A 57671-nucleotide genomic window follows, 5' to 3' on the forward strand; every position below is an offset into this window, starting at 1 on the left:
ATGTGGAGTTGTCAATGGGTCATCCTCACTTATCATTTGAAGAATTCTTCTTGTAAACCTATATTTGGTAAACGGTGACAGGTAAAAAAATAATTGACTCTCTAAATTGATTTATGGTATATTAATAAATTTGATAAAAAAATCCATATGTGTTAAGCTTAAGATGGTTATCATATGGGGGTGGATTATTTGTTTCAAATTGGCGATAACATTGTTTATCCAATGCACGGAGCAGGTATAATTAAAGCCATAGAAAGTATGGATTTCGCAGGTAAGCAACAACAATATTATGTGATGAAGATGTCAATCAATAACATGAAAGTAATGATTCCTACAGATAAAATGTTAAGTTCAAATATACGTGCAGTTACAGATGAAATTGCATTAGCACACATTATACACATTTTCCAGTATGGTGAATCAGATAGATTGCTTCCATGGAAACAAAGGTATAGAGTGAACATGGATAAATTAAAAACGGGTGAAATGCAAGAAGGTGTTGAAGTTATCCGTGATTTAATGCGTATGAATAAAGAAAAAACACTTAATACAAGTGAAAAGAAAATGTTGGAAAATGCATATGAATTTTTGAATAGTGAACTGGAATTAATCAAAGGGATTACTGAAAATCAAATGAAAAGTTTTTCAAATTGTGAACCACAATCCAAATAGATCTAAGCAGACCAGAGCGCTGAAGGAGAGAAAGTATGGATTTTGTTATGTATCAAATGATCGAAACTGAACGTAAAAGCACAAGGATGTATAAAGAAAAAGTTTTTTCGTTTATCCCTCATATAGGAATGTCATTTGCTAGTAAATTTGGTAGCCGAATAGTAAAAGAAGTGGAGTATGACGAGGAAGAAGACCTTTTTCACATTGAACTTTTAGAAATAAAACAAAACTATGATGTTAGTCTTGATCGAATTGTATCAGTGTTAGAAAAAGATGGGTGGTCTGTTATCTCACAGATGGAAAGAAGAATAAACAAATGGAAGACAATAAACAACTAGGCGTAAGGAAAACAAAAGAATTCTAACTATTAATAAAATTTTGATATTCTTCCGTGATTAAAATTTGTTAAATGGAGGAATAGAATTAGCATATCCGGCGAACTAAGGAGAAACCAATGGAATATAATACCACACCACATTGTTCGGAGTACTCCTTAATAGCCTTCATCACTACAAAAAAGGATTACATTAATCAAAGATCGGTGATTATTGATGAGAGAAATCAAATTTAGAGTCTTCGCTAAAGACGAAAGATTCCCAAACGGTAAGATACACTATCCCGATACACTAACTAAAATCGACAAAGTTATGGGTCGGATTAACACCACTAATATATCCTTGATGCAGTATACAGGCCTATTGGATCATAATGGGAATGAAATTTATGAAGGTGACATTATAAAGACAGATTTCCAAAAAAATGCAGTTGTGAGTTTTGAAAATGGTTGTTTTATGATTGGCGGTAAAAGAGGAATATCGATTGATCATTATTTGAATTCAGGCTTGCAGGTCATTGGAAACATCCATGAGAATCCAGAATTATTGAGGTAGATCCCATAAACAACGACTGAGGAAACGTAACTATAGATTGGTATGGATGGAACTGAAAATGTTTATTATTGGTGGTATTCTCCAATTCGAACAAACGAGTAAAGTTGATCATCATTTCTTTCGGGAATGATAAAAAGCGTTGGGTTGATCGAATGATCCCAAAACTCAGAGAGAGGGGATATGTACAGGTAGCAATTCATATATTATCCTTTTCGCCGTAATATATGGCAAGATCACTGATCCAGCTTCGTATTGCAAATACTCCGATGACGATAATAATACCAATTACCATAAAAATATCTTACCTATTCTTTTCATCTTGCATCTCATTAAGTATTATATAAATTCTTAATTTTATTATATATTTTACTTTCGAATAAATCCATTAAAAATAAAAAAGCCTATAGGGGCTATATTTATAACTAACCATTTTTAAAAAATAAAGGTAGCCTTCGGGCTGCTCTTATTTATTTTTCTTAGAATCAATATTCTAGGAAATGTGTCGACAAAAACCATTGAATATATTCTGTAGAATACCTACTTAAGTCAATTAGAATTTTGCGTAGAAAAAAACAAACCATTCTATTAAAGAGAACTTCGACAAAAATTATTCTTTAAAGTGATTTCTACAGTATAGAAATCGTTATGATGGCTCCGTGACCAGGGTTGGGCGAGATTATTTCCATTTGTTCTGTTTGTCCACTATTTCTAAAAGACATATGATTTCACTCACAATCATTAGCATGAATACATAGGAGACATCAAGAGATTAACTATAGAAACCGAAAAAGAGAAAAAAGCAAGCTAATTATACATATTCAGAATAATAATATTATTAAATAGTATAGAAATATTTCTTTCCTTCTTAGAATTGTTCCTCTATACTGAAAAAGGATGATTTGTGTCTTTTTTGTGAAGATCATCTGTATTTATTATGTAGGAGGAATGACCTATTCGATTTTTATTTGCCAAACGCTATCTCTGGCACCGCAGATTGTTTTTTCATTTCCTCATTCTCGCTATGCTTGTCACCTACAGCCCATTTTGGGAGTGGAACGAGGCACAAGCAGCAGCCAAAAAACCCCCGAAACAAACCGTGGAGGTAACGGATTTACGAACGGCCAATTCCAAAACCTTTCTGAAACCCGATGGAAAGACGTATGTCACCGAAACGTATCTCGACCCGGTTCATTTTAAACAAAAAGGCGAATGGACTCCGATCGATAACACAATTCGAAACAAGTCCATGGATGCCAAACATGTGTATACCAACGGTTCCAACCAATTCAAAGTCGGATTTGCCAAAACAGCGAAGTCGAACGAAAGCGCAGTCAAATTTCAACTGGGGACAAGTTCCATTGAATTTTTGCCGGTAGAAGCGCAAGATGCGACTGCAGTAGTGAAAGACAATACCATCACCTATCCGAATGTGTATCCGGGAGTCGATCTGGTGTACACGGTTACCGGAACGGGAATCAAAGAAGAATGGCATATCAAAAAAAAGCTGAGCCGCTCCACTTTTTCCACGGAACTCCATCTTTTGCACCTTCAGCCAAAAGAGAATAAAGATGGATCCATCAGCTTAGTAGACGACAAAGGAAACGTCGTTTCGGAGATTCCAAAACCAACAATTGCCGATGCCAAAGGAGCGACTACAGCTTCTCTTCAGTATAAACTACGTACCGAGAAGGGACAAACCTTTTTAGATACAGTTATTGATGATAAATGGCTGCAAGACGAGAAACGGGCTTTTCCCATCGTAGTGGATCCTACGCTAGTGGTCCAAGGATCTGCAACTACTTTTGATACGTTTGTAGCAAATGGAAGCGCTTATCAGAACAGTGATCTGCACAGTGATATTTCTATCTATGCAGGAACGGATCCAACTTACGGCATCACCCGTTCTCTACTGCAATTTCAGCTTTCTCCTTTGCTCAGTGGAGCGAAAATCCAATCAGCAAAGTTTAATTTAAATCAGTATCTCACCAATACGAATACCGCTGCGGTAGATGTCTATCCGGTTACCTCCAAATGGGCATCGAACACCGCTACTTGGGCGAACCAGCCAACGATTGGCACCAAAGTAAGCAGCACTAGTGTCCGACTGACCGGATCCTATGATTTTGACATTACTTCGCTGGCAAAAGACTGGTACAGTGGAGCGAAATCCAACTATGGCGTAATGCTCAAACAAGCGACAGAAACGAGTGATCGCAAAGGATTTCGTTCGAGTGACTATGCAACCGACTCCACCCAAAAACCAAAACTAACCATCACCTATACGATTGAACCACTCGGAGTCGAAGACTTTTGGACAACGGTAGACAGCAACGTCAATACGTACAACGGAAACTATTACATGTCTGATACGGATGTTTCGATTGACGGACGAGGGCAAACATTGGAACTTACCCGTTCCTATAATAGTCGTTCGGGGACATCTGGTATTTTCGGTTCCAATTGGACCACCAATATCGAACAGAAGATCACCGATAGTGGAGATGGACCCTTGCTGTACCAAGATGCAGACGGGACGTATCACACTTTTACTCCGCCCGTAAGTGGAAATGGGGTGTACGACCATCCAGCAGGAGTGTATCTGGATTTGTATAAAAATGGGGATGGCACCTACACCATTATCGATAAAGATCAAACGATTTATAAATTTAAATCTACAGGTCAGCTCTGGCAAATCGTGGATTCCAATGCGAATGTATGGAGCTTGGGCTACACCAATAACTTGCCAACGAGTATTACCGATGCTTCCGGTCGAGTCGTTACCCTAGCTTATGACACCAGCAATCGGGTACAAACGGTAACGGACCCAGCCAGCCGAACAGTGGTGTATGGGTATGACACCAATGGCAATTTGCAAACGGTGACACACAAAGATGCCGGTGGAAGCACACTTTCTATCGATCAGTATGGGTACGATACCGCTCACCAGCTAACTAGTATCACCGATCCGAACAATAATACCGAAACTATCGGCTATACCAGTAACAAAGTGACGTCCATGAGTCATCCGATTACGGTCAGTGGAGCCGTACAAACTGCTGCGACCACTATTGCTTATGATACAGCCAATAATGTCACTACTGTCACGGATCCGAAACAACATGTTACCACCTATACCCACAACGACAACGGTAATGTGGTCAAGACTGTCCAAGATCCCAGTGGACTGAACTACCAAACGGTTTATACGTACGATGACAAAAACAACTTATCCGATACCAAAGATGCCAATACGAATGCAGTGAGCGGAACAGCAACCACGCATTATACCTATGACACCAAAGGGAACATCTTAACGGAAACCAATCCATTAAATGAGACAAGCACCACCACCTATGACACAAATAACAACCCAATTACCGAGACGGATCCCAATGGCAACACCAGCACCAACCAATTTGACGATAACAATAATGAGACAGCAACTACCGACGCAGCTACCAAAACTTCCGCAACCAAATACGACAGCTATGGCAATGTAACCGAAGAAACAGCCGAGATGAGCCCTGGCAATAACCTCACCATCAATGGGAGCTTTGAGATCGACCGAGACAACGATGGCTGGCCGGATAACTGGAGCAAAACGCCAACCGGAGCGACTTCGATCAGTGTCGATTCTACTGGGTTAACAACGGATGGCATGACATTAGGCAAGAAAAGCATCAAAGTAACCAACCCAACCAGTACTACTGCGGTCGATAGTGATCGGATCGCTTATAATGCCACCAAAACCTATGTTGCGAGTGGTTATGTGAAAACATCCAGTGCAGCAGGAAAAGCGATGATTTATGTCTTTGGTTTTAATACCACCAATGGCACATACGTCGCCATTCCAAGTAGCTATATCACCGGAACACAAGACACCACTCGACTCCATGTGGTGGTCAACCCGGGAGATTTCCCAGCTGGAACGAACCAATTGGAAATTCGAGGATACACCACATCCGGTACAGGAAGCTATTGGTTTGATGGATTACAGTTAGAAGAAGGATTTTACGGAGCTTACAACACACTAGAAAACAGCAGCTTTGAGCGGGATACCGATCCAGCAGACAGCGTCCCTGATCGATGGACCCTAGCTGGGACCATTGCAAATGGAGACGGAATCGATACCGCAGTGAAGTATGATGGAAATAACACCGTCAAACTAGTGGGCGATTCCGCTACCTATAAGTCTGTTTACCAAGATGTTGGGTTGAGCGGGGCAGCAGGAGCAACTTTCACCGTTGCTGGGATTTCCAAGGTGACCAATCCTACCGCAGGGAAAGTGTACGGCTACATCATTAACACCTATGATGTCAGCAATACGTTGCAAGAGAAGTTTACCTATAACTTTAACAGCTCCAAATCACATGACTGGCAAAACCTTGCCGCTACGGTGAAGACCACCAAAGCCTTTGATCATATTCGCGTTTATTACGAATACAGCTTACAAACTGGAACCGCATGGTTTGACGCTGCCAAAGTAAGCCTTGGTTCCATTACAACCAAACATGCGTATGATGCCAATGGTAACTATGAATTGACTACCACTGATCCAAATGGGAATACCATCACACACACGTATGACGCAGCAGGAAATACCAAGACCGAAAAAACAGGCAATGACACCACTACCTTTGATTACAATGGTCTGGATCAATTAACCCAAGTAACGGATGCCAAAACCAATGTCACCAAATACCAATACGACAACAATGGCAATAAAACGAAAGTTACGGATGCGAAATTGCACGATACCACTTATGAATACAACGAGATAGACAAAGTGAAGAAAGCAACCGATGCATTAAATCGTGCTACCTTGTTTGATTATGATTTGGATGGAAATCTCACCTTGGAAACCAAAGCGGATTCGCACACTGTGGGGTATCACTACAATGCCGTCGATCGCCAAGATGCCATCCAATACGATGGAGCCGATCGCTATACGTTCCAATACGATCCGAACGGCAACATGACTCAGGAAACAGATAAATCCAATAACCAAGTTACGACCTTCACTTATGATGCTGATAACAAACTCAAAACCAAAGACGAAGGCAATAGCAACACTGTCACGTACACGTATGACAAAAATGGCAATGTGAAACAGCGCAAGTATGTAGCGGGAAGCACCACCCTAACCGATGATAATACGTTTAATGCCCTTGACCAATTAACAAAAATTCAGGAAAATAGCAATACACGGGCAATGTTCACCTATGATGAAGCTGACCGTGTAGCAAGTCGCAAAAACGGAGATGGCACCGTTTCGCTGTATAAATACGATGGAGCAGGAAATCTCGTTCAGCAAGTAAACTACAATACTGCTGGAACGATTCTCGATACCTTTAGCTATGTATATGACAACAAAGGACGCATTACCTCGGTCACATCGAATGCCGGAACCAACACCTATGTGTATGATGAATTAAACCAACTAAAGAAAGAAACCCATGCAGACGGCACAGTCTACGACTACACCTATGATGAAGTTGGCAACCGCCTGACAATGACCGTCACTCCATCCGGAGGCAGTGCTGCAACAACAACGTATCATTACGACAATGCCAACCAAATTAGCGATGTCAATGGTACCAACTATACGTACGATGCAAATGGAAATCTGACCAGTGATGGAAACAAAGCCTATGTGTATGACAACGGAGATCGACTTACAGCAGTGAAAGACAGTGGTGGAAATACGATTGCATCCTTTACCTATGATTCCAAGGGAATGCGGAAAACAATGACCACTGCATCCGGTACGATTACCTTCCACTATGATGAGAATAACAATGTAGCTTATGAGACCGACAGCAGTAACGCTGTAGTAGCAAATTATACGTATTGTGGATGTTCCAAACACAGCGTTCCAATTAGCATGACAAGAGGTGGACAAACATATTATTATCAACTCAATGGACATGGAGACGTAGTAGCATTAACTGACTCTACTGGCGCTGTGGTTAACACCTACGATTACGATGCCTATGGGAATCTAGTAAAGCAGACAGGTACGGTAGTCAATCCTTATCTGTATGCAGGGTACCGATATGATAAGGAAACAGGGCTCTATTATTTACAGGCACGATACTATGATGCTAAAACAGGGAGATTTTTAACGAAAGATCCAAGCTCTGGAGATGATAATAGTCCTTTAACTCAGAATGGTTATATTTACACAGAAAATAACCCTGTGAATTATATAGATCCTAATGGGTATTTAAGTATAACAGCGTGTATTGGTGCCATTGTAAATGCACTTATCGCAGATGATTTCCCCATTGTTAGACTGCTTAAATTGAAGAGAACATTCAAAGATTTGGGTGGAATTGCTAAATTTCTTAAAGCTTTTTCCAGAAGCTATAAGCATTATAGAAAATATGGTTCTAGAACTGCTGCAATCAAAAGAACATTTCGCTCAATTGGCCCGAATTTGAGAGCAGAGATTAAAAATGCTGTATTAGATTTACTTTTCATAAACGGTGTAATAGGAGCTTGCTTCTAGTATGTCTATAAAAAGCTGCCGATATTTTAGCTAAAATATCGGCAGCTTTTACTAAAACAAACTATTTTTCCTCATCCCAATTTTTCCTAGTTAAGAAAAGTAGAATAAGCATTATGAAAAAATAAAGACATATAAAAACCCTTAGAAAATCTTTTAATGCGGGGAAAATATAAGTAAATATTGCTAATAATAACATTGCTATAAGACCTATTCTCGATATAAAACTATATTTCCTTCTAAGTTTTTCTCTCCACATAAACACTCATCTCCTAAATTTTCTAAATATTGTAAATTTTACCTCTAATGATCAAAAAGCGATCATTTTTCCCTGTTTTACTATACTTAATAAAGTCAGATATGCCTACGCGGAAATTTCTAAAACAAGAGTGTATTTTCTCCCAGGTGTCAACATCAAGATCAGTGGAATGAAATGGAAAGTTACTATAGGTAGTTTTCTGTTATCTTATCTAGACATTCAGCCATCAGAGAAAACGATAATGTTAAAACACTCGAATCTGTCTCATAAACATTTTATCACATTAGATAATTGTAACTTAAACCAATAAATTTGCTATTACGAATTTATAAAAGTTCTCAATTTAAATTTCAAATTTATTACGAATATAACTTACAAACCGGAACCGCATGGTTTGATGCTGCCAAAGTGACTATGGGCTCGATTACAACCAAACATGCGTATGACGCTAAGGGAAACTATGAATTGACTACTACTGATCCAAATGGGAATACGATCAACCATACGTATGATACCGTAGGTAATGTTAAAACCGAAAAAACAGGCAGTGACACCACCGCCTTTGATTACAACGGTCTGGATCAATTAACCCAAGTAACGGATGCCGAAACCAATGTCACCAAATACCAGTACGATAACAATGGCAACAAAACCAAAGTAACGGACGCGAAAAATCATGATACGATCTATGATTACAACGAAATCAACAAAGTCAAAAAATCAACCGATGCATTAAATCGTGCAACCTTGTTTGATTATGATTTAAATGGAAATCTAACTTTGGAAACCAAAGCGGATTCGCATACCGTTGGCTATCACTACAATGCCGTCGATCGCAAAGATGCGATCCAATACGATGGAACCGACCGCTATACGTTCCAATACGACCCAAACGGCAACATGACTCAGGAAACAGATAAATCCAATAACCAAGTTACGACCTTCACTTATGATGCTGATAACAAACTCAAAACCAAAGACGAAGGCAACAGTAACACGGTTACGTACACGTATGACAAAAATGGCAATGTGAAGCAACGCAAGTATGTAGCGGGAAGCACCGCCCTAACCGATGACAATACCTTTAACGCACTTGACCAATTAGCAAAAATTCAGGAAAATAGCAATACACGGGCAATGTTCACCTATGATGAAGCCGACCGTGTAGCAAGTCGCAAAAACGGAGATGGCACCGTTTCGCTGTATAAATACGATGGAGCAGGAAATCTCGTTCAGCAAGTAAACTACAATACTGCTGGAACGATTCTCGATACCTTTAGCTATGTATATGACAACAAAGGGCGCATTACCTCGGTCACATCGAATGCCGGAACCAACACCTATGTGTATGATGAATTGGACCAACTAAAGAAAGAAACCCATGCAGACGGTACTGTATATGATTACACCTATGATGAAGTTGGCAACCGCCTAAGCCTAACCGTCACCCCAAGCGGAGGCAGTTCCTCTACAACAACGTACCACTATGACAATGCCAACCAAATTAGCGATGTCAATGGAACGAACTACACCTATGATGCCAATGGGAATCTGACCAGTGATGGAAACAAAACCTATGTGTATGACAACGGAGATCGACTCACAGCAGTAAAAGACAGTGGTGGAAGTACCATCGCATCCTTTACCTATGATTCCAAGGGAATGCGGAAAACAATGACCACTGCATCTGGTACCATTACATTTCACTACGATGAAAACAACAATGTAGCTTATGAAACAGATAGTAGTAACAATGTAGTAGTGAGCTATACGTGGAATGGGATTCAACCAGTAAGTATGACTCGTGGTGGACAAACGTATTACTATCAGCTAAATGGGCATGGAGATGTTGTAGCACTTACAGATTCTACTGGTGCTGTGGTCAACACGTATGATTATGATGCATTTGGGAATCTGGTGAAGCAAACGGGTACAGTAGTGAATCCTTATTTGTATGCAGGGTATCGATATGATAAAGAAACAGGACTCTATTATTTGCAAGACTCTTGATCCAGATTTAGGGAAAGAAAATGATCCTAGAACTCAGAATGGATATAACTATGCAAATAATAGTCCTATTATGAACATTGATCCAGATGGGAATAGTGTGGTAGAAATTTATTTTGTTCCTGGATTAGGTGAGGTAGCCCTTCTAGCTACTGGAGCTGTCATAGTAGGAGTTGGAGTATATTATGGATATCGTTACTTAAGTAGTGAATATCATGAAGCAAAAAAACATGGAAAAGCAACTAAACATCATGGGAAAACTGGAAGTAAACTGCCTGTAAAACACAAACCTCATTCGAGTTTAGACCATATAAAAAACGGTAAGGTTCATCAAAGACGTTATTATGATCACAATGGTAACGCTGATGAAGATATAGATTACACTGACCATGGTAATCCTAAACACCATCCTAAGGTGCCTCATCGACATAAATGGGATTGGAGGGATGGCGGAGCAAGGAGGTCTTCATGGTACTAGAACTGCTAATCGTTAATTAACATTCTAACATTTCTAGGTGTATTAACTGTAAGTCTTTAGGTTGATATACCTAGAATCCAAAAATGGTAGGAGATAATAAATTGTATATCGAATTAGGAAATTCTAAAAAAATGGCATTTATAACAGATTTACGACCAATATTTTCTTCTTTAAAAAAACAACAGATCGACTATAAATGGTTAATTACAGATTTAGAATGCAACTATCATTTTGACGTTTTTTTGGAATACTGTGAGGATTATCGAATCAATGAAAGCGCAGATTGTCTCGAAAATAAATTTATTATGCAAGGAGAAAAATTGAATGAACTAATACACCATTATGATATTCAATTTATTTGGGGGGTACTCTCTGGATTTCATAAAGATACTCCTCTACAATTAGATAATTTAAAAGTAGTTCCTTATGCAAATGACAATCCAAATCTTTGGGTAGATCATCCTAAGTTACAGCATCCTGATTCTCTAGTAGAAATTGTATGTTGGGATTCTTCACAAACATTGATTCTAATAAAAAATGATATCAAACTAAAAGATCAAATACTAAAAGATTTTCCAGATGCCACAAGTTATGACACTTAATCTATGTGCGACAATGGGGCGGTTCTCCTGTCTGAGCGACAAAGCAAGGTCTATGATTTATCAGGTGGAAACTCTATGGGGCAAGGAGACAATTTTCCTGCCGCACTTTTTTATAAGTATTTTTGAGAGTATAGGAAATCTCGTCCCACAAGTGAATTACGATAAATGGAAACATTTTGGATACCTATGGCTACACCTACGATAAAGTAGGCAACTGACTTAACAGGGATAATCAACCCCTCAGGAGGAACTGCTGCCACTACCACGTAGCCACTATGACAATGCCAATGGACACCTGACCAGTGATGGAAACAAAACGTATGTGTATGACAATGGAGATCGACTTACAGCAGTAAAAGATAGTAGTGGAAGTACGATTGCCGTTTACCTATGATTCCAAAGGAATGCGGAAGACGATGACCACTGCTTCTGGTACCATTACATTCCACTACGATGAGAATAACAATGTAGCTTATGAGACAGATAGCAGTAATGCTGTAGTAGCGAGCTATACTTACAACGGAGAAGAACTTGTAAGTATGACACGTGGAGGACAGACGTATTATTATCAGCTTAACGGTCATGGGGATGTAGTTGCACTAACAGACTCCATTGGTGCAGTAGTAAATACCTATGCTTATGATGCATTTGGGGGTGTGGTAAAGCAGACTAAAAAAATGGGCTTAAGCCCATTTTTTACATTAGAAGGAGTATTTTAAGATGATACCAGAACTGAAAATCGTTTTTGAAATGGAAAATTCTATAGCTAATGAAGTGAAAAAGGCGTTTTCGTTATTTGGTAATTGGCTAAATGAAAATGTTCCATTTCAAAAGAGGATAATTATTCATGTTTTAAATGATAAGCGATTATCGACAAAGATGGGATTAGCTACCGGCACCTTTGTAATGCCCTACGATAAGGATAGTGCTCCTTATATTAAGATTGCAGCAGGGGATTTTATAGAAGAAGTAAACAAAAATGGAACAGCAATTGTATTAGAAGAGTATTTAAATACTGTTGCTCATGAAATTATACATTTTCAACAATGGCTGAAAAAGAAACCATTTAAAGAACGGGAAGCAAGAGAAAAAGGAGGAGGTTTAGTAGAAGAGTTTATTAAAAACGAGATAAAGTCCATAACTAAAAAAATCATATCTATTAAAGATGAAAACGAATTAGATTTAAATGATATAAAAGATTATTTTTATGTATCAGTATTAGATGTTTGTCTGGAAATCATCAACTTAGTGGGAAGATACAAAACAATTGATGTTAGAGAATGGTTAGTGACTTTAACAAAAAACAACAATGAGTTTATTAGATGCGAAGCGATTAAGATGTTAGGTAGTTTTAAAGGTAAATTAGTAGTCGAAGCTTTAGAAGATAGATTGAATCAAGATAATGAATCATTTATTAGGGCCTATGCAATAGAATCATTACAATATATAGGTGATCCTAGTTGTTTAAATTCCATTATTAAAGCTTTGAACGATTTTGATCCTGATGTAAGAGGCTGTGCAGCAATAGCTTTAGGTTCAATGAAAGACATAAAATATGTGACTATTATTAAAGAAAAACGAAAGAAAGAGAGATCTCCTCGAGCAAAACTACGATATTATGTTGCTTTATTTCTACTTGATGAGAACCAGTATAAGAAGAAAATTTATTCCTTTTTACAAAATCGATCACCTATTGTACGTCATGCTACTGCGGGTTATTTACTCCAATTACCAATAGACAAGAATGAAAAGAGATTCCAATTAGAAAATGCGCTGTTAATTGAAAAGGTTGATTGGGTACGTTCGTATTTTAAAGAAACCTTACAAATAATTAAGGAGGAAAATGAGACACACATACTGTAAACCGAAACAGCAAAAACGAAAAAGGCACTGTTCCTCTGCATATATACGATGGAACTGGAAACATAGTACAACAGGTTAACTATGATAAAAATGGAAATACTCTTGATACTTTTTAGCTATGTCTATGACAACAAAAGTCGCATCACCTCGGTCACATCGAATGCCGGAACCACTACCAATGCGTATGATGAACTCGATCAATTGTAGAAAGAAACCCATGCAAATGGGAATCTAACCAGTGATGGAAATAAAACATATGTGTGTGACAGCGGAGATGGATTCCACAGCAGTAAAAGATAGTGGTGGAAGTACCATTTCATCCTGTACCTATGATTCCAAAGGGATCAATCCAATTGGTAATAATTTGTAAATAGATATAAGAAATGCTTTATTAGATTTCTTTGGAATAAGTGGTATAATAGCAAATTGTACCTAGAATGTCTTTGAAAAGTTGTCGATATTTCAGCTAAAATATCGGCAGCTTTTTACTAAAACAAACTATTTTTTCCCATCCGAAGTTCTAGTTAAGACAAATAGAACGACTATTATAAAACCAATGGGTAAATAAAAGTAATCTTGAAAATCATTGAGTGCCGGAAAAATATCAGTAAGTATCGAAACTAACAATATTGCTGTCATTCCTATTACCCATATAAAATTATATTTCCTCCTAAGTTTTTCTCTCCACATAAACACTCATCTCCCCAATTTTCGAATATCATCGATCTTAGTATATTTGACTGAGAGATACTAAGCCTCTCCATGGCTGGGCCAAAGGATTCAAGAACACAGCCGTCTCTCCTAAGCTCTCAATACACATTTTTCATGTGCGACCTGCTTTTTTTGTTAAAAAAGGAGATATAACTAGATGATTAAAAAAAATATTCAAGAAATAACCGTTAACCTGTTATTGATTTTAATAGTTGTTATATTGGGTGTATTATTAATAACAATAACTATAGTCTTGTGAGTATTTCATTAATAGTAATCTTAATTTTAAGAATAGCGATGAGACATGGAGGATGTAAATGAAACAAATTCAGATAATTATAAAAATGATTCTATGGGTAGTTATACCTCCTATTATGGTTACTGTTTATTGGAATCGACTCACAAATAAACAGCGTTTAACAGCAGTTATTTGGACATTGATCACTGATAGCATTTTAATCCGTAATGGAACTGTTAGCTTAAGGTTATTTAATTAATTACTCACAGAGAGTCAAGGATTACGAATCTGGTTTATAATGAAAAAAGCTGATTTTCAAATTATGCGACATGAGGATAATTCTCCTGTCGAACTTTTGTCTATAAGATTATTGAACCTTGAGTATTCATTTCTTGTTTTTTAACATCGATCAATACTTTAGTCGCGCAAAAATGGAGATAGAACAGCTTTTTCGATAGTATTTTGAGAGTATAGGAAATCTCATCCAACAAGAGTGAATCCTTAACACTATGCAGGGTATCAATAAGATAAAGAGATGAAATTCTACTATTTGAAAGTAAATACTATAAACCAAGACACAAGAGTTTTTTTGACAACGGATTCATTTGATAGAATCGGGGATGAGCTACTAATTGGGAATAAATACACTTATGCAAATAACCTCCCTGTTAATAATGCTGATCTCTGATGGACATAGTGCATACAAACATTGGACCTCAGCAAAATTGGAGTAATTTCAAAGCTCTTTCAGGTTGGGACGGTTTGCTTATTAGGCTACAAGTATGCTCTAACTATCATCGTTGGCTTGGTCGTGAATCCATTTGAAATGGTTACGAAATTGGGGAAATGGATTGCTTTTGTTAGTGCCTTTGAGATAGGGAACAAATCGCTGCTATACCTAATTATAATTTAGGAGGTATCTGTGTTGACAAAAGCAAAAAAGACAAATCTAAATTATTTTGGGTATGGAATATTAGTAGTTGTCATTATCATGTTTCTGTACAACTCTATCACCGGAAAACATAATCGGAATTTTTATGAAACGTTAGTTATAATGTTAATATTTACATTAGTGTGGATCCTAGTAGATGAAATTATATCAATTGTAATAAAAAACGAGAAAAACAATAAAATGATAAGAATATCAATTGATATTGTAATGGTTCCTATTTGGATTTATTTGATGAAAGATCGCATGGGTTGGGAATTAACCATTAGTATCTCTCTACCTATCATACAAGAAGCATACTCCAAATTTAGGGAAATAAAAAAATAGATCCTATTGATGGTACTTTCTGCTTTTCATGTTTGCTACAAAGGGGCAGTTTTCCTGCTGCATTTGTTATACTCTAAAAACAATATCTTTGGACTTCTATGAATGATTGCAAAGTAAGAAGTGAATATTTAATGGACAAAAAAAATGATAAGAATATATACATTTATTTATTATTAATTTTAATGGTATCTCTATTCGGTTATTTTATGATGGATGAAGACAAAATAAATAATATTTTTTTAATTTCTGTAATAGTTGTTTTGATTTTAAGACTATTTACCAATATTGTACTCGATTTACTAATAAAAGATGAAAAGTCCAGAAATACGTATTCTTATTAATAAGAATCATATTGGTATTGGTCTGGATTTTATTCATTTGGAATTATGTTTCTTGGCAGAAGATGGCACTTATTACTGTGTTTTGGGTAATAGACATCATAGAAAGTATCGATAATATAATGCTAAAAATGAGAAAAAAGTGAATCTATCAGTTTATATTTATATTTAATTATGACAAGGGACGGTTCTTCAATCAAAACGCCGAAGTTTGTCGCTGGAAGTATCCCCCTAATCGATAATAATACATTAAGCAAAACAATTTCAATTGCAGCTGCAGAAACTCATGAATGAAATGAGCGGTGAGAATGAGCTCCAAGTAGGTTATGCACCGCACACACTATTTAACAAGATTTGGCTACCAAATAGCATATCATCGATGATAATTCAATAGCTGTTGGAATTCGCCATTTAGCTTATTTGTGATCTTTTCTTCGTTACAAGTACTAGAAGGAGTTTCCTAAATAACGGCAATTGGAAAATGTTTTTTTAGCTTCCATAAAAGGGGTTCCGACAGAAAAATGCGGATTTACCACTAATAACCCGACTTTTAAAACGCTAAAAATCCTAGAATCAGCATCCGTGTCATAGAGCGCAATTTGACCAAATGGAAATAAACGATTTTCAAAAAGGATAAGTAGCGTCACAAAAGGGTGTTACAAGGTAAAAAGCAAGTATCACGAATCCGAAAAATAAAGGGTCATTATGCAACAAAATTAATTGAAATTATTCCTAAAATTTAGACTTTTTGATAAAATGGATTTACCAATAATAGATATAAAATTGTGAATAAAATGAGATTCCGATATATACGGATTTCTATCATAGATCAAAATTTTGGTAGACAAGAGCAGCAACTAAAAGATGCAAATTAAGTCTAGAACCAGAACTCTGATATATGGATTATGATTCGGAAAGCAAAGAACGATATCATTGATGGAGGAGATTTTTATGAGAAAATTCATCACAACCTTTTGTCTGTTTATCCTGTTGTCTGGGTGTTTTCCGATCAATCCGATTGCAGATCCACTCGATAAGGTAGATTCTAGAACCAGAGTCTATCGACCTGGTTACAAGAAAGAAAAAATGGTGGGTGATCCCGCACCGATGATTGAGAAAGCAAATCCGCAAGCATCTGTTTTTCGGGATGAGAAGATGATATATTCCTGTAATCTAATCACCCTCAAAGATTTACGTGATACAAAGGCACTGCTTCAGACTAATGGAATTTTTCGGACCTATATTACTGATGGGGAAGGAAATGACCGAGAGTTAACCGCTGATTTGGAGGGAGAGTCCGTCAATAAATGCCGATATCTATTAGTGAATCAAGCGAGTATCGATGCGAGCGACTATAATAACTTTGTCTTTATATATGTTTATCAAAAGAGATACTCAAATTTTGCTACTATCCAAGAGCAAATCAAGCAGAACTGTGATTCCGAGCCGGATATTGGGGATGTGAAGGTGTTCCGGAAAAAAGGTTCAACCATTGATAATGACGTGTACGTATTACAAAAAGGTGACGTGTTTGTCAAAGTAAAATTTGAATTAGAAGGGAACACGACGATGATCCAAAATCTATTAAAAAAACTGGCTGACAACCTGACAAAGCAAGTTGTTCATCCTAATGGACTTTCGAAAATCGGGTTAAAGAGTCCAACATTCACCAAAAGTTTTGTGATTCCATGTGAGATCGTTACGGCACAGGATCTAAAGAAGATTTCTGGAAATGATGGAGTGGTTTATACAATAGAGGATCTCGGAACGGCTGTAGAGATAGAGAGTTATACAAACTTATATAACTATGTGTCCCATTCATGTTTTCGGAATGTGGGTAAGCAATATGTTCATATTGAGGCCAAAACTTTCGAAAATGAGCAGGGTGCCAAAGAAGATTTTGCGAAAAAAAGGTATTTTTATCAGATCGAGAGCGAGAAGCAATATACCCCACAAAAAGGAATTGGTGATGAGGCTTTTTTGGGTAAAGATTACACTGACCAGGAGTTGTACTTTCGTAAAGGAAGGGTGAATATCGATATTGGGTATGAGGATGATTACAAGAAGAACATGGATATAAACGAGATGCTCAAGAAGTTAAAGCTTATAGTCCCCGAGATGACGAAACGGCTGGAGTCTGTAATTTCACACCCTTCGAGATAGTCCGAGTTTAACCTGTAAAAGCTCCTTACTCTTCTCCAAAATCCAAAGATCTTAACTCTAAGAGAACGAACCGGTTCAGACCTGACTGTATTACAAAAGACTTCAAATGAGATGTTATTTATAAAAATAAAGGCAGAAATACCGCCTCTGCCTTTATTTTGAATAGATTTTTATAGTATCCTCATCCCAACCTTCGTTTTTTTGATGGCATTTCATTAACTGATTTATCCATAATCGTCTACATAAACTAACATCATAGAAGTTTTGCAGTTTTGATAGGTAATATAATTTTAACGACGACATGTTGTCGTCTCACACCGTCTCGAATGCGGATTTATCCGTTTTTAATCTCTTTAAATGCAATACGTGAATAATGTGTTGTTATCCCCTTATCTTTCATCTCTTTATATGTTGGAAATCTCCCTAGCACACTGGTTAATTCTTTTGCTGTTTGAATAGCTTTGCTTCGTGCCTGGATGTTTGGTTGAAAAAGATGATCTTGTTTTTTCTCCTCTTGATAAAATCCAATTTGACGTTTAAACGGTAGTATGACCTGAGTTTCTTGTGTCTCTTGCTGGTTATCTTCTATTACTGGAGTGACAACTATCTCTTGTAGTGGTTCTGGTTCTCGTTGGAAGTACTCCGGTAATCCTTCCCCGATTATTTTCTTTCGCTGCTCTTCTTCTTTTCGAGCTGCTTTTATCAGTTGTAAATCCGGCTTTCTTGCTTCCCATTTCATCCACTCCATTTTCTGTATAACCTTTTCCTCCTGAATGTCTTTTTTAGCGGCTAACATGCGCTCTCTAACGCTTTTTACATGTGGTTCATGGCTTTTTGTCCAAAGCCATACTAGTGTATTTTCCATGAGCCACATCGCGCCAGATATAGCCAAACCGACAATAGAACCGATTAGGGCATTTGTTTGTGCTAACCCATACATATTTACTGCAGTTACAAATCCTAAACTGATGAAATATCCCAGTTCCAGGAATATTGGGACATTTCTTTGTAAAGCTCTTTGTTTTCCTCGAATGAATAACAAGGATGCGAAGAGTATTTCAACTAATCCTGCTGTTAAATATGGATTAAGACCTAATGTTCCCGACAATTTTGTTGTGTTTTGAAAGGATAAGGCGATAATAATTAACGCAATGATCACTACGATCCCAAGGACAACGATGTCAAGCGGTGTTCTTTTTTTCATGATGTGTACCTCCTGAATATGCGATTGTTTTGATAATATCTAGTATACTAAAAATAACGAATGTATACAAATGAATACGAAATTGTTTTGAAATTATTTTTTGTGTAGTATACTTATGTATAATTTCGTATTCAATTATTGGCGGTGAAATATAATGGAACCAAAACTTCCAGTTACCATAAGGACAAAAACAGTAATAAAATCGATGGACAGAATCGAGTCTTTGATAGATGAGCTATTAGAAGGAGAAAAAAAAGAAGGTGCAATGCAAGCGATCCATTTAATTCGGAAAGAATTAAATTTGCCCATTGAGAAAAGAAAATAGATAGCAGCTGAGTTTTAAAGGAGCGTAGAACAATGAGCGAAAAATATGCATGTTATGTTCGTGTTTCTACTGATCGAGATGAACAAGTATCCTCTGTTGAAAATCAAATTGACATATGTCGTAATTGGCTAGAAAGACAAGGATACAATTGGGATGAGAACAGCGTGTATAAGGACGAAGGTATCAGTGGAACCATTTTCAAAGATCGACCAGCGATTCAATTGCTATTGGAGAAAGCAAAGAAAAAAGAGATCAATATGGTGTTGTTCAAGTCGATCAGCCGACTTGCTAGGGATCTGAAGGATGCTTTGGAAATACGAGAAATATTCTTATCCCGAAATGTGCGGATTGTCTCGATTGAAGAAGGCTATGATTCAGATATTGCTGGGAAAAACGATATGAGTTTTGAAATGGCATCCATGTTTGCGGATCATTACAGCCGAATGTTATCAGGAAGTATATCATCTGCGCTTGCTGCTAAAGTACGGCGTGGTCAACATATCGGAAAGATACCATTTGGCTATACTCGTGAAGATGGTATTTTGAAGATTAAACAAGATGAAGCTGAAATTGTAAGTATGATCTTTGACTGGTATGTGAATGAAGGATTAGGGTTTAAAGCAATCACTCACAAGTTAAATCAGTTGAGCCTAAAACCAAAAGAAATACAGAAATGGCAAGTAACTAGTGTTCAAACGATCATTCGGAATCGTATATATTGTGGTGATTTTGTGCTTAACAGATATACTACAATGAAAGTGGAAGGAAAAAAGAAACAAATACAAAATCCGGAAAGTCGATGGATCATTTTTCACGAACATCATGAACCTATTGTTAGTCGCGAGTGGTGGGAGAAAGCGAATTCCGATCTTATTAAGACGAAAAAGAAAATATCGCCGTGGAATGATCTTCGTGGGATTCTCAAATGTAGTGAATGCGGGTCAAGTATAGTTCCTTTGTTATCGTGGAGATTGCTTGCAAATGGAGAAAAAAAAGACTACCGTTACATGAAATGTAGCAAATATCGTCGTGCGGGCGAAGCTGGTTGTGTGAATCATAGTCCTTTGCTATATGAGGATATAAAGGCATTTTTGATTAAACAGTTATTAGAAAAAAGCTACATGCTCCAATTCTCGTTTGAGGATAGCTTCCAAGGTCAAAAACATGATCGTCTCACTGTGATAAAAAAGGAAATCGAAGATCTCAAAAATAAAGGGACGAAATTAATCGATCTGCATTTGGAGCAGATTATCACCAAAGAAGAATTTAAACAAAAACGTGATGAATTAGATTGGAAAATTAGAAATCTGGAAAATGAACAAATTGATTTGTCTAATCAGGATTATACAACGAAGAAAATTGAGAGCATAAAACAGGCGTTTGAATGGTTGAGCAACGATAGTCAAAACTTACATCATGCGTTTAAAACATTGCTTGAAAAAGTGGTGGTACATCCTCAGGGGAAGATAGATATATACTATACATTTAATACGGAATAACTCTTTTTTTGAATGCAAAGTTAAAAACACCTAAAAGGTCCATAATAATGGGCTTTTTCTATGGGTAATTTTATTCTTGACAAGCGAAGCTACTCTGTATTACTATATAACAGTAATCAGTAATACAAAATACCTGTGATACAGAGTACTGAAAAAAATATATGTCAAAACAAAAGAGGGAAACACATGGAAAACATCACGGAAATGCTGAAAGGGGTGCTTGAGGGTTGCGTACTTGAGATTATCAGCCGTGGAGAAACTTATGGCTATGAAATCACGCAACACTTACGAAAACTTGGCTTCACCGATGTGGTTGAAGGCACAGTTTATACGATTACGATGCGACTTGAAAAACACAATCTGGTGGATATCGAGAAAAAGCCATCCACGATAGGCCCACCACGCAAATTTTATCGGCTTAATAAAGCTGGACAAATGAAATTGGAGAATTTCTGGGTCAAATGGAACTTTGTCTCAAGCAAACTAAACGAATTAAAAACAAACTAAAGGAGAATGAACAACATGAGTATTTTCGAAAAAATCTTTGGAGTTTTTAGTGAAAAGAAAGAATGGCGTGAAATGGAAAACCGCGCAAAAACCTTACCTGAAGACTACCATAACGCCTACAAAGCAATGCAAAAATATCTCTGGAACACTGGCGGCGTGATGGATTGGCAAGAAACGAAATTCGTTTTTAATCACATCATCGACCTTCTTGAAGAAGCTGCAGCCAATGGCAAGCAAATTAAAGAAGTTATTGGCAACGATGTAGCAGCCTTTTGTGATGATCTCGCCATTGATGCAAAATCGTGGGTTGATACACAACGTAAAAAACTAAACGATTCAATTAAATAATAGAACTAGGCTGAACAGCTTAGTATCTTAAAGGAGAGACTACAATGAACTTTTTAGAAAAAATAACTGGCAGCGATATGACTAAGGAAATGAAAAGTTTTGAAGCACGAGCAAAAGTCTTGCCAGCTGAATATCAAACTGCTTGGAAAGAAATTAATAGTAATCTCTGGATTCACGGAGATTTCTCCGGCCGTAATCTGATGCCGATTCTTGACAGTGCTCTTGAACTGCTTGAAGTTACATCAGCAGACGGCCAGATCGTTGAAGAAGTACTAGGAGATGATATCAAAGGCTTCTGCGCAGCGCTTGTTGGTGACGAAGGTGCAAAATCGTATCGAGATAAATGGCGTGATCAACTGAACAAGAACGTAGCAAGAAAATTAGGAGGCTTGAAATGAGCATCAAAGAAATGATCGAAGGAAAAAAAGAATGGAGAGCCCATGTTGCACGTGTCAAAGCACTTCCGCAAGATTACCAAATCGTCTATAAAGAAATCCAAAAATATCTCTTCAAAGTCGCTTCTTTTGAGCTGAACGAAGGTATCGGACTGCTCTCGGAAATACTCAGTTTCTTTGAAGAAGGAGCAACTGCTGGAAAAGGTGTGCTTGAAGTCACAGGAACGGACGTAGCCGCTTTCTGCGATGATCTGGTGAACGATGAGAAATCCTGAAGATATGAATCTGAGTATTACGAAGTGCCTGGAAAAAGTAAATACGATGAATAATTCGGACTGAATAGACTGGCTACAGATGTGAATGTGCCACTATCACTATTCAGTTATATTTTCAACCTAGTAGTAAGTAATACTGATTATCAGTCAGACTGAATAGAGAATAGGTTAATCTAGCGCCTTATTGCGCTTATAAGGAGGAAAAAGTATGAGCAATGCAGCGATTTCAGTAAAAGGGTTAAAAAAATCCTTTAAGGACAAGGAAGTTTTAAAGGGAGTGGATTTTGAGGTGCAGCGTGGCGAAATTTTTGCACTGCTGGGCTCAAATGGGGCAGGCAAGACGACTACGGTCAACATCCTCTCGACACTGATGAAGTTTGATGGAGGCGAAGCAGGTATTTGCGGCTTTGACGTCCAGCGTCAACCGGATCATATTCGCCAGAGTATCAGCCTGACTGGGCAGTTCGCAGCAATTGACGGCATGCTCACTGGACGGGAAAACCTCATTATGATCGCCAAATTACGGGGAGTTCCCAACCCTGCACAAGTAGCCGACAATCTGCTTGCAAGATTCAGTTTGACAGATGCGGCCAACCGGCGGGCCGACAATTATTCTGGCGGGATGAAGCGCCGGCTTGACATTGCCATGAGCCTGATCGGGACTCCGGAAGTCATTTTTCTCGACGAACCGACTACAGGGCTTGATCCCGAAGCTCGGATTGAAGTCTGGAATACCGTCAAAGAGCTTGCCGGAGGCGGCACAACCATCTTGCTGACGACCCAGTACCTGGAAGAAGCCGAACAACTGGCGGGCCGTATCGCCATCCTGCATGACGGAAAAATCATAGCAATCGGTACCCTTACTGAACTAAAAGAGATGTTCCCACCAGCGAAAGTGGAATACATCGAGAAACAGCCGACATTGGAAGAGATTTTTCTAGCAATCATTAGCAAAAAGGAGGAAAAGTAAATGAAAAGCAAAACAGGGGTTTTACTAGGGCGTTTAATGCGCAACATCATGCGCAGCCCAGATACGATTATCACGGTGGCAATTACGCCGATTATGATGATGCTGTTGTTTGTCTACGTATTTGGCGGCGCCATAAAGACAGGCACAGACAACTACGTCAATTATTTATTGCCAGGAATTTTACTGATGGCTATCGCATCTGGTGTCGCTTACACGTCTCTCCGGCTGTTTAACGATGTAAAGAGTGGTCTAATGGCGCGTTTCATTACCATGCCCATCAAACGCTCATCGATTTTGTGGGCTCACGTGTTAACCTCACTTGTTTCCAATGGACTTACTGTCGTGGTGGTTATCCTTATCGCTCTCTTGATGGGTTTCCGCTCCAACGCCGATATCCTGGATTGGTTCGCAGTAGCTGGGATAATTGGGCTGTTTACACTGGCACTGACATGGCTGTCGATTATTCCCGGATTGACAGCGAAGTCTATGGAAGGAGCTACAGCCTACTCCTACCCGCTGATATTCCTGCCATTTATCAGCTCGGCCTTTGTTCCCACCGAAACCATGCCAAAAATTGTCCGTCTGTTCGCTGAGAACCAGCCAGTCACTTCAATCGTGAATACGATTCGTTCGCTTTTGTATGGAGGATCTGTTGGCAATGGTATCTGGATCGCGCTTGCCTGGTGCGTTGGCATCATGGTCATTGCTTACTTCTTCGCCAGTAAACAATTTAAACGCCATTTAGGATAAGGATCTTTATGGGATTAACCATACCAATAGTCAGCCGATGCGATGAATGCATTTGTTATCACTCAGAAGGTTGTTTACATGCAGGGCAACCATTGACGAAATTATGGAAACCCTCAAAAAATATATACGATAGTCAAAATCTACATCATTCGTTTAAAACATTGTTTGAAAAAGTGGTGGTACATCCGCAGGGGAAGATAGATATATACTATACATTTAATGTGGAATAGAAGATGGAGTAGCACCAGCATAACTGTCACAATTAGAAGTCCTGTTTTTAGGGGCTTTTTTTCATACATCTGGGTACAGCGATTACGATTTGGATCGCGAAATTCCGAGCCCTGTCGGCGTGTGGTTATACAGTCTCATTCTTCACGATGCGTATCACACCGGACAAATTATACAAATTTGCAAACTTCAAGGATCTTGGCCGGCTAAGCGATCATTCGAATAATCCTGAAATAAATTCACATAGATAAACATAATCATGGGACAATAATCCCGTAGTGGAAAAGTGAAGACGTTGAGGGGATGCCTTGCATCTGGCCCCATATTGGCTTATTTAGATTATTTTTCTATTGGTATGCATAGCAAATGTGATGCAAAAATTAGCAGTCAAAGGTCGATCGCAGGCAGTAGTGGAGTTAGTTCGGTTAGGCGAGTTGAAAATATAGTCCAAAATCCCTACCCCCAAAAGTTTTGGTAAGGTAGGGTTATTTTTGATTTAACTAACGTACTTAAGTACTCAAATCATGAGACTAATTTTTGTCCTAAGCAGTTCGTTCCATCTGTATTAAAATTATTACTTTTCGCGTTCTCCCTTTTCTTGCCACACTAGACAAGAAGAGGGGACTCGACTCTGTACTACTGCTCCCTCAGCAGCTGATTCAGGTAGTCCCACACTGCAGCCTTTAGTATCAGTTTTCTGAATAGTTTTAATGTTCAGGTAATGACCATTTCCGAATAAAGCGAAATCACTGTGAATCTTTTAGCTGGAGGAGATACCCGATATGACGAATCAGAAAGGGGAATGTGGAAGTAGATATGTAACAAAAATATTAGTTTTAGTAATGGAAGTCACATGAAGATGATACCTATTTCTATGCTTCTTGATGTAGATTGGACTTATTTTGATTGCGATTATCTAGAAGAGCAGTTTGTTTTTGTAAGATACTACCTCGAATCCCAACAAACAGAAAATACAACCACACTCCTCCAGTGAAAATTAGCTCTGCACAGCTCGCTGAGGTTTCCAAGTTAATAAAACAATTGATATAGAAGCATTTAAAAAAATCCTCTTTGAGCACAGCAAAAGAGTTTCCATAAGAGGCTCTATCTTTTGTATTACAAACATTATAAATAGAGTATAAAAATCCAATTTGTGAGATGGATCAAAGGTAACACAACCAACAAATTCAATTCATTTATCCTCTACTAATCTCTTGATAAAAAATGAGACAATACCCCAAGCTGCTAGACTTGCAAGGACTAATCTAGCAAACAAAATGGCACGATCTCAAGTATTAAGCCGGATTTCTTCTAATGATTTATTTGCGGAAGTTGATTCTCTTGGAAGATTACTCTTTGCCGGACTTTGGACAATAGCAGACAGAGAAGGAAGAATGGAGGATCGTTTCAAGAGAATTAAAGCTTAGATTTTACCATCTCATTTTGTTTTTATTTAAAATACATTTTTGGATTTCATAAAAACATACGCCTTTTTTCATTGAATCTCTTTATTGTGCATGAATTTTTGATTTTCAGCACACAAAATCACATAGAATAAACACATGCCGGTCCTCAAAAATATATATTTCATATATTTTTAAAGGAGGCTGCTACTTTCTTTAATTCTATCAATGCTTCGGCTTTATCTTTTGGGAGAATTTTATTTTGAACTACTAGCAGATATCTTATTTTATTTTGATCAAACCAAATAAAACTTTGATTTGTATCTTGAAAAATATGCATGGCTCCAAAAGAAGATGATACTGTTACACTTTTTTCAGCCCAGTTATTGATGTTTATTTTATCTGATGTTGTAATATCAAGCGAGGCAACAGGTTCATTTGAGACTACATAATCCACCTTTGTGTGTTGATCAGGAAAAATGTAGTATCTGGTGTTCTTATTCTTGAAATAATCGTCTGGAGTGATGACCGGATACTTTGACATTTTCAGCATTGCCTCTTTGCTGATCGGATGAATGGTTTGCTGTTTAATTTCGATCCTCGGCTTATCTTTTGCTAGTAATTTACTTACTCCTAAACCTGCTGCTCCACCTAATATGACTACTAAAATAATAAGTAGTCCATTCTTTAGATATTTATTCACTATATTTCCCCATTTCAAAGATCATGACTATGTATATCCATAATAAACTGCGATAAATAAAAGATACAAGAGGTAGTAAAAGCCAAGTAGGCTATTTGATTCTGGGTGAAAAAAATCGTCAAAAAAAACAGCTTCTCTCTGTTTAGAATGAGAATTAAGCTGCCAATTCAAAGAGATTATGTATAAAATTAACTTTTTTCTAAGATAGAGGTGCCCATATTCCTCCTCAACAGTAATGTGAGAATTGATAAATCAATTCAGGGTTAAGCATTCACTTCTAGAAACCAAGATATCAGTTCACAAAAATTCCTCGTCATACGATAAAATGGCCATCTACTTCGGTTGGATTTTCACCAGCTGGCTGGACGCAAATTAAAAGTCCCTGTTTCTTTATTGAAACAGGGTAATGGAAAAGCGATTTTACTTACTAATAAGAAAATTTAAATCTTGACAATTCCATACGGCTAAAGCCGTTGGATTCTTGGGACGATAGCCTCATGACTATTTCATTACCAAGCTAACCCCGTGTGCCCCACGGTTTATGTTTGTTTGTAAACTTGCTTTTTCCAAAGGTTGAACTAGTGAAGGAAAACTCCTTACCCTTGTTCAACGCTCGCTTTCATCCCACGATTTAAACCGTTGGTTTTCTCGCTCGTAATGTTATAAGTTCCTATCATCAATTAGCTAGTAGGTTTGAAATAAATGCTCAAATTATAGTACTCGACATTTTCTGGATCGTAAATTTGTACTACTCCATTAATATTGCTTGTAGATGAATTCTCATTATAGGATTGTTGATAATAATCAGTACAATAGGTGGTGGAAGTCATCGTTCGCAGCTTTTTTGGAATACAGTTGTAATATTTACTCGATGATGAACCAGAGATCTTAACACTAGAAATATAGTCGTCGTTTCCGCTGGCTACCCCACTAGCATAGTATTCACCTTGTATAAAGTAAGCAGTATTGTAGTCACTTGCACCCCAAGATGTATTCCAATGAAAGTCATAGTCATCTCTTCCGCCTGAAACATTATCTCCTACATGTAACGTTGCATAGCATACTTCATAGCCATCTGCTGCTGAATCAGCACAAGTACCGTTTCCTCCAATTGAATCTGCAAATCCAAATGCAGTAAATGCAAAACTGAAAGCGAATACAAAAATAGCCACATACCACTTTTTGCTCATCTAATAACCTCCTTTGCTATAACAATGATTATAAGTTATTATCTTCAGATAATAAAGTTTCTTATGAAGAAAATGATTATATTTTTATATGAAATTTTTGGAATTTCATCTTGATTTTTTAAAAAAATCATATTTTATTCTCATTCTTTTTTTTTGGCCTAAAAATTATTTTACTTTCATATTACTTCTAACGATGATCAATATTGGATCGTCTACTTCAATGTCAGATATCCTTACAAAGGAGAATTTTATCTATCAAACCAATTTTGCGACAATTGCTCGCAGTCATAATCATTTGTCCATTGTGTTTTGAGATAGTACAGCCATGAATGTTATGATCCCTAACCTAATCAAAGAATTAAGCAGATCCTATACCACTAGTTCTCTTTTATGTAGCTTTGCACAAAGTATTGATCAATTGGAGCTATTGGTCTATTGATAGGTGTGCAAAGAATTCCCTAATTCCTATTAAAATCCAGAAAAAGTGATAAATTCGGTGAAACTGAATATTACCGTTATTTTAATACTATGATACCATAATATTAGAAATATCGGAGAAATAAGAATAAGTGAGAGTATAACTATTACTAAATGTGTGATGATGCCTTCGCAGTTTTGTAAACATAGGAGAGATTTACCAGATAGCACAGTTATGAAAATTGTTTTCCTTTCAGATGGTGTTTCACAATTCAAAAAAATTTTTTAATAAAGAAAGAGAGGATTTTATGGAAACAGGTATTTTGGCAGTAGCGATTGCAATTATGATATTAGGTATTCTTCATATTGTTGTTACACCAAAATTTTATAATGGGTTTACTATGAACATGCTTTGGTTTATTAGTGGAGGTCTTGCATTAATCTTTCTTGCTTTCTTAAATATTATTTTGGTTACTGTTCAAGAAAAAGAGTTCATTGTTTTATTATTTTGTCAGGCAGCAAACTGTCTAATTGCAATTTTTTTGGGTTTACTTTTGAAAATTCGATTTGCTCCTCAAGTAATTGTGGGATTTTTACTCGTAATAACGGAGATTATTCTAATTATAGGATTGTAAACTGAGCTCCATTGAGATTTCGATCGTGATGTTATTCCTTTCGGATAAAGTTCCTCAAGTAGTTAGCGTCGGTATTTTTGCTTTCGATTTAGTATAGAAAATCTCTTTTTTCGCCAAATGATAAAATAAAAGGACAAAGTTTCATCATTAAAACAAAAATCATAGAAATGGATATGTAATAAAAGAGGTGTTTTTTGATGAGGGAATTGCAACTGAAAATTATTGATTATATGAGGAGTTAAAATATGAGAAATAAAGAAGAAATGATGGATATGTTTATTGATTTTGCTAATAATGACAATAGAGTTCAATTGGCGACCTTGGAAGGCTCACGCACAAATAAAGCCATTTCCTCTGATCGATTCCAAGACTTTGATATTTCTTATTTTGTAACAGATATGGCTTCTTTCAAAGAAAATGATCAATGGTTGGATATTTTCGGGAAACGCGCTATGATGCAAAAACCCGAGGATATGGAGCTTTTCCCTCCAGAACTAGGCTCTTGGTTTTCGTATATTATCCTATTTGAAGATGGAAACAAATTAGATTTAACACTAATTCCGATAAACGAAATAGAAGATTACTTTTCTAACAGTGATGGCTTAGTGGAGGTCTTACTGGATAAGGATTTTCTTATCAAAGAGGAAGAGTCTGCTACTGACTATCAATATTGGATTAAAAAGCCGACTGAAAGAGAATTTGATGATTGCTGTAATGAATTTTGGATGGCCTCAACCTATGTAGTTAAAGGATTAGCGAGAAAAGAGATCCTTTTTTCAATTGATCATTTAAATGATATTGTCCGTCCTAATTTGTTAAGAATGATGTCTTGGCAAATTGGATTTGAGCATGGTTATTCTTTTAGTGTAGGGAAAAATTATAAATTTATGAATCGTTATCTAACGAAAGAAGATTGGGGAACCTTACTGTTAACCTATTCTCAGAATGGCTATGATAACATGTGGCAGTCTTTATTTACTTGTTACGAATTATTTAGAAAGTACTCTAAAGCCGTGGCAGAGAGTCTTGGATATAAGTATCCAGATTATGATGAGGCGATCACCAAATATACGAAAAATATTTGTGATTAACTCCTTGAAATATAGTTATTTATATTAAGGAAAGTAAAAAATCACCAAGTGATTATTTGAATTGGTTATCATGAGTTGGTTATGAAAGAGGGGGACCAGTCACGAAATTCGTAACTGGTTGATGAACCTTAGTCATTAGTATTTTTCAGTATATGTTTCGTTTGTCTGGCTTAAAGAGAATATCCAAAAAGAACCCTCTCAAAAATTCGTTTGAAAGGGTTTTATTTTGTTTAAAAGTTAGTAGGTTTTTGGGAGTAAATATGTTTCTAATGATTGCTCAAATTTATTACTAACCATTTTGAGTATTTCTAGCATTGGAATGCAGCAAAATTCTGATACTACCTATACTCATCTGTACTAGAGGAGCAAAAAGTTATGTGGAGTAACATGATTTTTTCTACTGTTAATAAAAGTAATACAATGAGCCAATCGTTCTACTCCTAATTTAATTTGACTTTCTTTTACTTGAGAAATGCTTAATCGAAGGAGATTATCCTTTTTATATTCTGGTAAAAACATTCGAGAGGCATCATCAACATAAACATGCTGTTCGTCTAGCATCTGAACTATCTGTTTTGCGGCCATGTTTTCGGGTAACCGGATGGATAGAAAGAATCCTGAAGTCGGTTTAGAAAAATGTGTATCAGCTGGTAGCAATAATTGACATGCTTCTTGAAGAATTTGCATTTTCTTGCGATATATCTCTTTTGTTTTTTTGAGATGGCTATGAAACATACCACTTTTTAAATAGATTTCTAAAGCGCCTTGAGAAAGTACTGAACTATTAAAATCCGAACTAAATTTATAACGTAAAAAATGGTTCATCATGATGGTAGGAAGAACGACTGTAGCCATTCGTAATCCTGGGAGAAAAATTTTCGAAAAGCTTTTAATATAAATCACTCTACCTGAAGGATTAAAAGAAAAGAAAGGATCTGATTTTGCATCCGGATCAAGGTCTCCTAAAAAATCATCTTCTACTATATAAACATCGTATTTTTCAGCTAACTCAACGATTTTTTTCTTTTCACTATTAGTATAAGAATGTCCTAGTGGATTGTGAAATCTCGGGATAATATAAAAAAATTTTATATCATTATTTCGAAAAATGTATTCCAGACGATCAAAATCAATACCTTTCATCGATAACTCAATTCCAAACGTATTCACTTGTTGTAGATTGATGGACTCAAGGAATCCATAATAAGTGGGCTGCTCCATTAAGATATTGTTTTTTCCATTTGGAAACGGCATAGAAACTAATAGATGGAGGGCTTGTTGCGAGCCAGAAACAATAACTACTCTTTCAAGTGATGTGAACACTTGTAGATTCTGCAAATATCTCACTAGTTGTACTCGTAGTGAGTACAATCCTTGTTGATCAGAGTATGTAAAAAGCTCTTCTTTATAATGTTCAATCGCTTGATTGATACAATGTTGAAATTCAACATAAGGCATAGCATTTTTATCTGGACCAGCAGACAAGAAATCAATCACATCATTTTCATCTGTTGTATCTTTATATTCATTCACTACAAAGTAACCACTTTTAGGAACAGAATAAATGAAATGCTCTTTTTCTAATTCTTCGTATGCTTTAATGACGGTATTCTTACTGCATGAAAAATGCTCAGATAACTGACGTACAGAAGGTAGTTTACTTCCTGCAATAAGTGTCCTATCTGCTAGCCGATTTTTTATCTCTTCCATTATCTCTATATATTTTGTACTCATATTTATCCTCCTTTAATTGTCATGGTACAGAAGGCTGAAATAATGGTTTATTTCTTTGTTTGTACCTATTATTATTTTGATTATAACAGAACTGTACTTTTTCGGGATGGGAAATGGTACAGATATGACATGGGATAAAACGATAGGGGCAGGATAAGATGAAGAAAGAAACCAGAGAGAAATTTGGATTATTGTTGGGATTACTTGGTGTCATTTGTTTTAGCTTAACACTCCCAGCTACAAGTATCGCAGTAGAGTATTTTGGGACTACAGTTGTTGGTCTAGGAAGAACAGTTGTTGCGGCTATTTTAGTGGCAGTGGTATTGATTGTTCGAAAAGAAAAGCTGCCTTCTCCCCGCCAATTCAAAAGTTTGTTTCTCGTTACAGTTGGTGCAGTTTTAGGATTTCCTCTTCTTACTTCGTGGGCAATGGAATCCTTGCCTGTTTCTCACGGTGCTGTAGAAGTGGCTCTGTTGCCATTAGCAACAGCCGGATTTGCTATGGTTAGAGCAAGGGAAATCCCTTCTCTCAAATTTTGGATTTCAAGTGTGATTGGCTCTGTAGCTGTTATTATTTTTGCCCTTCACCTTGGACTTGGTTCATTGCAATTTGCCGATTTGGCTTTAGTGCTGGCAGTGATTATACTTGGACTGAGTTATGCAGAAGGCGGGAGACTATCGAAAGAAATAGGCAGCTGGCAAGTGATTGCCTGGGCCATTTTAATCGGTGCACCATTTTTTATTATTCCTGTTGGGCTAAACCTTACGACTGAAATGCTCCATGCCCCTGTACAAGCTTGGGTTAGTTTTATGTATCTCTCAGTAGTTAGTCAATTTTTAGCATATGTTGCTTGGTATAGCGGGATGGTAATGGGAGGAATAGCAAGAGTTAGTCAAATTCAATACTTACAACCATTTTTGATGATTTTATTTGCAGCAGTATTTCTAGATGAATCAATCACATTATTTACGATTGTAATTGCAGTGATTGTAGTCTTTTCTGTTATATTAGGCAAAAATGCTCCCGTATCAAAAAAAGGATCTGTTTCGGAGGAAAACTAACTGTTTGGTCAAGGGATTTTGAAGAAGCTAATCAACATCTGATAGATTGAGGGGTAATGGAACTATATAATTGATGCTATCTGATGGAGTACAACAGGAACCCAGGGGGTGTAAATTATAACACCAATAAAAAAAGCGTATGGTTATATAACAAGAGCAAAAGCGGGAGAGATACAAGTATTGGTTTTTCAACATTCTATACCAGAGGCTGGAATACAGATACCAAAAGGCACAGTGAAACCGGAAGAGGATCCTCTTACAGCAGTAATTAGAGAAATCAAAGAAGAAACAGGAATTGAAAATTTTAAAGTAGAATATTTGATTGCTGTTGATTATTGGAAGAATGATGACGGCGCAATTCACAACAGATATTTTTATAAAATAAGTGTTCCAAAAGCTTTGGATGAATGGGACCACCAACCGACTGGTGGTGAGGATGAAGACGGACTGATATTCCATTTTTTCTGGATCTCCTCTAAAGATGAAGTTGATATTGTATCAGGACATGGAGATTATTTAGATAAAATTTTTAAATAAGGTACTAGTTGAGGTTAATATGTGAGTTGAAAAACTTCTTCCAATAGCGCATGAAAGGGGATTTACTCAAAATCGTATATATTTTGGGAATGTTGTGCTAAATAGATACACAACTATGAAAGCAGAAGGTAAAAAGAAAACAAATTCAAAATCCAGAAAGCCGCTGGAATGTTTTTCAAGACCATCATGAGCTATCTTTAGTCGAGAGTGGTGAGAAAAAGCTAACTCGAATTTTGCCAAAACGAAGAAGAAAATATCACCGTGAAATGATCATCGTGGGATACTAAAGTGCAGTGAGTGTGGATCGAGTATGGTGCCGTTGTTGTCATGGAGATTGCTTGCTAATGGAAAAAAAGGACTATCGATACATGAAATGCAGCAAGTATCGTCGCATGGGCGAAGCTGGTTGTGTGAGTCATAGCCTAATGAGAATATAAACAATGTGAAACACTACAATATATATTGGATAGTAAGCCTCGATGGTGTCTTGGCTTTACTATCCAATCCTGTATTTCGTTCAAGAGATATTACTTCTATAAATCCGACAAAATCTAACCTCATGAGCGATGATTGATCTGCTCTATGAACATGTATTGTTTTAGATGAAATATGATTTTCTACTATGTTTTCTGTGAATAATCACCTGATTTAACCAGTTTCCGCTTTAAAAAGAGTTGTTGCAAAGCTCTCATATTCACAAAAAATAACCCTAGCAAAATCATAAATCCTCCAATGAATGTATAGAGAGAGATCACTTCATTTAGTAGAATAGAACCTAAAATTAATGCTACTACAGGAGAAATATATAGCCAAGTTGATGGAAAAAGTGGATTTGTTTTTTTGATCAACCAAGAGTAAACTCCATGTCCAACAATCGATCCAATAAAAGTAAGATAAAAAATGGAAAACATGCCTTGCATATTCATCGTTAGAGAAGTACTGCTGTTTTCCATTACGAACGAAATGATCAGTAAACCAATACCCCCAAAAAACATCTGAATCCCATTTATTAAAAAGGGAGAATGATTAGAAGATGTTACGGACTTTAATTTTACAGTACCAAGCGCATAGAACACTTCCCCAATAATAACTGCTATTGCTCCCAACAGCCATTTCGTATCAAAAGTGCCTGTAACAGAAGGCAAGGTAATGACACCTACTCCTATAAAACTAATAATCAGCCCCATCACTTGTATTCGTGTCGACTTTTGTTTATATAATACTGCCGAGAGTACACTGATAATAATCGGTCCTGTAGATGAGAGGAGAGCAGCCAAACCTGAAGAAATATATTGTTCTGCCCAATACAAGGCAGCAAAAGTCATACCAGTTAAACACATACCAATAATCCCTAATTGGACATATATTCGAAGACCACGTGGAAAATGTGTCTTTTTGATTGCGAAAAAAAGACAGACGAGCAGACCAGCTAATGTAAAACGCAAACCAGCAGAAAAAATTGGAGCTAAACCGGTTTCGATGCCTAGTCTAATCACCAGAAAAGTGGTGCTAAAGATAAGGCACATGAGTACATACATGAGAAAAACCATGATAATCCCCTTTCACTGTTATATAATGATATATGAATTTTGCTCCATATTAGCATTTATACAGTAGAACAGTGGAGCAGTGAATATAACACTTGTAGGTGATTCCCATGCAAATTGACCTCATAAAAGGATCCCAGCAGTCTTATTCAGAGCAGATTAGCGGAGCAATTGCAGAACGAATTCGTTCAGGTCTTTTACAAGAAGGAGAGCCACTTCCCTCTGTGAGATCTTTCGCTCAAACGCTAGGTGTAAGTTTGATGACTGTCCAAAAAGCATATACACAACTTCAGCAGCGAGATCTAATTAGTAGTGTTCCAGGAAAAGGTAGTTTTGTTCGGAACAAGAAAAAAAATCAATCCGTTCCCTTACATGATTGGCAGTTGATGATTCCTGATTACTTACCTCGCGCTCAAACATGGAAGCAGATGAAAGATTATCCCCTGCATCAAGTTTTGGATCTGTCTAAAGGTGTGTTACACGATGATTTTCTGCCTTTGGAACAACTATCAAAAAGCGCCAGATCTGTAGTGAAAAGTGATCAAAACATATTTACAAAATACGGCGATCAATTCGGTGATCCACATCTGCGTCATATCCTGCAAATGGATTTTCAGAAACTAGGCATCTATATGGAGCTTGATCAGATCATGATTACAACAGGTACACAACAAGGGATTGATTTGGTAGCCAGAACATTTTTGGGACCTGGTGACCGAGTTGTTGTAGAATCTCCCACTTATATGGGGGCTATAGATATTTTCCGCGCACGAGGAGCAACGGTTATCCCTGTACCGGTAGACGACGAAGGTATGTGTACCAACTATCTAATGCAAATTTGTGACCAGTATCAACCAAAATTAATTTATACGATACCTACTTTCCAAAATCCCAAAGGAACAGTGATGAGCAGCAGAAGGCAGCGGGAATTATTAGACATCGCCGAAGGATTTCATATCATGATCGTAGAAGATGACCCTTGGAGCGATATATATTTCGAACAACCTCCTCCGAAACCTATACAGACATTAGATAGTCATGGGCATGTTATTTATCTAAAGGGATATAGTAAAATTTTCTCTCCTGGATGTCGAATTGGTACCTTGACTGCAAAAGGAACCATTTCAAGTCGCTTACAAGCTGCAAAATGTATAGCTGATTTAGGTTCTTCCATCATTCCGCAACGAATCATGGCAGACTATTTAGACAATAATAATCCAATTTCACACTTACGGAAAACCAATGCACTCTTAAAACAGCATCTAGACCTGGTCACCGAGATTTTTTCCGAACAGTTACCACCTACAGTAAATTGGACTAAGCCAGCTGGCGGTTTGGTTATATGGTTAACTTTGCCGAAAGAAATAAATACAGATCATCTTCTTCATGAAGCACTTAAGAAAGGAGTTTCCTTTTTGCCAGGCTCTGTGTGTTTTCCTGGAGAACCGGAGTATCATCATCTCCGAATTAGTTTTGGCAGTCTTTCTTTAGCAAATTTACGAATTGCCTTGATACGTTTATGTGAAACAATACTTGAGGCAATTGACACCGATCACCGATTAAAAAATGGAAAACCGTTTATATAGTATAAGATTTAAAGAGATTAAAATATTTTCCGAAGCAGATGAAAGTCATTTAATGACGGCTTTTATTTTTTGCGTAATGGAGTTGACCGAATGGTCCCAAAACTCAGTGGAGAATAATTTCTCTTCCTTAACCCGAAATGGAGCAGATATAGAAAACGATTTTAGTAGATCTTATTTTAGACCAGTTTAAAGAAGTATCTAAAATAAATAAAGAGATAGAGGCATTTGTATTTGTATGCGGTGACGAAGAAATGAAGAAATCCCTTTTTAAATTTATAAAAGAATCTGTAGAAAAAGGGATTTGCTCATATCTTTTAAAAATGGATTCTAAGAAAAGTTACTGTATGGGGTTGTGACAGGCTCACTGCTATGAATAGATTTGAGACTGGTTTTCGTTATTATAAGGCCTTTTTTAGGGGCTCTTTTTTCATACCTGTTACCTCTATATCTTTCCATTAGATTGGATGTTCCTTGAAATCCCACAAATCTTTGGACAAAGTACTTAGATTACTCCATATTTGTTCGACTTTACCTCAGACCGTCAAATCATTTTCTGATTTTATGTTAATCACTTCTTGTAGAAGTCGTTGGAGGATAGCAGCAAAAACGGCGATAACCAACGAAGCAAAAATGATGATGAATCCCAATAATCCAATAGGAGGATCAACTTTCTTCGCTATAAAATGAAAGAGTGGCAAGCCTAATACATATAAACCACTGATTGTAATCGCACAGTACTTTATGTTCTTTAACGCCTTTACAGATAACTCCGAGAATGCTGTGCTGTCGTCAATGTACCGTAAAAGATTGAAAGCCTGATAGAGAGCAAGGTAATAAGGCACAGCCGCTCCATACATCACGATGAAAACGAGATATTTCATTGGGGCAATATTTGGATACAATTTTGCTGCGAAATTCGCCATATGGGGCACTAAAAATATACACAAAGCAAGCACTGCAATTCCAGCAAGAAAAATAATTATCTTTAAGAAAGTGGTTGAACCTCTTTTAACATTCATTTAAAACACCTCACTTATTAAATGGCAACATGATTTTAGCATATGATTTATCGTTTTACAATAAATTTGCATTGTTTTTTATTATATTATTATTGTTATTAAAACTGTTTTCGACATATACCCCTAAACGTTCAGTGGCAAGTGAGGATGTCTGCAAGAAGTTTGTTACGATAATTTGCAGAGGAATTAGTTTAGATACTTATCATTAAACATTTTTCAGCTATATATCTTATAATTCTAGTCCCTCATACTACTTTATCTTTTGCTTTTATTATTCTGCTATTTATTACACAGTAACATTAAGTGTTGAAACAAAGGAGTATCTGTACAGCGATCTTGATCGTTACATAGGAATAACTCATGTAAAATGCTAGAAGGTATGTAGCCTTTGCATTGGCTTTTGAATCGTTTTAACGTTGAAGTAGTGGCGTTTTTTGAGCAAGCAAAACAGGTTTAATCACAGAGAAATGACAGAACACAAAAGTCCAAACAGGAATAGATGACGGGGAAAATAGAAGATATTCAAGCAGGCATTCGATGTGTTGAACAACGATGGTCAAATTTTACACCATGTGTTTAGAGCGCTACTCGAAAGAGTTGTGGTACATCCTGATGGGAAAAATGGATATATACTATACATTTAATGTGAATAAAACAGTTTTCTCATTTGTAAGAGCCTTCATATTTTTTAATTGGTCCATTTTTAGCTTCAGTAAATCAATATTCAATGCATTTCGTACATTGTTCAAAAAAGTGCTAGTCCATCCAAGTGGACAAATGGATATTTATTATGTTTTTCAGGTGGAAGGTAAACGAATGAAGGGAAGTTGGAGATAATGGCTAAAAAATTGGAATTTGTCCAAACTTCGACCAAGATCAGTTGGTGTTTAGAAGAATTTATTAATGGTGATGAGCGTTATCTTGCTTATGTAGAATCATCTTTTGAAATAAAGGGTGACTTTTTAGAAATAAAATCAGTTAGTAGTGCGTTCTATGAGGGGGATCGTACCGAACGAATTCGATTGAAAGACATTGCAACCGTAACTACGAACAGCGGGGGGTTAAATCCAAAGCAAGATCCCAACATAAAAAACCCAGTGGCATCAGCACACATTACGATCAATATCATTGGTGCTGGAATCGTGCTTACGAGCCACAGTCATTATTTTGGGTTTAGACGAAGAAATTCTGTTGAAGATCCTACGCTAAGTGTGGAACATCAAAGACGAAATGCTGAATTAAAAAAAATATCTAATGCAATGATCGATGAATTGCCAAAGTTTATTTTAACTGCTGCAGATAATAAAAAACAATAGCGGTTGTTTTCTATTGGTACGATATTTAGTCTTTAAAAGAATGAAGCTGCTTGAACCTAAAGATTGAATTAATTATTCTCTTGCTCCTGTTGATATTCTAGTTACTGGATATTTTAGCTATTATGTATGGACAGTAACTTAATAGGGAGTAGAATTTTCTGAAACTATGAAAAATTACTGGGGATTCAGATGATGGGATAGTTCGCGTTCTTCAAGGAAATCAAAGCATTTTCTGAGATCTAGCAATATGTTTCGATTCTTGATATCATCTTGTCTGCCATAACCAAGTGCATGTTCACGCATCTAATTCTTGATTGCTTGTATGGATCGATCCTCTGAGCTTGGAAGATCGTCGGTTTAACCTGATTGAATTTTGTTAAAATCGATCGTTCATTTTCAAAATAGATTTCATTTGTGTAATCGAAAGTACGGAGTATTGACCATTCACGGCTTATTTTTTTGTGTTAGAAGATTAATCATAATATCAGCTCTCGATGGGATGAGTATATCAAATAATTTTACCATCACCATTTCATTTTTGATGATGACATTGCTGATCATAAAATCACTTATAAAGGCGTGTATTAGATAATTCACTAGTTGATTGAATGGTTTCACTTCTCAGAGATTAGTGGCTGGACAATTTCAGGTTGGTGTAAAGTGCCAGCCATGCTCTTTATAATTTGTTATAATTTAAGAATAGTCTGGTTCTGATAAATAGGTGCATCGTAAGGAACTGAGATGACCAAGTATGCCCCGTACAAGCCTCTTCCTTTTCGGCAGTCCATCACGTTCGAAGAGATCAAGGCAGACCCGAGGAAGGTCAAGATCTTTTGGCGGTGGTTGAGGCAATCGAACCAATGCTCAATACGATCGAAGATGAACGTGACTTGTATTTCAAGCCCTTGGCTACAAACTTCAAATCAACTGATTTAATGTCCGCTACTGAAGTATATAGAAATATTTAAGCATACTTACCGTTTATCTGGGAGATCTACAGTTTACGGCTATTTATATAATATTCGAGCGATGTTTTCGATCAACTTTAATTTTAACGACCAACTATGTGATTTATTTGAACGATGAATAGTGATAAGCTATAGCGAAAAAGAGAGTGATTAAAATAACAACTCGAACAAGCAAGGATATAAAAAAACTAACAGTAGAAGGTTTTTTATTTTATATTGCAGTGCATGAATACATGAGTGACAGAAAGATGAGATTTCGCATTTATTCGGGAAAAACAAAGACTTCGTTTTGTGACATATTTTTCACTTTACAGGCTTCTTTTGGGACTAATTTTCATTTGCCAAGTGTTTGTTCAGCTTTGACTAAATATGCTTTGAGTAAATGGAATTACAGGAAAGAAAAACAAATAGTCACAATAGAGGATGGTGACTTTTTAATTGAAGAGTTAAATCTTAGAAATTTAACTGAGAATTGGGCAGCTGCCTTAAGAAATGATTTGGCAAAAAAGAAGAAGTGATGATCAAAAAGCTTGTTTTCTTATTTCAGTGACATGTTAAGATTATTTTGCAATTGGAGCTAAAAAAATAATCCAAAATCCCTACCACCAAAAATTTTTGGCAGGGTAGGGTTATTTTTGATTGTTTGGTGTACGGGATGATAAGTGGATCATCATCCCGTACTTTTTTTTACTATCTTTTAGAAGTAGCACCCACACTCAGGACAGATGTATTCAGGCTCTTTATTGGTATCTACCTCTACAAATTTTTTGCAGTTATCACATTTCTTACTGAGGAGATTGGGAAATTCAGCTCGGTGTGCACCATATTCAGGATTCAATTCCCCATGACCGTATCCGTATCGGCGAACCATACCAATTGTACCTTTCTATCTCTGTTGATAAGCCCGCTTGCTTATCAACATTATTATAGTAATACCATTGCGTGGAATACAAATATTAGATTAAGAGAAAATTTATGTAATAATTCGCATGTGATACTTTTATCTACATATATAATGAATTAGCCAAATTTTGTATATTGACAGGTGGGGATCGATGATAATTTTCTCCAAGTACAAGATCACATTTCAGATGAATTTGCAGTTTTAGCGGCTTATCTAGAAAAAAAACTACTACAAAATTGTAGTAGTTTCGGCTAACGATTTTCTCAAATGGAATGTTTTTTCTTTATTTTTTTATGAGACAGAAGTCGTCTTCATTTGTTCCTTTGCAATCACAGCTTTTATTTGAAAATACGAAACTTCTTCTGGCAATGCTTCTTTTAATGGTTTTAACTTAGAAGCACCTAACGTGTGTATGGCTTGAATAATGAGATCTTTGTACTTTTCTGAGATGAGTATGTCCCAATTAATAAGATAACCCTCACTATGACATCGAATTAGGTGATCTTCAATCGTGGATACAGAAACGCTACGAGCTGAGGCAATTTCTTTAATCGATTTGCCATCTTGAAATAATTCATAGCTGGTAAGGTGACTTTTGTTACTGCTTTTTTGTGGGTATGTTGTTTTTTTATTTCGTTCATCAGCAAAAGCAGCAGTAGTTTCTAAAATTCGGGAGCCGTATTTCGCGTATTTGTATTGTGTCATACCTACTATTGATAAAAACTCTGTCTTGTTTAGAGGAATTTGATCCCCCAATGCGCGAAGTGTTGCATCAGACAAAATCATATATGGCGGCAATTTTTCTTCATTGGAAAACTGTCTGCGAAGCTCGTCTAAACGATCCAATAATATAGAGCGTTGTGTTCGGAGTGTACTCTTATTCCAATTCGACTGTGATTCCGATTGGAGTGGGCGCAGATAAACATTTTGTTCACCTTTGAGCACCTGAACTGCTTTCTTTGTAAGCCTTATTAGAGGCAGATTACTCTGTGAAGTGTAACTTTCTATGTATCCCTCTGCTTGCAAAATAAGGCCAAGCTGATGCAAATCTTTCTCTGTATATTCACTTAAGATTCCATATGTCGAAAGCTGGTTTAATGCCAGTTCTAATACTTTTTTCGATTTTGATCCTTTCAATACTTTCGCAACCATCGAAAGTCCAAATCGTTCTTTCATTCGACGAATACAGGAAAACATTTTTTGTGCGATTATCGTATAATCTTCGGGGCTTGTTTCCTCATGTGCTAAACAGTTGTGACATTTCCCACAAGGTTTTTCGATTGGATCGTCAAAATACTGGATGATCGTATTTTGTAAACAAGTTTGAGTGAAGCAATAACGATACATCGCATGTAATTTTTGGAACTCATGTCTTTTTCGGTCGTGGCTTAATTCGGACTGTTCTACCAGATACCGTTGGATTCGCACATCTTGCCCATGATATAACAAGATGCATTCGCTTTCTTCTCCGTCTCTTCCGGCACGACCAGCTTCTTGATAGTAGCTCTCTATGTTTTTTGGTAGATTGAAGTGAATGACATACCGAACATTTTGTTTGTTTATTCCCATTCCAAAAGCATTTGTAGCGATAATAATAGGGGTTTTGTCATATGAAAATGCCTCTTGAGCTTGTTCACGCTGGATTTCGCTCATTCCCGCATGATATCGCCCGATTGGATAACTTTTATCAAGTAAGTATTGGTAAAGGGAATCTACTTCTTTTCGAGTAGAGCAATAGATGATGCCTGATTGTTTTGGATGTCGATCGATATAATCTTCAATAAATGCCATTTTATCCTGATCATGTAGAACTGACAGTCTTAAATTAGAACGCTGAAAACTAGTAATTACAGTGTTTTCTTCCGGGATTTGGAGTATGTCCCGAATGTCTTGACGTACTTGTTCCGTCGCTGTTGCAGTTAATGCAGATACGATTGTCTGATTGGGTAATTGTTTTATTATGTCGCCAATACTTAAATAGCTTGGGCGAAAATCATGTCCCCATTGTGAAATACAGTGAGCTTCATCTACTACCACTAAGGACACATGGACATCTTTTATCATTTGCAGAAAAGATTCTAGTCGTTCTGGTGCAATATATACGAGTTTTACTTGTTTTGAATGTATTTCTTGAAGTCTAAATTCTATCTCATAGCGGTCTACTGTACTGTTCAGGTAGGTAGCAGGTATTCCTAATTGATTTAGAGCATCGACTTGATCTTTCATCAAAGAGATCAGCGGGGATATTACCAGAGTGATTCCGTCGAGTAAGAGTGATGGTATTTGATAACAAAGGGATTTTCCTCCACCTGTAGGCATAATTCCTAGTGAGTTTTTACCAGCTATGGTTTTGGTTATAATTTGTGTTTGCCCATCTCGAAAAGCAGAATACCCAAATAAATCCTTTAATAATTGTTCAGCTTTCTCTATCAAATTCATTTTGACCCACCTATTCCCATTCATTGTTTATAAGTATATCGAAAAATTATTGATCAAACGAGTATTGAATCAATTGAAAATGAATGTTGTGATTTAAGATAGAGTCTCGATCGTGTTATATTTTGTAATAAGGTATTTAAGATAACTGTAATATTTGTTTTTGGATTGCGTTCCATTTTCACTAGAATGTTTCTGGAATAGTTTAGGAAGGACGGAGTTTCGATGATAGTGGAGATGAAAAATGTATCTTGGAGAAGAGATCAACATGTAATACTGGATCAAATAGATTGGAATATTCAAGCTGGAGAACATTGGTGTTTGGTAGGCTTAAATGGTTCAGGAAAAACAAGTATACTTGATTTAATCAATGGATATCACTGGCCCACAAAGGGAGAAATATCGGTATTAGGCAAGAAGTTTGGAGAGACGGATCTGCGAGATTTACGCAAAGAAATCGGTTGGGTTAGTACATCTATGCAACAACGACTGCATGGGTACGAAACGGTAGAAAATATTATTCTGAGTGGAAAATTTGCATCAATAGGTATATATGAGAAGACCAATGAGGAAGATTATGATTATGTTCAACAGTTGTTAGCTACATGGAATGCCGGGCATTTATATGGAAGGATATATCAGACACTATCGCAAGGAGAAAAACAAAAAGTGTTAATTGGCAGAGCTTTGATGGCAAAGCCAAAGCTGCTGATATTGGATGAACCCTGTACGGGTTTGGACATTTTTGCTCGGGAACAAGTGCTGAAAATGATTGATCAGATTACTCAGGATGTAGCTGCTCCTACACTTATTTATGTGACCCATCATATTGAAGAAATACTGCCTTGCTTCACGCACACGCTTTTATTAAAAAAAGGCAAAGTAGCACAAAACGGAAGAACCAAAGATGTATTGAATGAACAAATTTTGCGTGATTTTTTTGAAACACCTTTGACAATTGAAATAAAAAATGAGCGTAACTGGCTTATTTTGAATTAAGCGATTTGATCTTGCCAACTTAAGTTATATAAGCAGAAATGAGTAAATTGTATCGTCACAAGCAAAGGAGTCTGTTTGAATGAAACGAAATGGTAGTTATACTGTACAGGTCGTTGATGAATTTTCCTTTGATTGGTTGCTGCATGGCAATTTTGTGCTTGCTGGATTAAATTTGCAGTCTTTCCAATTTGATGAATTAACAGAAGGTGGGAGATTTATTGCCTATGAAGAGATAAATGACCATCGTTTTGTTCCTATCAAAGGACAATTTCTTGTTCTAAATGAACCAAAACATTTTCAGATGAAAGTCTTTTTCCCAGGTGGAGAGCAAATAGTAGATTATCAGCTGCATGGAGAAGACCGTACTACAACGATTAGAGTAGAATGGATAAACAAATATAATACGTTCATTGCAAATATATGGAGAAAACTATTTCACAAAAAAAATGATAGATTATTTGAACTAGCAATCGAACAGGAGAAAAATAATCTGCAAGAAGCATTTCATCACAATCGTTTAAATACTAGAATTTCTGGGCGGAAAATTGATAAATATGAAATGGACACCAAATGGGAAATTCACTCACCTAGTAATCCGTATCTCCGATGGGTCCGTCCTGAAGTTTAAATGTTATTATGCCGGATTGCCCTATTTGGGATAATTTTCTAATTTGTATATCATTTTATATGTTCAACATGGTATAATGTTTAGGTATGACAGGGCCTCTTTTGAAAATACAAAACCCATCCACGGTAAATTCGTGCATGGGTTTTGTATTTCGTCTTGTTCATTTTTTGATTTTTTTACGCAATAAAAGTTGATTGCATGCTTGGTGATGGTAAAGAGAGTGCCCAGTGGCTGTAGTAGAAGTTATAACCTTTTTTTGTTATCAAAACAATAATTACACGTTGTTTTACTCTGTTCACTCCTTTGTTCTAATCGGAAAAAAATTTGTTAGAATAAGAAAGTCTTACCTTATGTTTTTCATATAAATGAGGTGTTGTGATGGGAGAGAATAAGCCAGAAAAATATCGATTGAATCTGATGAAATTTATCGGTGAACATCGTCGGATGATGCTTTTAAGTATGTTGGTAATGTTGATTACAACAGGTCTTGGTTTGGTTACACCATGGCTGATGCAATATTTAGTGGATAAGGCGTTGCCGCATCGAAATGTAAATTTACTGATTTTGTGTGTTGCTGGAATAGCAGTTATCCCAATATTGAACATGCTTATTTCAGCACTAGAAAACGTATATAAAAATGATGTTCAAACGCGGATAACGGTGAAATTACGGTTTCAACTATTAGAAAAGTTACTAAAGTTATCTCCGACAACATTGAGCAAGTATCAACAAGGTGATATTACAGGAAGATTGGTTCGGACCTGTGATGATATATCTGTATTTGTAAACAAGCTGCTCAATGGCTTTGACAGTATTCTTTCATTTTTGTTTATTGGTGTAGTAATGCTCACCATGAATGCAAAGCTTTCTACGATTGTACTATTTTTTGCCCCATTGATGGTTTATTTCTATTATCGGCGAATCAAATTTTGGCGTACCACATACAAAGAAATCAGTGTTGCGCAAAAAGAGTATGATGTATTCATTACAGAAGTTGTACCTGGTCTAAAAACGGTTCAAACTTTTCAGCAGGAAAAGTTTGAAATCGAGCATGGTCAAGAACTAAATAGAAAGTATCGAGATTTGCAAAATCAATTACAAAAACAACGAAGTTTCCAAGGAAGATTGTTTTGGGAGTTGCAAGATTCATTGAGCACTAGTCTCGTTTATGCTGTTGGTATCTATTTCATTTTTCATCATCAAATGACGATAGGGCAATTACTAGCATTTACAGTTTATGTACCAAGATTTTATAGTGCGATTAATTCTCTGTTTTCGCTTTATATGGATCGCGACCAATTAAAGCCAGAGATTGAGCGCTATGAAGAAATGATGGATTTCCCTGATGAAAACATTGATCAGGAAGAAGCTATTCCATTGGAACAAACAAAAGGTCAGATTGAATTTCAACATGTGTCTTTTGGATATTCTGATGAACGTGAAATTTTGCAAGATGTCTCCTTTACTATTCATCCTGGAGAATTTATCGGAATAGTTGGGGCTACTGGTGGAGGAAAGTCTACCATCATTGATTTGTTAATGCGTTTCGGCAATCCGAGTGCTGGACAGATTTTAATCGATGGACGTGCCCATACATCTTATCAGCTGCAAGATTACCGAAAGCATATCGGTTTGGTTCCACAAGATATCTTTCTTTGGAATCGGACCATTCGAGATAATCTGCGCTATGTGAATCCTTCTGCTACAGATGAGGAGATAAATGAAGCTGCAGAACAAGCGCAGTTGATGACCTTGATTGAAAATCTTCCAGATAGTTGGGATACCCTGATTGGCGATCGCGGAGTGCGTTTATCTGGTGGAGAGAAACAAAGACTTGCGATAGCTAGAACATTGCTCAGAAAGCCATCGATTCTGTTGTTGGATGAACCAACATCAGCGTTAGATGCGAAAACGGAATATTTGTTACAAGCATGTTTGGAAGAAGTTTATAAAGACAAGACCATTATAGTAGTGGCTCATCGTCTTGCTACAATCCGAAATGCAGATCGGATCTTAGTAGTAAATAAAGGTCGTATAGAAGAATCTGGTTCCCATGAAGAACTGATGGCACGACAAGGATACTACTATGATTTAGCAAAACAACAATATCAAGTTTCGGAACTTGTTGGCTGAAACTTTTCCTTCTTATATTGGAAGAGTCGTCACAGGATGACTCTTTTTCCATGGCAGGAAACCAAGAGAAATCTACTATCTTAAAATAGAAATCGCGATGCGACTTCTATTTCAAGGGAGGACACATGCAAAAGGAAGTAAAAGTAATTGCTGATCAAGTTGCTGATGTGTATAAAAGGATAACAGCTGAAAAATTTATTGGTATTATCGCACATGGTTCTGCGATTAAAGGCGGATTTATTCAGGGATCTAGTGATATTGATTTTCAGGTGTTTCTCCACGAATCACTTTTTTGTAAGCAATGGTTACTTCCAGTAGAATTGTCTCTTAAAATACATCAAGAGCTCGCAAAAATAAATACGTTTCCTTTTCGTTACATTCAATGTAAAGCACTTTCGACTACATTACCTGAGGGAATGTTAGGACCTATCCCAGGTACATATCACTTATTAGCTGGAAAACTGCCTGTTTCCGAAGCAACCAATGATCAGTTGATTGCGTCTGCCCATCGTTCACTGAAAGAAATAGACACTTGTCCTGAATATCTAGCATTACTATTGGATCATGGGAAAGATCGATTAACACAATTGGTTCGATTGCTGTGTACAAAAGTTACTCCTTTAATGTATCAAGTTGTTACTCTTGAAAAAAACGACCCCATTCGCATTTGGAATATGCCGAAAAATCATGTATTGCCTCTTTTGCCGCGTGAAGGAAAAAGGTATGCTGTTCGTTTTTATTACCATGCAAAGCGTTTTTATCCAGATGAGAAATCAATCGCAGATGCGCTAGAAATGGTGAAAAATGCAATATTATTTTTTGAGAGTATGAAAACGTGGTATGTAAATAAAGTATCCACACTTACTTAAAAAGAGGAAGATTTCATTGAAAAGCGAAAGAGTAGCCAAAGGAAAGCATTTGGTCCAATTAAATGCTGATCAAAGAATGAAAGTAGATATCACTTATAACATTGCGAGCGAGAAAACCCACGGTTTAAATCGTGGGATGAAAGCGAGCGTTGAACGAGGGTAAGGAATTTTTCTTCACTAGTTCAACCTTTGGAAAAAAGCAAGTTTACAAACAAACATTCCCATGGTATGTATAGTCGTGACAGACGAAAACCAAGTTTGCTTGCGGCAAAGAAGAAATCAACAAACATAAACCGTGGGGCGCACGGGGTTAGCTTGGTAATGAAATAGTCATGAGGCTATCGTCCCAAGAATCCAACGGCTTTAGCCGCATGGAGTTGTCAAAAGGTTATATCCGTATTGCAGGATGAACCTGCATGGCTGCAACAAGAATTTAAAAAAGAAAAAGTCTTACAAATTGAGTTATGGTTCGACCCAATTTCCTGAACTACAGTACCTTATACTTTAACCGAGACCTTGAACTGATTGGAGAGTACTCCTTTCATGATAAAAAAGATGCTCATCAATTTATAAAGGCGGAAGAGATGAGCAGCGAAGATTTGGGAAGAATTCGAAAAATCCAATCTGCAGCAAACAGAAAGAAATGAATGACAGGACATCCATCCGTTCAAGAGGAACTGGATGGATGTTGTTTTGTTGAAAAATATCGACATTCAATGGAAAGCATGATAAAATGCTCTTCCTATCGCAAGGGATTTTTTGTAACTACACCATGATGTTACTTTTTGTAGCGCTCATCATGGTTTTTTCTATTTAATAAGGAGGAATCAAGTTGAATTCGATGGAATACGAGAGAGAAAAATTAAACGATACATTAGCAAAAATGGAAAGAATTCACGAAGAACTACTGCAAATTCCTCGTTATTATGGAAGAGATGTGGTAGAACAACTACTAGATGATCAGAGGCAGCTGCAAAAGAAAAATATACAAATGGCAAAAGCAGAACCTTACTTTGGAAGGTTGGATTTTGCGGAAGATGGAAAGGGATCTATTGTTCCTTTGTATATAGGTAAATTTGGCGTACAAGATACCAAAACAAACAAATTAGTTGTTGTCGATTGGCGTGCACCAGTCTCGAGTATGTTTTATTCTTTTACAGGTTCCGATGATTCCATTTCTTATCTATCACCTGATGGAGAGATTACGGGGATTATCCACTTAAAGAGAAATATCGCCATCCGTAACCAAGTATTGCAGCGAGTAGTAGACAGCTATGTGCGTGGAGAAGAGAATATCGGAGTAACAGATGAATTTTTGCTGTACCGATTAGGAGATCGCAAAGACAATAGATTAAGAGACATTGTTTCAACTATTCAGCAAGAGCAAGACACGATTATTCGAGCAGATTATAACCGTGCTGTTTTGATTCAAGGAGTTCCAGGCAGTGGGAAAACAACGGTAGCACTTCATCGATTAGCCTATTTGCTATACCAACACCAAAACATCAAAGCGGAGAAAATTGTTATTTTCGCACCGAATCACATGTTTTTAGACTACATATCAGAAGTTTTACCTGAATTGGGTGTAGGTTCAATCAAGCAAACTGTTTTTGAAGACTGGGCATTATCCATATTAAAGGAAAACATTCAAGTAAAAGATCGAAAACAGCAGCTGATAGAGTGGTTCGCTCCTAATTCCTATCAAAAAACCGTAAATATAAAGGGAAGTTATACTTTTTTAGAAGCATTAGAAGCATCGCTGCAGCAATATGAAACAAGCTATTTACCAGATAGAGGACTGACAGTTTGGGAGAACAAGCATTTACCAGCAGAAGAGATTAAGAAGTGGTTTTTTCTTGAATATAAACACTATCCTTTGATGAAAAGAAAAGAAAGAGTTATGGCCAGAATCAAACGTTGGATAGAAACAGAGTACAAAGCAATTCGTGGCTATGATTCAAATGGTAACCTAAAAAAACAAGCAAATAAACAATTTTCCGCCTACAAAAAGTATTGGCCAAAACATACTGTAATTGATTTTTACCGTTCGTTTATGAAAAATACCAATTTACTAGATGACAACCAAAAGTTAAAGGGAAAAAAATCGGAAGTAACTTACGATGACTTGGCAGCACTTATATATATTCATGATCGTTGGTATGGAATTGATAGTGAGCAAAAATTTGATCATGTTGTGATCGATGAAGCACAAGATTTTTCTCCTTTTCAAGTAGCTGTTTTGCAAAATCATTGTCCAAGTCATTCATTTACAATTTTGGGTGACATTTTGCAAAATATATACGAATTTCAGGGAATTAGACAATGGGATGAATTTTCTAACCTATTTAAGAAGGAGAAACTAGGATTTCATCAACTGGATAGAAGTTACCGATCTACGATGGAAATTATTCATTTTGCAAACGAAGTAATTGCTCCTTATACAGCAGGCGTAAAACCCGCTGAAGCTGTTTTTCGAAGTGGAGAAGAAGTACAAGTTGTATCATTGCAATTCGATCATAAATGGACATGGTTAGAAAATACTTTACAGCAACTGAAACAAGAAGAAATGCAAACTATTGCGATTGTAACGAGAGATGATAAAACATCTGTTGATGTATATCAAAGATTAATAGCAAGAGGAATAAAAGTAAATCACATTTCTTGGGATCAGAGAGAGTATTTTGGTGGTATTTCCGTAGTACCCATCTATTTAACAAAAGGAATGGAGTTCGATGCTGTGCTGTTAATGGATGTAGACGAGTTAAATTATCCAGATAATGATCAGCATGCTAAGTTGCTCTATGTTGGCTGTACACGCGCATTACATCGCCTTTTCATAACATATGATAAAAGTATCTCACCATTGATTGCACAAATAAAACACAAATCAAAAAAAATGGAAAAAGCATAGATCGTATGAATCTATGCTTTTTGATCCTTGCTCCAAGAGGTGTTCTAATGCAAATAGGTTTTAAATGGTAAATTATCTTAATATCTTTTCATTTTTAATAAAAGAAAACTTATTACTAATGTCAGTAAAGAAAATAAGAGTGCAATACTTGAAAAAACGAGTAAGTACGCATTGTATTCAGTAAACTGTTCGATTACTTGGTATGTATCCACATCCATTAAACCCGCTACAAGATTAAATAGTAAAAGAACGAGAAACATTGTAAGTAAACCTTGTGATGAATTTTTTATATCTGCTTTGCTCAAGGCAATATGTGAAGAAATACAGATCGCAAGGATAACAAAAATCCAAAACGCAGGCTTGCTGAAATTCTCAATGGTGAATAAACTTACTCCCATTGTAAGTACAGCTTGTCCAAGTGTTTGAATGATATGGAAGTCAAGTTTCCCTCCAGCTGCACTTTGTTGGATTTGAGACTGAAGGGTGACGAAGGATTGTGGAACTAATAAATACATGGCTAAAATAATGGAGCCGATACCACTTATAATGGGTCCTATTCCTATGAAAAAGTTACCAATCCGTTGATAAACACTTTTGGGATTATATCCATGTTCTACATAACCCAAAATCCCGTTTGGATCATTTGTTTGCAGCAATTTAACGGACTTTATTTTATGCCCCCAAATGATGCACTGGATTAAATGACCTAGTTCATGGATGGGAGTTCCCAGCCATGCGGTGGCAAGAATTCCTTTTTTTCCAAAAGCACGAGTTAAATAGATTTGTGATTGCTTTTCTAAAATTCCAAGTAAAAAACCAATGACGATCAATACACCTACTAAATAAATCAATTCAACTGCACTCATCCATAACGTTTTCCATAAAAATAACAGAAAATCCATATTTTTTTCCTCTCATCAATGGAAGTATCCTGCATCTATTTTACCTCAAAATAATGCTATGTGTATGAGTTATGTTCGATTAGAGATGAATGTGTTCTTGCAAAATGACCATGACTTTTCATTGTGATCTGAACGGAGTGAGGAATATTATCTATTATTTGGACGTAGTGGACAGGTCGGTTGAGAATGAAACAGATAATTATTATTAATTATCTGTTTTTTATTGCTTCTATCCCTATATTCGTGATTTCATATTAAGAGAGTAGAAAAGTATTGTGATTTTTCACATCAGAGGTGTAGTGAGGAATGAATGAACGAAAACAAAAAAGGATTGACGCTTTACACAAAGCAAAGCAACTAATCTCAAAAAAATGGTCTTTTCCGATTATTACTCAGTTGCTCTATCAGCCATATCCTTTCCATCAATTAAAAAATAAGTTGCAAAATATAAGCGTTACTTCACTAATAGAAACACTGCGTTTTCTGGAACAAAATCATATCATTCATCATCAGATGTATTCTTCGAAACCAATTCGCATGCAATACGTATTGAGTGAAGAAGGCAAAGAATTTATTTTCATTCTGCTAGGGATTCGTAGATGGAGCGAAAATAAAAAGTGAATATGATGTTCTAGTTTAATGTTCCAGTAAAATGATATAATGTAATTTTCAGATAAATAATAGCATTTATTATGAAAGTTGTTTCAGAAAGGTATAGAAAGAGGAGGTTAGATGATGCCAAACGTTTCTTTGCATCGAACTTTCACTGATTCCTTCACCCAACTTCCGCAAAAAATCCAAAAAAGCACTTGGGATTTAGTCTTTAAGCTAAAAGACAACCCAGAGGCAAATGGGATAAATTTTGAAAGACTAAAACGAACAGCAGATTCTAATGTGTATTCCGCTCGTATTAATAATGATTACCGAGCTATTATTTTTAAACCGAAATCAGAAGATGTTTATATGCTTGCTTATGTTGATAAACATGATGATGCTTATCGCTGGGCAGAACGAAGACGCTTTGAAGTAAATCGATATACAGGAACTTTTCAGATGTATATCGATAATACTCAGCGGCAATTTATCGAAGAGGAATCTGGATTATTTTATAATTACACTACGAAACAGCTTCTGGCATTAGGTGTACCATCAGACGTAATTGTCCAAGTTAAATCCGTGACTACAGAAGAAGAGCTCTTGGCATTAGGAGATCATATACCAGAAGATGCGATGCTGGCACTTCAATTTTTAACGCAAGGCGATCAATATGAAGATGTACTGGAAACAATAATGGATTGTCGCAATCCAGGTACTTCTTATATGGAATCTTTTCTTAATACTCCTGAGCAAGTTGCTGTTATCACTTCGGATCACCATCTCCAAGAAGTTTTATCATCCACATTTGAAAAATGGCGTTTTTTTCTCCATCCGAGTCAATTAGAAATGGTGCAAAAAGATTTTTCTGGATCTGTACGTGTACTTGGCGGTGCTGGTACAGGAAAAACCGTTGTTGCATTACACCGTGGATGTCATTTAGCAAAAAATTATATTCATGAAGATGAAACCATATTGATCACCACATACACGGCAAATCTATCAGATATACTAGCGGAACAGATGGATCATCTCGTTAGTGGACAAGCTCGCAAACGGATCATTATTAAAAATATAGACTCGCTTGCACGTGAAATTTGTGAGCAAAATATTGGATTGACAATCAAAAAACTGGTAACAGAGGAAAGAGACAATGAAGTCTGGGAGCAGGTAAAATCAGCATACCAATTAGATGAGGAGCTAGTAGCATTAGCAAAAAAGGAATATCGCTATGTCATTGATCCAGAAGGAATCAGCGATTTGGAACAGTACTATCGAGTGGTTCGAATTGGGATGAAACAGCGTCTTGGTAAAGGAATACGCACGAAAATTTGGTCAGTAATTGAAAAATATCGTTATTGGATGGAGGAACGAGGATGGTTTCGTTATGCTGATTTGATCAGACACGCGAGAATCTGGTTAGAGCAAAATTCGCAACTGATAAAATATCGAGTGGCAATTGTCGATGAAGTACAAGATTTTTCTCAAGAAGCATTGAAGCTTGTTCGAGCACTGGTTCCTGTAAATCGAAATGATTTATTTTTTGTCGGGGATCCACAACAGGGAATATATGGACATCGTGTGGTTATGTCTCGCTGCGGAATTGATATCCGCGGATCAAGATCGAAAAGACTGAGAATAAATTATCGAACGACAGAACAAATTCGAAAACAAGCAATTGATGTATTAAAAGGTATCGAATTTGATAATTTAGATGGAGGAACGAATACCACTGATGATATTTCTCTATTGACAGGTTCAAAACCATTCGTGAAAAAACTTTTTTCCAGAGAAGAAGAAGGGGAGTTTCTGGTTCAAGAAATAAAAAAATTATTATCGCAAGGTTACAGGCCAAATGAAATCGCCATCTTTGGCAGAGTATCAAAAACGTTAACAAGATTTGTTTCCCAATTGCAAAAAGCAAATATTCCATTGAATTCATTGACTACTCGTTCTCATTTTAAACAGTCAGGAGTCCACTATGGAACGATGCATCGCAGCAAAGGGTTAGAATTCCGCGTTGTCTTTTTAGTTGGTGTAGCAAAAGGTTTTATGCCGCTTCAGTTTGTTATTGACAAACAGGAAACGGAAGAAGAAAGACAGCTTCTTTTAAAACAAGAACGTTCTTTGTTTTATGTCGCAGCTACAAGAGCCAGGGAGATGCTTTATATCAGTTATCATGGAAAGCCAAGCCCTTTTTTAATGTCATCTGAATAAAAATAGCCTTGCTTTGTCAGCAAGGCTTTGCTTTTTGAGAATTATTATTCTGTTTACAAATGGTTATCCAGCCTTGTACCGTACGCGTTTTCTCATTTGTTTTAAAATGAGCGTAAATGGTGAAAAATTTTGCTAAAATCTCACAAATGAAATTAAAATCATTTATAGAAGGGAATATACTATTTAAGACAAACAATGAAGGTCCTTTCCCTACAATTCGATAGCTTTGATTGGATTGTTCATAAGTTGATTTTTCCATAATTAAGAGTGGTTTGGACAGTGATTTTGCTTTTTGTGCATACATTTATTTGCCCCCTTGAACGGATTGCTGTTCGCTTTCTTATTTTATAGAAACTGAACTAAAAAAGCAAACGTATGTTTGTAATTTAGGGGGAGTTATTTGGATAAAATCATTTTTATCATTGTATGATTTACTGATAAATAAGAGTGCTGATCATTTTGATTCATTTGACTGGATCTGTTTATACTACTATTAAATATGTTTGAAAGAGCCGATTGAATGCAGGATGAAAGAGTAATATCCTGCTTTTTATTCGATCTAATGTTAAGATTTCATCCTGTTATTATTTGAAATGGAACGGTTTGATAGGAAAAGTGAGGATAAAAGAAATGGCATGGATATATCTCATTATTGCAGGTTTATTTGAAATGGGCTGGGCAGTAGGCTTGAAATATACGCAAAGTTTTACAAGATTAGTTCCGAGTATCTTTACGATTATTTCAATGATAGTCAGTCTGTATCTTCTTTCGCTTGCGCTAAAAACATTGCCAATTGGGACAGCATACACGATTTGGACCGGGATCGGTGCAGTTGGAACCGTTATTTTTGGAATGATTTATCTTGGGGAATCGCGTGAGTTTTTGCGCATTTTATTTATTTTTTTGATTGTTATTGGAATCGTTGGTTTGAAAGTAGTTTCTGGTGGAGAAGGACATTAATGAAAATCGGGAGAAGAACATATATTTGCAATTATCGGTTTTGTTCTGTATAAATTTAAGTATGGTCGCAATCGATCAGAATTACTTATTTGGAGGAACGGAAATGAAATTAGTGTCATGGAATGTCAATGGATTGCGATCTGTCATGAAAAAAGGCGATTTCCAACAATATTTTCGAGAAGCAGATGCAGATATAGTTTGTTTACAAGAGACGAAGATAAATGAAAATTTGGTTGATGAAACATGGGGAAATTACCATGTTTATTGGAATCACGCGAACAGAAAAGGGTATTCTGGAACAGCTATTTTTACCAAACAAGAACCGCTTGCAGTAACTTATGGATTGGATATAGAAGAACATGACCAAGAAGGCAGAGTTATTACAATGGTTTTTGAGGATTTTTATTTGGTGACCGTATACACACCTAACTCAAAAAGAGGATTAGCTAGGTTGGATTATCGAATGGAGTGGGAAGAAGTATTTTTGGATTATATCAAGCGACTCGATGTGCATAAACCTGTTATTTTTTGCGGAGATCTCAATGTTGCTCACCAAGAGATCGATATTAAAAATCCAAAAACAAACCGCAAGAGTGCAGGTTTTTCTGATGAAGAAAGAGCAAAGTTCAGCTTGTTATTAAAGGAAGGATTTATCGATACCTATCGCTATCTTTATCCTAATCAGGAAGGTGCGTATACTTGGTGGTCTAATTTCTCCAATGCCCGGGCGAAAAATTCCGGCTGGCGTCTGGATTATTTTGTAGTCTCTGAGCGGCTAAAAAATAAAATAGAGAAGGCGGCAATCAGCAATGATGTAATGGGTTCAGACCATTGTCCTATCGAATTAGAGATTCATATAGGGGAAGAACGCGTTTATTTCTAAAACAAGGTATACATCACAAGAAACTTACTTTACACTGGAGAATGAGAAAATGAAAAGCCAAACCCTTAGGGAGAAAAAGTGGGTAAGGAAAATGTTGCACTGCTGATTGATGTTTCGAATGCTCTGGAGAAGAAGCACGACAAGGCTCGATTCCATGCCAATAATGGCCGCTGCGTGTCTGCTGGTTTTGTAGTCGAACAGCACGCTGATGCAGATGCAGCCCGTGTTTCCTACCGATTCCTGGATGGATCGCGTGAGGAGACCAACGGAATGCGGACGCTCGAAACCATCCTTGGTAACTATATCACCACTCTGCACAAAGCGGGTTTCCGCGCAGAGATGCACATTGGTGGTCACAAAAATCGTCCTTATCTGAAGGTAGTGAAGCGGTAGATTTTCTTACATAATGAAGCTATAATAGGCTTCCTCCCACCAGATGAACAGCCAATTTTTCATCTGGTGGGGACATTAAATTATATCTCTCTATGATCGTTTAATCCGGTGAAACACAATTGATTTCGCAAATGGGTTATCCTCAAGAGTTTCAATTACTTCATCAGAAAATTCATCGTTTCAAACGCTCCATAAAAAATGAAAACTACCATTCATATTAAATTTTAGTTATTATTTTGTATCGAATTCCATTATAACTGAAAATTCAAACCATCCATTCCCCTAATTGTCCAAATAACTCTGAGCCATAATATAAAAAAAGTCCAAAGAAGGTGAAATATAATTGAATAAATCCCAAGAAAGACGTACATTTGTCGCTATCCCATTGCCAGCGTCGCTCAAAGAACAAATAGGGGAATGGATAAAAACAACACAAGACGAGCTTCCTTTTCGCAAATGGATACATCCGCAAGACATACATATCACGCTCCATTTTCTAGGGAGTACTTCGCAGGAACAATTAGAACAAACGATACAAGCTTTAAAGGAAGTTTGCCAGCACCAGGTTCCTTTTGAGTTAGCGATGGAGGGGTTAGGAACTTTTGGCAAATCCGATCAGCCTCGTATTTTTTGGGCAGGTGTGAAAGGCGAAGTGGATCAGCTTAAAGCGTTGCAGAAGAAGGTGACGACTGCTCTAGCTCCTGTTGGTTTTCCGCCGGAAAGCCGGCCATATAACCCGCATATCACCTTAGCTCGTAAATATGCTTCTGCTGATTTTGATCGGAGTGAATTAACAAGACATCCTATCGGTAACTTTAAATGGATAGCAGATCGTATGGTGCTTTATGAAACGATTTTAGGACAAGGGCCGATGTACCATGAAATAAGTATGTTTCCTTTGTAGATTAGAGTTTAAACAAGACAAAGGAAACAAAAGAACTGTGTTGTAGAGCATGCTCATCAATGGAAAGGATAGTTTGTTTTATGATGATGTTTATCATGATACTTCCCTTAGCTGTGATTACAGCATTAATCAGTATCGTATTGTATAAATTTTATATCCAGCGGAAAACGATTGAAACAGTGTATACCCCTTTTGATTTTATAACTGGGCAAACTTCCACAGAAT

The 57671-nt window shown here is 36.7% G+C and carries 51 protein-coding genes and 2 pseudogenes (1 of these 53 running past the window's edge); 44 read left to right on the forward strand and 9 right to left on the reverse strand.

What is annotated here, in order from left to right:
- Positions 1–189: 189 nt before the first annotated feature.
- The 13 genes from AC5WOC_RS08385 (at position 190) to AC5WOC_RS08445 (ending at position 18005) form a co-directional block, all read left to right on the forward strand.
- A complete protein-coding gene (locus tag AC5WOC_RS08385) occupies positions 190–672 on the forward strand; it encodes a CarD family transcriptional regulator (RefSeq protein ID WP_496054964.1) in 483 nt (160 codons plus the stop codon).
- Positions 673–707: 35 nt separating this feature from the next.
- Positions 708–1010: a hypothetical protein gene (locus AC5WOC_RS08390; protein WP_496054965.1), complete on the forward strand. Its 303-nt coding sequence runs from the start codon at positions 708–710 to the stop codon at positions 1008–1010.
- A gap of 213 nt (positions 1011–1223) precedes the next feature.
- A complete protein-coding gene (locus tag AC5WOC_RS08395; protein ID WP_496054966.1) occupies positions 1224–1562 on the forward strand; it encodes a YopX family protein in 339 nt (112 codons plus the stop codon).
- Between the two features lie 994 nt (positions 1563–2556).
- Positions 2557–8073: a DNRLRE domain-containing protein gene (locus AC5WOC_RS08400; RefSeq protein ID WP_496054967.1), complete on the forward strand. Its 5517-nt coding sequence runs from the start codon at positions 2557–2559 to the stop codon at positions 8071–8073.
- A gap of 670 nt (positions 8074–8743) precedes the next feature.
- The gene (locus tag AC5WOC_RS08405) at positions 8744–10339 is read left to right on the forward strand and encodes a hypothetical protein (protein WP_496055392.1); all 1596 of its coding nucleotides are present in this window, start codon (positions 8744–8746) and stop codon (positions 10337–10339) included.
- Complete coding sequence (locus AC5WOC_RS08410; protein ID WP_496054968.1) at positions 10299–10814, forward strand: RHS repeat-associated core domain-containing protein; 516 nt, start codon at positions 10299–10301, stop codon at positions 10812–10814. Before AC5WOC_RS08405 ends, AC5WOC_RS08410 begins: the two co-directional genes overlap by 41 nt.
- Positions 10815–10915: 101 nt before the next feature.
- Complete coding sequence (locus AC5WOC_RS08415; protein WP_496054969.1) at positions 10916–11416, forward strand: hypothetical protein; 501 nt, start codon at positions 10916–10918, stop codon at positions 11414–11416.
- Between the two features lie 365 nt (positions 11417–11781).
- A complete protein-coding gene (locus AC5WOC_RS08420) occupies positions 11782–12135 on the forward strand; it encodes a hypothetical protein (protein WP_496054970.1) in 354 nt (117 codons plus the stop codon).
- A 1-nt stretch (position 12136) separates the two neighbouring features.
- The gene (locus tag AC5WOC_RS08425) at positions 12137–13279 is read left to right on the forward strand and encodes a HEAT repeat domain-containing protein (RefSeq protein WP_496054971.1); all 1143 of its coding nucleotides are present in this window, start codon (positions 12137–12139) and stop codon (positions 13277–13279) included.
- 238 nt (positions 13280–13517) lie between these two features.
- Entirely contained in the window at positions 13518–13649 is a 132-nt protein-coding gene (locus AC5WOC_RS08430) for a hypothetical protein (protein WP_496054972.1), read from the forward strand.
- 658 nt (positions 13650–14307) lie between these two features.
- On the forward strand, positions 14308–14487 hold the full coding sequence (locus tag AC5WOC_RS08435; protein WP_496054973.1) for a hypothetical protein: 180 nt from the start codon (positions 14308–14310) through the stop codon (positions 14485–14487).
- A gap of 666 nt (positions 14488–15153) precedes the next feature.
- Entirely contained in the window at positions 15154–15504 is a 351-nt protein-coding gene (locus tag AC5WOC_RS08440) for a hypothetical protein (protein ID WP_496054974.1), read from the forward strand.
- A 1289-nt stretch (positions 15505–16793) separates the two neighbouring features.
- The gene (locus AC5WOC_RS08445; protein ID WP_496054975.1) at positions 16794–18005 is read left to right on the forward strand and encodes a hypothetical protein; all 1212 of its coding nucleotides are present in this window, start codon (positions 16794–16796) and stop codon (positions 18003–18005) included.
- Between the two features lie 334 nt (positions 18006–18339).
- On the opposite strand, the gene AC5WOC_RS08450 is transcribed toward AC5WOC_RS08445, so the two are convergent.
- Complete coding sequence (locus tag AC5WOC_RS08450) at positions 18340–19209, reverse strand: hypothetical protein (protein ID WP_496054976.1); 870 nt, start codon at positions 19207–19209, stop codon at positions 18340–18342.
- A gap of 154 nt (positions 19210–19363) precedes the next feature.
- On the opposite strand from AC5WOC_RS08450, the gene AC5WOC_RS08455 reads away from it, so the two are divergent.
- The 11 genes and pseudogenes from AC5WOC_RS08455 (at position 19364) to AC5WOC_RS08505 (ending at position 25933) form a co-directional block, all read left to right on the forward strand.
- The gene (locus AC5WOC_RS08455; RefSeq protein WP_496054977.1) at positions 19364–19534 is read left to right on the forward strand and encodes a hypothetical protein; all 171 of its coding nucleotides are present in this window, start codon (positions 19364–19366) and stop codon (positions 19532–19534) included.
- Positions 19535–19566: 32 nt separating this feature from the next.
- On the forward strand, positions 19567–21033 hold the full coding sequence (locus tag AC5WOC_RS08460) for a recombinase family protein (protein WP_496054978.1): 1467 nt from the start codon (positions 19567–19569) through the stop codon (positions 21031–21033).
- 186 nt (positions 21034–21219) lie between these two features.
- Complete coding sequence (locus tag AC5WOC_RS08465; RefSeq protein ID WP_496054979.1) at positions 21220–21540, forward strand: PadR family transcriptional regulator; 321 nt, start codon at positions 21220–21222, stop codon at positions 21538–21540.
- Positions 21541–21555: 15 nt separating this feature from the next.
- The gene (locus tag AC5WOC_RS08470; protein ID WP_496054980.1) at positions 21556–21888 is read left to right on the forward strand and encodes a DUF1048 domain-containing protein; all 333 of its coding nucleotides are present in this window, start codon (positions 21556–21558) and stop codon (positions 21886–21888) included.
- Between the two features lie 44 nt (positions 21889–21932).
- On the forward strand, positions 21933–22286 hold the full coding sequence (locus AC5WOC_RS08475) for a DUF1048 domain-containing protein (RefSeq protein ID WP_496054981.1): 354 nt from the start codon (positions 21933–21935) through the stop codon (positions 22284–22286).
- Entirely contained in the window at positions 22283–22558 is a 276-nt protein-coding gene (locus AC5WOC_RS08480; protein WP_496054982.1) for a DUF1048 domain-containing protein, read from the forward strand. Before AC5WOC_RS08475 ends, AC5WOC_RS08480 begins: the two co-directional genes overlap by 4 nt.
- Positions 22559–22766: 208 nt before the next feature.
- Complete coding sequence (locus AC5WOC_RS08485) at positions 22767–23528, forward strand: ABC transporter ATP-binding protein (RefSeq protein ID WP_496054983.1); 762 nt, start codon at positions 22767–22769, stop codon at positions 23526–23528.
- Positions 23529–24278 carry an ABC transporter permease gene (locus AC5WOC_RS08490; RefSeq protein ID WP_496054984.1) on the forward strand — a complete coding sequence of 250 codons (750 nt, stop codon included), beginning with the start codon at positions 23529–23531 and terminating at the stop codon, positions 24276–24278. It begins immediately after the preceding gene.
- Positions 24279–24594: 316 nt separating this feature from the next.
- A pseudogene (locus AC5WOC_RS08495) lies at positions 24595–24732 on the forward strand (DinB family protein); the annotation flags it as partial.
- Positions 24733–24865: 133 nt separating this feature from the next.
- A pseudogene (locus AC5WOC_RS08500) lies at positions 24866–24952 on the forward strand (helix-turn-helix transcriptional regulator); the annotation flags it as partial.
- Positions 24953–25783: 831 nt separating this feature from the next.
- The gene (locus AC5WOC_RS08505; RefSeq protein WP_496054985.1) at positions 25784–25933 is read left to right on the forward strand and encodes a hypothetical protein; all 150 of its coding nucleotides are present in this window, start codon (positions 25784–25786) and stop codon (positions 25931–25933) included.
- A gap of 160 nt (positions 25934–26093) precedes the next feature.
- Here the strand turns inward: AC5WOC_RS08505 and AC5WOC_RS08510 are convergent, their stop codons facing one another.
- Together AC5WOC_RS08510 and AC5WOC_RS08515 are read right to left on the reverse strand one after the other, a co-directional pair.
- Positions 26094–26612 (reverse strand): hypothetical protein, encoded by a 519-nt coding sequence (locus AC5WOC_RS08510; RefSeq protein WP_496054986.1) that lies wholly within the window; start codon positions 26610–26612, stop codon positions 26094–26096.
- A 680-nt stretch (positions 26613–27292) separates the two neighbouring features.
- Positions 27293–27802: a hypothetical protein gene (locus AC5WOC_RS08515; protein WP_496054987.1), complete on the reverse strand. Its 510-nt coding sequence runs from the start codon at positions 27800–27802 to the stop codon at positions 27293–27295.
- Between the two features lie 725 nt (positions 27803–28527).
- Here AC5WOC_RS08515 and AC5WOC_RS08520 point away from each other — a divergent pair.
- Complete coding sequence (locus AC5WOC_RS08520; RefSeq protein ID WP_496054988.1) at positions 28528–28854, forward strand: hypothetical protein; 327 nt, start codon at positions 28528–28530, stop codon at positions 28852–28854.
- A gap of 245 nt (positions 28855–29099) precedes the next feature.
- Positions 29100–29945 (forward strand): aminoglycoside 6-adenylyltransferase, encoded by an 846-nt coding sequence (ant(6), locus tag AC5WOC_RS08525; RefSeq protein ID WP_496054989.1) that lies wholly within the window; start codon positions 29100–29102, stop codon positions 29943–29945.
- Between the two features lie 357 nt (positions 29946–30302).
- On the opposite strand, the gene AC5WOC_RS08530 is transcribed toward ant(6), so the two are convergent.
- Entirely contained in the window at positions 30303–31679 is a 1377-nt protein-coding gene (locus tag AC5WOC_RS08530; protein ID WP_496054990.1) for an aminotransferase-like domain-containing protein, read from the reverse strand.
- 158 nt (positions 31680–31837) lie between these two features.
- Between AC5WOC_RS08530 and AC5WOC_RS08535 the strand changes: the two genes are divergently transcribed.
- Together AC5WOC_RS08535 and AC5WOC_RS08540 are read left to right on the forward strand one after the other, a co-directional pair.
- Positions 31838–32740, forward strand: a complete 903-nt coding sequence (locus AC5WOC_RS08535; RefSeq protein ID WP_496054991.1) for a DMT family transporter — start codon at positions 31838–31840, stop codon at positions 32738–32740.
- A gap of 147 nt (positions 32741–32887) precedes the next feature.
- Positions 32888–33277, forward strand: coding sequence for an NUDIX hydrolase (locus tag AC5WOC_RS08540; RefSeq protein ID WP_496055393.1), 390 nt, complete (start codon positions 32888–32890; stop codon positions 33275–33277).
- Positions 33278–33897: 620 nt separating this feature from the next.
- On the opposite strand, the gene AC5WOC_RS08545 is transcribed toward AC5WOC_RS08540, so the two are convergent.
- Positions 33898–34827 (reverse strand): DMT family transporter, encoded by a 930-nt coding sequence (locus AC5WOC_RS08545; RefSeq protein WP_496054992.1) that lies wholly within the window; start codon positions 34825–34827, stop codon positions 33898–33900.
- A gap of 107 nt (positions 34828–34934) precedes the next feature.
- On the opposite strand from AC5WOC_RS08545, the gene pdxR reads away from it, so the two are divergent.
- Entirely contained in the window at positions 34935–36410 is a 1476-nt protein-coding gene (pdxR, locus tag AC5WOC_RS08550) for a MocR-like pyridoxine biosynthesis transcription factor PdxR (RefSeq protein ID WP_496054993.1), read from the forward strand.
- A gap of 533 nt (positions 36411–36943) precedes the next feature.
- On the opposite strand, the gene AC5WOC_RS08555 is transcribed toward pdxR, so the two are convergent.
- Positions 36944–37429: a DUF2975 domain-containing protein gene (locus AC5WOC_RS08555; protein ID WP_496054994.1), complete on the reverse strand. Its 486-nt coding sequence runs from the start codon at positions 37427–37429 to the stop codon at positions 36944–36946.
- A gap of 836 nt (positions 37430–38265) precedes the next feature.
- On the opposite strand from AC5WOC_RS08555, the gene AC5WOC_RS08560 reads away from it, so the two are divergent.
- Together AC5WOC_RS08560 and AC5WOC_RS08565 are read left to right on the forward strand one after the other, a co-directional pair.
- Complete coding sequence (locus AC5WOC_RS08560; RefSeq protein WP_496054995.1) at positions 38266–38745, forward strand: hypothetical protein; 480 nt, start codon at positions 38266–38268, stop codon at positions 38743–38745.
- A 1114-nt stretch (positions 38746–39859) separates the two neighbouring features.
- On the forward strand, positions 39860–40231 hold the full coding sequence (locus AC5WOC_RS08565) for a hypothetical protein (protein ID WP_496054996.1): 372 nt from the start codon (positions 39860–39862) through the stop codon (positions 40229–40231).
- 677 nt (positions 40232–40908) lie between these two features.
- On the opposite strand, the gene recQ is transcribed toward AC5WOC_RS08565, so the two are convergent.
- Positions 40909–43056 carry a DNA helicase RecQ gene (recQ, locus tag AC5WOC_RS08570; RefSeq protein ID WP_496054997.1) on the reverse strand — a complete coding sequence of 716 codons (2148 nt, stop codon included), beginning with the start codon at positions 43054–43056 and terminating at the stop codon, positions 40909–40911.
- 222 nt (positions 43057–43278) lie between these two features.
- On the opposite strand from recQ, the gene AC5WOC_RS08575 reads away from it, so the two are divergent.
- The 6 genes from AC5WOC_RS08575 to AC5WOC_RS08600 all read left to right on the forward strand — a co-directional run bounded on the left by AC5WOC_RS08575 (position 43279) and on the right by AC5WOC_RS08600 (position 50593).
- Entirely contained in the window at positions 43279–44052 is a 774-nt protein-coding gene (locus AC5WOC_RS08575) for an ABC transporter ATP-binding protein (protein WP_496054998.1), read from the forward strand.
- 79 nt (positions 44053–44131) lie between these two features.
- The gene (locus AC5WOC_RS08580) at positions 44132–44680 is read left to right on the forward strand and encodes a hypothetical protein (RefSeq protein WP_496054999.1); all 549 of its coding nucleotides are present in this window, start codon (positions 44132–44134) and stop codon (positions 44678–44680) included.
- Between the two features lie 378 nt (positions 44681–45058).
- Positions 45059–46813, forward strand: coding sequence for an ABC transporter ATP-binding protein (locus AC5WOC_RS08585; RefSeq protein WP_496055000.1), 1755 nt, complete (start codon positions 45059–45061; stop codon positions 46811–46813).
- Between the two features lie 125 nt (positions 46814–46938).
- Positions 46939–47682: a hypothetical protein gene (locus tag AC5WOC_RS08590; RefSeq protein ID WP_496055001.1), complete on the forward strand. Its 744-nt coding sequence runs from the start codon at positions 46939–46941 to the stop codon at positions 47680–47682.
- A 16-nt stretch (positions 47683–47698) separates the two neighbouring features.
- Complete coding sequence (locus AC5WOC_RS08595; RefSeq protein ID WP_496055002.1) at positions 47699–47845, forward strand: hypothetical protein; 147 nt, start codon at positions 47699–47701, stop codon at positions 47843–47845.
- 678 nt (positions 47846–48523) lie between these two features.
- Complete coding sequence (locus tag AC5WOC_RS08600) at positions 48524–50593, forward strand: HelD family protein (protein WP_496055394.1); 2070 nt, start codon at positions 48524–48526, stop codon at positions 50591–50593.
- 77 nt (positions 50594–50670) lie between these two features.
- Here AC5WOC_RS08600 and AC5WOC_RS08605 read toward each other — a convergent pair whose 3' ends face one another.
- Positions 50671–51495 carry a hypothetical protein gene (locus tag AC5WOC_RS08605; protein WP_496055003.1) on the reverse strand — a complete coding sequence of 275 codons (825 nt, stop codon included), beginning with the start codon at positions 51493–51495 and terminating at the stop codon, positions 50671–50673.
- A gap of 306 nt (positions 51496–51801) precedes the next feature.
- Between AC5WOC_RS08605 and AC5WOC_RS08610 the strand changes: the two genes are divergently transcribed.
- Complete coding sequence (locus AC5WOC_RS08610; protein WP_496055004.1) at positions 51802–52116, forward strand: winged helix-turn-helix transcriptional regulator; 315 nt, start codon at positions 51802–51804, stop codon at positions 52114–52116.
- A gap of 111 nt (positions 52117–52227) precedes the next feature.
- Positions 52228–54306, forward strand: coding sequence for a 3'-5' exonuclease (locus AC5WOC_RS08615; protein WP_496055005.1), 2079 nt, complete (start codon positions 52228–52230; stop codon positions 54304–54306).
- 16 nt (positions 54307–54322) lie between these two features.
- Here AC5WOC_RS08615 and AC5WOC_RS08620 read toward each other — a convergent pair whose 3' ends face one another.
- Entirely contained in the window at positions 54323–54610 is a 288-nt protein-coding gene (locus AC5WOC_RS08620) for a hypothetical protein (protein WP_496055006.1), read from the reverse strand.
- 326 nt (positions 54611–54936) lie between these two features.
- Between AC5WOC_RS08620 and sugE the strand changes: the two genes are divergently transcribed.
- From sugE to AC5WOC_RS08645, 5 genes are all read left to right on the forward strand, one after another.
- Complete coding sequence (sugE, locus tag AC5WOC_RS08625) at positions 54937–55266, forward strand: quaternary ammonium compound efflux SMR transporter SugE (protein WP_496055007.1); 330 nt, start codon at positions 54937–54939, stop codon at positions 55264–55266.
- 103 nt (positions 55267–55369) lie between these two features.
- The gene (locus AC5WOC_RS08630; protein ID WP_496055008.1) at positions 55370–56149 is read left to right on the forward strand and encodes an exodeoxyribonuclease III; all 780 of its coding nucleotides are present in this window, start codon (positions 55370–55372) and stop codon (positions 56147–56149) included.
- 78 nt (positions 56150–56227) lie between these two features.
- Positions 56228–56542, forward strand: a complete 315-nt coding sequence (locus tag AC5WOC_RS08635; RefSeq protein ID WP_496055009.1) for a hypothetical protein — start codon at positions 56228–56230, stop codon at positions 56540–56542.
- A 343-nt stretch (positions 56543–56885) separates the two neighbouring features.
- The gene (thpR, locus tag AC5WOC_RS08640) at positions 56886–57446 is read left to right on the forward strand and encodes an RNA 2',3'-cyclic phosphodiesterase (protein WP_496055010.1); all 561 of its coding nucleotides are present in this window, start codon (positions 56886–56888) and stop codon (positions 57444–57446) included.
- An 80-nt stretch (positions 57447–57526) separates the two neighbouring features.
- Positions 57527–57671, forward strand: partial view of a DUF3951 domain-containing protein gene (locus AC5WOC_RS08645; protein WP_496055011.1) — the 5' portion only. 68 nt of this gene lie beyond the right edge of the window; 145 of the gene's 213 nt are visible here — the first part of the coding sequence; the start codon lies at positions 57527–57529; the stop codon falls past the right edge of the window.

The sequence above is a fragment of the Shimazuella sp. NTD247 genome, from assembly GCF_059510415.1.

Bases quoted from the DNA above. Each gene is read 5' to 3' on its own strand.
- AC5WOC_RS08390 (WP_496054965.1), top strand. From the start codon at position 708: ATGGATTTTGTTATGTATCAAATGATCGAAACTGAACGTAAAAGCACA.
- AC5WOC_RS08395 (WP_496054966.1), top strand. From the start codon at position 1,224: ATGAGAGAAATCAAATTTAGAGTCTTCGCTAAAGACGAAAGATTCCCA.
- AC5WOC_RS08405 (WP_496055392.1), top strand. From the start codon at position 8,744: ATGGGCTCGATTACAACCAAACATGCGTATGACGCTAAGGGAAACTAT.
- AC5WOC_RS08410 (WP_496054968.1), top strand. From the start codon at position 10,299: ATGATAAAGAAACAGGACTCTATTATTTGCAAGACTCTTGATCCAGAT.
- AC5WOC_RS08425 (WP_496054971.1), top strand. From the start codon at position 12,137: ATGATACCAGAACTGAAAATCGTTTTTGAAATGGAAAATTCTATAGCT.
- AC5WOC_RS08435 (WP_496054973.1), top strand. From the start codon at position 14,308: ATGAAACAAATTCAGATAATTATAAAAATGATTCTATGGGTAGTTATA.
- AC5WOC_RS08445 (WP_496054975.1), top strand. From the start codon at position 16,794: ATGAGAAAATTCATCACAACCTTTTGTCTGTTTATCCTGTTGTCTGGG.
- AC5WOC_RS08450 (WP_496054976.1), bottom strand. From the start codon at position 19,209: ATGAAAAAAAGAACACCGCTTGACATCGTTGTCCTTGGGATCGTAGTG.
- AC5WOC_RS08455 (WP_496054977.1), top strand. From the start codon at position 19,364: ATGGAACCAAAACTTCCAGTTACCATAAGGACAAAAACAGTAATAAAA.
- AC5WOC_RS08460 (WP_496054978.1), top strand. From the start codon at position 19,567: ATGAGCGAAAAATATGCATGTTATGTTCGTGTTTCTACTGATCGAGAT.
- AC5WOC_RS08465 (WP_496054979.1), top strand. From the start codon at position 21,220: ATGGAAAACATCACGGAAATGCTGAAAGGGGTGCTTGAGGGTTGCGTA.
- AC5WOC_RS08470 (WP_496054980.1), top strand. From the start codon at position 21,556: ATGAGTATTTTCGAAAAAATCTTTGGAGTTTTTAGTGAAAAGAAAGAA.
- AC5WOC_RS08475 (WP_496054981.1), top strand. From the start codon at position 21,933: ATGAACTTTTTAGAAAAAATAACTGGCAGCGATATGACTAAGGAAATG.
- AC5WOC_RS08480 (WP_496054982.1), top strand. From the start codon at position 22,283: ATGAGCATCAAAGAAATGATCGAAGGAAAAAAAGAATGGAGAGCCCAT.
- AC5WOC_RS08485 (WP_496054983.1), top strand. From the start codon at position 22,767: ATGAGCAATGCAGCGATTTCAGTAAAAGGGTTAAAAAAATCCTTTAAG.
- AC5WOC_RS08490 (WP_496054984.1), top strand. From the start codon at position 23,529: ATGAAAAGCAAAACAGGGGTTTTACTAGGGCGTTTAATGCGCAACATC.
- AC5WOC_RS08505 (WP_496054985.1), top strand. From the start codon at position 25,784: ATGGCACGATCTCAAGTATTAAGCCGGATTTCTTCTAATGATTTATTT.
- AC5WOC_RS08515 (WP_496054987.1), bottom strand. From the start codon at position 27,802: ATGAGCAAAAAGTGGTATGTGGCTATTTTTGTATTCGCTTTCAGTTTT.
- AC5WOC_RS08520 (WP_496054988.1), top strand. From the start codon at position 28,528: ATGGAAACAGGTATTTTGGCAGTAGCGATTGCAATTATGATATTAGGT.
- AC5WOC_RS08530 (WP_496054990.1), bottom strand. From the start codon at position 31,679: ATGAGTACAAAATATATAGAGATAATGGAAGAGATAAAAAATCGGCTA.
- AC5WOC_RS08535 (WP_496054991.1), top strand. From the start codon at position 31,838: ATGAAGAAAGAAACCAGAGAGAAATTTGGATTATTGTTGGGATTACTT.
- AC5WOC_RS08545 (WP_496054992.1), bottom strand. From the start codon at position 34,827: ATGGTTTTTCTCATGTATGTACTCATGTGCCTTATCTTTAGCACCACT.
- pdxR (WP_496054993.1), top strand. From the start codon at position 34,935: ATGCAAATTGACCTCATAAAAGGATCCCAGCAGTCTTATTCAGAGCAG.
- AC5WOC_RS08555 (WP_496054994.1), bottom strand. From the start codon at position 37,429: ATGAATGTTAAAAGAGGTTCAACCACTTTCTTAAAGATAATTATTTTT.
- AC5WOC_RS08560 (WP_496054995.1), top strand. From the start codon at position 38,266: ATGGCTAAAAAATTGGAATTTGTCCAAACTTCGACCAAGATCAGTTGG.
- recQ (WP_496054997.1), bottom strand. From the start codon at position 43,056: ATGAATTTGATAGAGAAAGCTGAACAATTATTAAAGGATTTATTTGGG.
- AC5WOC_RS08575 (WP_496054998.1), top strand. From the start codon at position 43,279: ATGATAGTGGAGATGAAAAATGTATCTTGGAGAAGAGATCAACATGTA.
- AC5WOC_RS08580 (WP_496054999.1), top strand. From the start codon at position 44,132: ATGAAACGAAATGGTAGTTATACTGTACAGGTCGTTGATGAATTTTCC.
- AC5WOC_RS08585 (WP_496055000.1), top strand. From the start codon at position 45,059: ATGGGAGAGAATAAGCCAGAAAAATATCGATTGAATCTGATGAAATTT.
- AC5WOC_RS08590 (WP_496055001.1), top strand. From the start codon at position 46,939: ATGCAAAAGGAAGTAAAAGTAATTGCTGATCAAGTTGCTGATGTGTAT.
- AC5WOC_RS08600 (WP_496055394.1), top strand. From the start codon at position 48,524: ATGGAATACGAGAGAGAAAAATTAAACGATACATTAGCAAAAATGGAA.
- AC5WOC_RS08605 (WP_496055003.1), bottom strand. From the start codon at position 51,495: ATGGATTTTCTGTTATTTTTATGGAAAACGTTATGGATGAGTGCAGTT.
- AC5WOC_RS08610 (WP_496055004.1), top strand. From the start codon at position 51,802: ATGAATGAACGAAAACAAAAAAGGATTGACGCTTTACACAAAGCAAAG.
- AC5WOC_RS08615 (WP_496055005.1), top strand. From the start codon at position 52,228: ATGATGCCAAACGTTTCTTTGCATCGAACTTTCACTGATTCCTTCACC.
- AC5WOC_RS08620 (WP_496055006.1), bottom strand. From the start codon at position 54,610: ATGTATGCACAAAAAGCAAAATCACTGTCCAAACCACTCTTAATTATG.
- sugE (WP_496055007.1), top strand. From the start codon at position 54,937: ATGGCATGGATATATCTCATTATTGCAGGTTTATTTGAAATGGGCTGG.
- AC5WOC_RS08630 (WP_496055008.1), top strand. From the start codon at position 55,370: ATGAAATTAGTGTCATGGAATGTCAATGGATTGCGATCTGTCATGAAA.